The sequence below is a fragment of the Bradyrhizobium sp. LB14.3 genome, from assembly GCF_040547985.1.
Classification (GTDB): Bacteria; Pseudomonadota; Alphaproteobacteria; order Rhizobiales; family Xanthobacteraceae; genus Bradyrhizobium.
Genome location: NZ_JBEPQT010000039.1, coordinates 1 through 43,055 on the forward strand (window position 1 = coordinate 1; position 43,055 = coordinate 43,055).

A 43,055-nucleotide genomic window follows, 5' to 3' on the forward strand; every position below is an offset into this window, starting at 1 on the left:
GTGCAGGTTCATTGCCCGTCCGGTCGCTCAATGCTGATCTCCTTAAAGATGAAGGTCCCGCAGCAGCGTCGACGCCACGCGGCTTTCTGGCGGCACGGATGCCGACAGCTCAGAGCGGCAATTCCGACCGAGTTGGACTTGTTCCTCATCGGTCTTGGGGCGCGGCCCAGACGCCGGTGCCTGGCTATTCGAAGAGCCTCAGTATGGCGGCCAGCCCATCGGCGCGCTGGGGGGCCGCGCTGTTGAGCTGGTCTCGATATTCCCCGGCGGCCTTGAGAAGAGTCTCGCGAAGCTCGTCGTCCGCCGTCGGGGCGGCGAGGGCTTCGGCCCGGTCGACCTGGTTCTGAAGAGATTCTTTCGTCATCCTCCCTTCTTCTTTTTCTTCTTCAGAACCTTGGCCTGCGCTCTAAATCCCGAGGCCAGGGCCTTCATCTGCCGAGAAACGAATTCGTCGGCCGTCTCCTGAGCGGCCTTCTCGGCTACACGAGCCTGCTGTTTGAATGTTTTCGCCGGCTTCATGGGCCCACAACTTTCGCCAAAAACTCAGGTTCCTGAAGAATCCGGCTCTTTTCGTTCTAATGCCATTATTCCACGAGAGGCGCATATGCCGGACCTGGACTACATCAGGCGGGAAATGAACGCATGCGCACGCAGGTGGGGCGCCAAAGGAAGGAAATCCTCCAGCTCCAGCGGGCCGGGATCTCCATGGCGTCGGCTGAGACCATACTCTCGCGGATGCTAGGCAAGATCGACACCCTGTGTGAGCAGCGAGACGCGCTGAAGAAGCCCCACACCCATCACAACAAGGGCAGGGTGCTCGGCGGGCGTAACTGGTGAAAGGGGATAAAGCTCGTTCAATCGGCGGTAGGAGCAGGCACCAAGGATTGCTCGAGGGCCCTGACGTCCGAGTGGAACGACCCTGACGGATCGCGGCCCTGCGACAGTACCCAGTATTAGGCCGTAAACTTGGCCCGCGTTCTTGCCGTGGGAGCGGGGATAACCGCACGCGCGGCAGTGGATCAGGTTTGGCGCGGAGAGGAGGCAACGCTGTGCCAACAGCCATGGAAATGATCGTCGCCGGCTACGTGAAGGTGCGGGACCGACGTGCCTTGACGGACTTGCTCGCGCATCGGCGCAAGGTTCTCGGCGAACTACACGCCGTCTCCGGCATCAATCCCGCGAACGCTGTACGGGCCGTCCAAGACGAAATAGCAATTATCGAAGCCGGCCTAGAAGAACTCAAACCGCCGCCCGGCTCGCTGCCCGAAAACGATTGGAGCTAGCGCGTGCGCGTTAACAAGATCAATTGGGACAAGATCGCCCGCATGACGGCGCCTGGTCGATACAGGTGCTTCTTCGGCTATCTAACCGTCACGGCAGACGACATCGAAGTGTGGACTATCCCGACGCGACGTTCGCTTTGATTGTGGCGCCGACGACAGAGCAATCGGTTGGCGAAGATTACCGGCTAGGCGCATTCGACATCGGCGATCCTCAAGAGGAAGACGGCGGGTCGTCGTCGCCTGCGGGATGGCGTAGACGGGCTGCCCCACGGGTGGTGTACAGGACGGAGGGCTGTCAAGAACGTTTGGCCGTGATCGTGATCTGTGACTGCGAGCATCTTCATCCAAATCGCTTTGCCACTTCGGCAACGATCAAATCCCGCTCCTGTAAATGAGCTTTTGAGTCTCAATCAGGGTGTCGAGGACGGAAAGCGCGAGAGCAAGATCGCGTCCCTCGCGCTTGAGTCGGTTTATCAGCGTCTCTTGCTGGCTGATGTGTTGCTCGCCTTCATGAAGGCGGCGCTCGGCCAAGGTTAAGAGTGCGCGGAGGCGCGGCAGCGGTCTCCCTTACCTTCGCTCTGGCTCAAACCGACCGAGCGGGGGCCACACCACACTTCGATCGGTTCGTTCGCCACCCCGGCAGAACCAAGCTGAAGAGCTTCTTCCGGACTGCCGCACTCGATCTCCTGCACATCGAGTGTCTTGCCCCAGTCGTCGAGAGTGAAGATATAGCAACGCATCGAATTTTCGCAGCTGTTGCTCAGCCAAGGAATTCCCACACTGGCCTAGACGTTCCTTCTTAGCATTCACCGGCTCAGCACCTTCGGCGCGTCCTCTCGGTTCCCGAATTAACTTCCACCCTGCATATCAAGCTTAATCTGAACCTCAGATTGCGACGAGCCTTCCGCGGGTTACCTTGGCACATCGGACATTGCCCCCGTCCGGGACCACCCATGGCGAAGTCGGCGCGCCATAATATTCGGCGCGTCGGCTTCGTTTGATTGCAGGCAGTTTCGTTTGACAAACCAGCCGGACCACGAACCGCTTGATCTCGTCGAGATGCGTCGGCAACTCACCGCACTGCGTTCGCAACACTCCGACAATCTTCGAATAGCGTCGCTGTTGAACCGCTTCCTCGTGAAGATCGCGTTTCTCTCAGAGCCGAGGGACGTCGCGCACGCCCAACATCTGCGGTCTGAGTTCGCACGAACGCTACAAAAGGTTGAAGCGATCGCCTCCCGGTCCCCACCCGCAAAGCCATCAGACGCCGTTAAGCAGCCCAAGTAACGCTAACGCACGGACGTTCTTGCGTCGATCTGGCCCAGCGCCGATGCTCGATGCAGTCGCCAAGTCGTCCTCGTCTCGCGTACTGGCGCCTTCGCGGCGAGGGGCTGCCGCCGTCACAAGCGACGGCCCCGCCCATGATCAGATCTAGTGAGCGCGCCGCACTGCTCGAGGCACAAAGGGCAGTCTCGGAGAAAACGGCTTTGCGATCGCGAGAACTGCGGCTTCGTCGGTTTCGAGCGCGATCTTCTGAGCGAGCATCACATCGCCAACTGCCAAGCTCCGTTCGGGAACGAAGCACCACCCCATCTTAGGCTCCAGTGCCTCATCCAGCTCCAAAACATTACTCATGGTGCCCTGATGGATTCGGTATCTCCGGCCGGTAAGAGAGCCAGTGACTTCGAAAAAACCATTGGCATCAAACTGCGCGCGTTGCCCTGCAGATAACCATTCTCGCAAAAGACGACGCGCACTCGCGTCCGGGCCATTTTGCTCGTTGAAGCTCCGATACAGCGCACGCAGGGCACGCAAACTCGCTCCCCGGGCGACGCCGTTGCGTCTGAACAAAAACATGTTCCGTGCTGCGACCGTTCTAACCGCCGACCAGGCGCGGATAAAACAGCGTTTCCTCCGCGGTTGGATCAAATGACCGTATCACCTCGAGATCGCCGGCCGCCGTCCGAGTGGCAGCGGTAAATCCCTGGCCGATGAACTTGTTGAAGCGCCGCTCAGCCTGGGCGAGCTGTTTGGGGTGGTCTTGCTCAAAGAAATGCCTGCTGTCACCTGTGTGGTCCATCACGATCTGGGTAGCCATGGAAGAGAACTCCGCAATGCCTAGCCTCTGATGAAGACAAACCTCGCCCCGGTGAATAGTGTTCCTGCTCTCGGCAAATTCATTGTGCCTTCTTGTAGTCAGCGGTTGTCTGGCTCGCTGACATCGACGAAAACCTGATCCGCCGCGACCTGGCGCCGGCGCAACGGGCGAAGCTGATCGCGAAGCGAAAGGCAGATTTATGAAGCGGTGCATCCGGAGGGAGGCGCGGCAGGGCAGCCGCACCGGCAAGGCCGGCGGCGGAAAGGCGAAGGCGGCCAACTTGGCCAGCTTCGTCGCTGACACGTCGGGGAAGACGGGTAAGCCCTAACCAATGATCCGCCGCGACGCCACCCGCGCCGAGGCGCTGGCCCCGTGTTGGACCATGTTTCAACACGTCGCGAACCAATCGTCAGGAAATGCAACGAGCAGCCATGGCCCGCCCTCATTTTTATCGTTTGCAGCTACCGGTCTGCGGGTCGCTACAGGCTCGGCGGCGAACTCTTCCACCTCAGCGGCACTGGCCGCGTTACGCTTTTCGCACTCTAAATCTCTTTGCATGAAAACTCCCCACCGGGGCACAAACAAATTGGCAGCGCCTTCAAAAAATATCGATCAGAGTTTAGGCGACAAAATATCAGGCTCCTCGGCAAGCGATAGGAGCGCGGCGCTGTCCTTTTTGCACGCTAGGGCATGTACTATTAGCGGCTGGCCGGCTGATGTCCGGTTTACCGGCAACAGCGGCCGAAGAGCGGATGAGGTCGCAGACGGGCCAACACCGGACATCGAGGTGTGCATCAGGGGCCGAACAAGTTGATGAATTGCACGCGTGATTGTTGCTCATCGGAACAAAAGGGACCTCGCTGATCTTACTTAGTCAGGAGATCTGCTCATGCTATGCTCAAGACCGCCACGGCCTATTCGCACGACGCGCGATCTCGCGAGCGCAGAGCAGGTAAAGTCAGTTCGAAAGCGGTTTCGCATCACCCCGATTTGGTCAGGATCGTCGACAAGATCGGTAACTCCTTATCGGCGATCGAAAAGGAAGTTGATGTCGAAAATTTAACGGCCGTTCAGCCACGCAATGCGAAAATCGGGCTTGGGACCTTCAAATAACGTTAGTTCAACCGAGCCAGAAGGTTTCTTGTGATGAACGGCCTGATTTACCTCATAGGACTAATAGTTGTAGTCGCGGCCATTCTCTCGTTTTTTGGCTTGCGATGACCGCTTTGCTCTTCCGGTGATGCAGCCGCCGATCCGATAAAGCAGTTCGCATTTTCGAGTGCCGTAAAATGATTGATCCGCACCAGGTGAATACAATCATCTCCACGACGATTTGCGCGTTTCTTGCACATCACCCAGACGCGAAAATTGGAATTGAAGAAGCCAAGCTGCTCGCGAAGCAAATTGCGGAGGCTCTCAACGGGGCGGGACTGCAGATTGCTGCCGCCGATCCGGCGAGTGCGACTGACTAGTCTGCTGCTGGCGATCGTCCAGCGCCCATGTGCGCCACTCTTGCTGACCGGAGATCGGCTGTCGTTCCTTCGTTCTTGGAGCTCGGCCCAGTTGGACCCTCAATCGTAGCTCCGCTATTTCGATCCTAGTCGGCCCCAGAATTGAGCTGCATCTGACAATAAGGGCGTGCAGTAGCGGTGCACGACGACGGACCCGGATCTCTCCCCATGAAGGTCGACGCCCGGGCCGCACAGCAGCACAGGCCATGCGGTCGTCTGCGCCGGTTGGCTGATATCTACTCGCGTCTGAGCTGCCACTAACACCTCCTGAGTTGTATTGCAGTCTCGCGTTTGGCGAAGATCAGATCGCGCTCTCGCCCGTGCGAAGTGCGCTCTGCGAATGGAATGCACCGCCGGAGCGGGTCACTAGGAACAATTCAAAAAACCGTGAGTTCGATTACAAGAAATCCGAAAAGCGAGAGAGGGTGATGCGATGATGCGGTCCGTGGAGGAATTAAGACGTGAGTCCGAGCGAAATCGCGCTGAGTTGGCCGCTACGGTCGATCGGCTGAAAGAGCAGGTCTCGGAGACGGCCGATGACATCCGCCACAAGGTGTCGCCGCAGCACATCAAGTCGGAAGTATCCGACTACGTCACCCACACGACAAAGAGCTGGGTCGACGGACTGAAACAGCAGATCATGGACAACCCTATGCGCTCGGTGGCCGCCGGCACGGCCATGGCCGTTCCACTCCTGCGAATGGCACGCGGCGTCCCCCTGCCGCTTTTGATGATCGGTGCCGGTCTGGCGCTCACCTCAAAGACTGTGCGAGACCGCGCCGCCGAGGTTTCCGGCCCTGCGATGGACAAGGCGGGCGAGGTTTTCGAGGACATGGCGGGCCGAGCGCGCGCTATGCAAGGCGATTTCACCGATCAACTATCTTCCGCCCGGATTCAGGCGGCCAGCATGGCCGATTCCGCGCAAGATTCGACTGCCGGCGTGGCGGCGGATTTGCGGGCGCGGGCCACCGAGGCCGCCGATACGATCGGCGAGAAGCTCAAGAGCGGGGTGGATGCGGCGAAGGACAGTGCCTCCGCAGCGAAGAACGCGGCCGGGAGAGCGCCCGAACAAGCTCGCGCGATTATCAGCGATAATGCCGCGCTGATCGCCGGTCTTGGCGTGGCGATCGGAGCCATCATCGCAGCCGCTCTTCCGGAAACCAAGGTTGAAGCCAAGGCAATGGGGCAGGGGAGCGACGGCGTGAAGCGGGCCGCCGCGGAGGCCGCTCAATCCGGATTTGACGCGGCAAAAGATGCCGCAATGTCGGCAGCCGACGCGGCAACAAACAGAGTTGCTGACGCCGGTCTCGGTGAGCATGCCAGCCGCATGACTCAGAACCTCGCTGACTCGCTCAAGACAGCCGCCGACGACGTCGTCGGAGCCGCTTTCAATCCCTCCCGCAATTCCGATACCTGAAGGAACGCACCATGAGCGATCTAGACCTGAGCAGAGGCACAAATTCAAATCAAGATCGGGACGCGGGTTCTCCCAAGAACCTGAAGGACCAAATGGCGGAGGCTGGAGCGACTGTGAAGCAGCGGGCCGACGAGGCCTTTCAGGCAACGGCTGACGTCGCACAGGACAAGTTCAAGGAAGCGGGGGATGCGGCCAAGGACCTCGCTTCGGGGACCATGGACCAGATTCGCGGCCAGGCACGCGAGCAGCAGCGGTCTGGAGCCGAGTTCATTGAGCGACTTGCCGGCAATGTTCGCGAAGCGGCTCGCGCCTTCGAGAGCGACGTGCCTTTTGCCGCCCGCGGCATCAACTCCGCCGCGGACTATGTTGAAGATGCCGCCGAGAAGATCCGCAACGGCAGCCTCCGCGATCTCCTCGACGGCGCAACCGATTTCGCGAAGCGCCAGCCAGCCGCTTTCCTTGGCATCTCGGTGCTCGCCGGTTTCGCCGCCGTCCGCTTCTTGAAGGCCTCCGGCGGTGACTCGCCTTCATCGCGACCTGGAATGAACAGTGGAACGTCCTCGACGCAGGGCGACGAATGGCGCGGATCCACGTCTTCCACCCGAACCGGACACGCGTCAATGCAGGGCTCATCGGCATCCGGCAACGGTCCCCAGCGAACGACGTCCTTCAAAGGCGGGAGGGTGTCATGACCATTCAGCATGATATCAAGACAAGCCAGAACGATCTTCGGACCATCTCCACGCTGGTAGCCGACGCGATGGGTCAGTTCGCCAAGCTGTTCCAGAACGAGATCGACTTGGCCAAGGCTGAACTCAGCGACAGAGTGCAGAAGATAACGGGAGCAGCAGGCCTCATTGCCGGTGGCGCCCTTCTGGTGATCCCCGCCATTGTGATGGCGCTGTTCGCGCTGTCGGCGGCGTTGATCTCCGCGGGATGGTCGCAACCGCTTTCCTACCTGACATCCGCGATGGTCGCTGGCGCCATTGCGGGCGTGCTGTTTGCGGTCGGCATCAACCGGCTGGATGCCCGTAATCTTGCGCCGCGGGAGACCATCCGGCAGTTGGAAAAGGACAAGGACACTGTGAAGGGAATGGTCCGATGAGCAGCACGCAAACTGGCTTTTTCGACCATCTGGTCGCAGCGGCCAAGGAAAATCCCCTTGCCGCCGTCCTTATTGGAGGCGGCGCGCTGTGGCTTATGGCTGGTGACGACAGGATCAAGGGCGCGGCTCGGTCCACGGCGGCTGCCGCGTCCGGTGTTGTCGATGGCGGGGTGAGCACGATGCGGACTGCGGCATCGGCGCTCCAGCGCACTGCGGCGCCTCCCACGGCGCCCGAAATGGATCACGAAGGGTCACTCGATGGCAGCGATACGTTGCGGTCAGCGGCGTCCGGCGTTCTGTCAGGGACCGCGGACAAGATGAGGGCTCAGTTCGAGGACGGCGTAGAGATGGTGCGGGACGGCTTCGCCAAATTGGGCGACCAGGTTCCGGGCGGCGAAGCCGTCTCAAAAGCAAAGTCGTCATTGTCTGATGTGTTCGAAAAGCAGCCGCTGGTGCTTGGCGTCGTCGGCTTGGCAATCGGCGCCGCAATCGCAGGGGCGTCTCGAACAACAGACATCGAGAATGAGTATGTCGGAAAAACCAGCGATGATGTGAAGACCGACCTGAAGACCCGTGTAGGTGCCGTCTCGCAGGCGTTGCGCGAAAGTTCCGAATCGCTGTTGGCCGAGGTCTCCGATACAGGCGCCGAGGCTCTGGATCGGATCAGGCAGACCGGTATGGATGCAGTCCAAGCAGCCCGTGAAAGGGCCAAGTCGCCCTAATGTGCTGTGAACACTGAAGAGTCGTCGCGACGCCCGCGGCGACGCTTCCGAGTTATTCCGCGTACAACATCAGCGCATCATCTAGGTGCCCAGCTCGCGCTCCCCGATACGTGATCAGGCTCTTCGAAGCAGTGCAGCGAAGCAGATCTGCTTCGGCGACGCTGTGCGCGCTGTCAGCGCTCCACTAAGAACGGCCCCTGGTCATCGCGACGACCGCTTAGGGTCAAAGGACTAAACCGCTCGCGCGGTAGGGCGCCGCGGCCGGCGGCCCAGCAAACAGGATAGCGCTGTGGGGCGTCCTGTCTTGAAGATGAGGAGTTGGCAAACCTCGCTCAAGACAGGAGCATCCCCATGACTGAACCGCCCCGGGATTGCGGAGGCCATTTGGTTTAAGTTATGCCGCCATGGCGGGTTGTTCCAGCAGGGCGTAGTAGCGTTGCTCGGCTTCGGCCGTCCGCGGCGGCTATGGCGGATGGCGAATCCGAGTCTCGACGAGGTCTGCGCCATCATCGTACTCTTCGTGTACGGATTGGTGGCCGGTCGAAGCCGTCGGACCATCTAAGCCGGGCCGTAACCTGCTCAAGGTATTTATTGTCGAAAGGCTTGAGGAGGTCGCCGGCGAAAACGGCTTCAGCAGGAAAGTCGCGTCGCTACGCACCAAAGCGCAGCCGGACATCAGACAATGCTCAACTCTGGGTACCGGCCCCTCGCATATCGAGCAACCTCCGCACCCGACCCCCAAGGTCGTGATCGTGATTGCGCAATCAGGTCGAGATGATTGTGGATCCTTCTTCGATGCTACGACGGATTATGCGGCCAGCGGCGCAGGAACGTAGAAAGCCGAAGGGTGTTGCCGATCACCTGTTCCATTCCGCGCTGGCGACGTCATCGTGCGGACCATCCCGAGGCACCGCACATGGCTCTAGAGCGCACAAGTTCTCCATCGTTTTTGTCTGATTTCCAGAGCGCGCTCCGGCGACGGCCCGCGGTCGCGATGGTTGCTGGCGCAGCGGCTCTTCTGGCGGCGACGGCGCTCGTAAACCGGTATTTCGCGCGCAAGGCGGAACGCGAGAATCCGCCGCAGGGCAGATTTATCGATATCGACGGCGTTCGGCTCCACTACATGGAACGCGGTAGCGGCCGTCCGCTTGTCCTTTTTCACGGCAATGGGAGCATGATCCAGGATTTTCAATCGAGCGGCCTGATCGACCTCGCTGCCAAGGATTACAGGGTAGTCGCGTTCGACCGCCCGGGCTTTGGCCACAGCTCGCGACCCCGCAGTATCGTTTGGGGACCGGACGAACAGGCGGACTTATTCCAAAAGGCTCTCGAGCGACTCGGCATCCGGGGAGCGATTGTGCTCGGGCATTCTTGGGCAGCCTCGGTGGCGATTGCCTTGGCCATAAGGCACCCCTCGTTCGTCGAAGCGCTGGTGTTGGCGTCCGGATACTACTTTCCGAATCCCAGGGTCGATCTGGCCACGCCGTCCGTGCCTGCGGTACCGGGGCTTGGGGACATCGTCAGTAACACAATCTCGCCGCTCGTCGCCCGACTGATGTGGCCCGGACTCATGCGCAAGATATTCGGACCGCAAAGCGTCCCGGAGAAGTTCGCCGGCTTTCCGGTCGAGATGGCTGTTCGGCCGTCTCAACTCCGCGCCAGCGCTGAAGAAGCCGCAATGATGGTCCCCATCGCCCTTGCAGCTTCAAAAACCTACAGCGAACTCACAGTGCCGACCGTCATAATCGCGGGTGAGGACGACCGCTTGATCGAATTCGAGCAATCCGCGCGATTGCGTGACAAGGTCGAGCAGAGCAGGTTGCGACGTATCGCCGGAGCAGGGCATATGATCCAGCAGTCCGCAACCTCGGATTTGATGGCGGCTATCGAAGAGGCGGCATCTATGTCCGCCAAAGGCGAGAGAGATCCGGCACATGTCGACCGCTAAGCGGCTGGCATTCCGGGCAGGTATCGCTGATCGAGTCCAGGACGTCCCGGATCTCGGCAACCGCTTGTTCCCGGAGAAAGACCGGACGGAGGACGCTGCCGAGCGAGATCGATGGCGCGTCCGCGGGCGTGAGGGTCCGCTTTGTCCTTGGCCCAGCCATGCTCCTCGCATTCGTGGATCGCGCCGGCGTCCTGCAACACGTTGATCGCCCAGCCTCGCAGCGTCTGTACCGCCGGCCGTCGTTCCTTCGTCATAAGCATCCAGATCACTCCTGCGAGGACGAATCCTTCTGCCCACCTGCTTGTTCCGAGCGGTTAGCACGGAGCAGGGATTCGCAATCGAGAGCGCCAGGGCTTGTCCACCTGTTCCCGCCGCGCGTGCAGAACGCTACCTTCCCGCCGCGGGGTCTTCCTTCGAGCCGCGGGCGACGATTCTGAGCGCCCCGTCCGGAAGCGGGCGCTGCAGCTTCAGGGCCTCGTCCGCGGGGGCGGTCATCCAGGTCTCGACTTCGTCGCGCGTTGTCAGGATCACGGGCATCGCCTTCGGGTGCACGGCGCCGACCTCGACGTTCGGCTCGGTCGTCAGGAACGCGTAAAGGTCGTTGGTGGTCTCGCCCTCCTTGACCTTCCGGACCGACGTCCAGTTGGTCCAGATGCCGGCGAAGCAGGCGAGCGGACGGGTCTCGTCGAGCGCGAACCAGACGTCGCCGCCTTCGGCTTTGTTGAACTCGCTGAACGAGTTGAACGGCACCGCGCAGCGGTGCTCCGGACCCAGCCACCGCGTCCAATGTTTGCCTCACGTTGCGGATGTTGGTCGTGCCGGAATCCGGCTCCATCCGCAGCAATTCCTTGAAATCGACGGTCTTACCCTTCGCTTGCAGCTTCTCGGCACGCTTCTTGGTGGCATCCATCAGCGCCTTCGACGACGACGGCATGCCCCAGCGCGAACTCGCGGCCGTCGGCGCCGGTCCGGACGATCGGCGCCGTGTAGTCCGGAAACACCCCGGGCATCGGCGCGAGGTTGCCGACGTAGCGGTTGACGACCCGGAATAGCGCGCTGATCGCGGCTTGATTGGTGGTGATCGAATAGAGATTACACATTCAGGTCCCAGGATCCGGATGGCGACCGCGCTGTGCCAACTGCAGCAGTGTCGCCGATGGGCGGCGGTTGGCCTTGGCGCACTTGCTGCAGCGGAGCCGGCCGGCCAGGTCGTGGACGAAGGTCGTCGGAGGGTGGGAAAGTTCGGCGAGCTCGACGTTCCGCCGCGTCTTGCAGCGCGAGCACTCGATCTTCAGCCAGCTATAGCCGCCGTTCACGGCCTGGTCGACAGTCGGCGAGGGGGCGATCGGCTCGCCGTCGGCCCACAGGCGCTCGTTCCAGCTTTCGCACAGCAGCTTGTCCGCGGTCCGGATCAGTGCCTCGCCCCTGGCTCTGGCATCGGCGGCCTGCGTCGCAAGGATCATGGTCATGGCCCGGGCGCGGCCGAGCTCCTTGTTGAGGGCCTTGCGGTCGCCTCCGGAGAGGGGCGTCGGGTGATACTTCGGCGCCATCGCCCGGGCTCCGGACCCGTCAGGTATCGAACGACGGCCAGCAGCCGTCTTCCTCATGGCGCCCAGTCCGCTGAGTGCAGATGTTGTCCAAGAGGCGCTGCCCGACGTCCCTCCAGACCGCGTCCGGACCGTACAGGCGGGCGGCATCGGCCTTCTGGATCTCGACGGTCCGGCCGCAGCGCCGGCAGCCCACTCTCAGTAAATGCTGGGGAATTTGGTCCAGCCGCAGCATCCGTCCGGACGCGCCCGCGCTCAGACGGCGAGCCTCGACGCCCCCGTCCTCCATGAGCGCCTGCCAGTATTCCGGCGGCAGATCGTCCCCCGGCCCCGGTCCGCCGGGGGGAGGGGCCTTCCTGCTGACGGCAGCGGCCATTTTTTCCATCTGCTTAGGTGTGGGCATGCGCCAGCTCGCGGGCGGTCGTTCATGCTTGGCATTAGCACATATCAAGAACAAGAGAGTCGAGTCCGGCTCTCGAAAAATCACACAGACGCTCGACCGGTGAGGTCGGAACCATGGTCGGCCGATCGTCTTGAATCCACCCGCCGCCCTGTTCGGAGTACCGCGTTGATGGCCCCTCGCGCCAACTGGAAAGGCTTCCTGCGTCTTTCGCTCGTCACCTGTCCCGTCGCGCTGTACCCGGCGACGTCGGAGAGCGAGAAGATCTCGTTCAACCAGCTAAATCGGTAGACCGGTCATCGGATCAAGTATCTCAAGGTCGACGCCGACACCGGCGACGAGGTGGCCAACGAGGACATCGTTAAGGGTTACCAGCTTGAGAAGGACCAGTTCATCGAGGTCACCAAGGAAGAGCTGGAGGAAATCGCGCTGGAGTCCACAAGGACAATCGAGGTCGACGAGTTCGTCGACAAGTCCGACATCGATCCTCGCTACCTGATCCGGCCCTACTACATCAGACCGGACGGCAAGGTCGGCCACGATGCCTTCGCTGTGATCCGCGAGACCATCCGCGAGATGGACAAGGTCGCGATCGGGCGGGTGGTGCTGACCAACCGCGAGCACATCATCGCGCTTGAGCCGATGGACAAGGGCCTCGTCGGCACGCTGCTGCGCTATCCCTACGAGCTGCGCAGCGAGCAGGAGTATTTCGACGAGATCCAGGACGTCAAAGTCACCAAGGATATGCTCGATCTCGCCAGGCACATCGTGAACCAAAAGGCGGGGCGCTTCGAGCCGGAAAAGTTCAAGGACCACTACGAAACGGCGCTGATCGACCTCATCAACCAGAAGCGCGCCGGCAAGCCGATCACCCCGAAGGAGCGTCCGCGCGGCGAGAACGTCGTCGATTTGATGGACGCCTTGCGCAAGAGCGTCGGCGGCACAGCTGCGGAGAGCAAGGCAGCGAAAAAGCCGGCAAAGAAAGCGAAGAAGGCGACGGCTGGCCAGAAGGAGTTGCTGATGCCGATCGCCGGGAAGAAGCTAGCGAAGGAAGCGGCGAAGAAGCCGGCGGCCGGTCGCCAGCGGAAGTCGGCGTGATCCGTTGACTCCTGACGGCCGATATTTCGTCGTCCGCGGACGCCTTTGGCACATGGCAAACTCGGCCCTGGGAGAGCAGGAGAGATCTGACCTGGTGCGGCGGCTTAAGAGCGCGAGGCGGGCGGTGGCGATGCCAAGGCGCGCAAGGATATTGAAGCGGAACAAACGGCTCATTGGGCGGTCGAAGAGGCGAAGCGAGCCATCGGCGAGCGCGGCGCGATCTGGTGGAAGCACGGCGCGCCCGACCTCAGCCGCCACATGATCAAGAACTGGCCGTATACCGGATGGTGCGCCAAGCTTCCGCGCTCGCGCCAGTGAGCACTCACACCTCAGGTCCAGCTGATTTTCGCGTTGCTGCTCCCAGCAGATCACGGACGAGCACAGTTTTGAGCGTTAGCTGGTGCGGATCGGTAGCATCCTCGCATCGTTGGCGCGTGTGGGGCGAAGGTTGACAGCCGGTGGCCGCGAGATAGGGCGTGTCCGCTAGACTCTTCGAAAGCGGACACGGCCAGCTCGCCCTAGCTAGTCGGCTGCGGGCTACGACCGGACTCACGCGCCGCAGCAAACAGGATCGCTATTCGATCAGCTCATCAGCGCGAATGAGTAACGAGGGCGGTACGGTGAGCCCGAGTTCTTTGGCAATCTTTAGATTGATGATTAGCTCAAATTTGGTTGGCCTCTGTACCGGCAGGTCGGCAGGTTTGGTGCCTTTGAGGATCTTATCGACGTAGACGGCTGAACGTCGGAACAGATCGGCAGCATCGGCTCCGTACACCGACAGTCCGCCATTGGCGTAGTGTCGGAACAAGTAGTTTGCCGGCAGACGGTGTTTCGCTGCGAGAGCGATTACGCGCGGCGCCTCGACAAATGTGAGCGGATCGCCAAAATCAACGATGCCATCAGCGTGTTGAGCGGCAGCCGAGGCAAAGGCGAGGTCCAGTCCCTCGGCTGTGGTTGCCTCGACTATTGTCAGAGCCACGCCCAGTTTTTGCGCGGTGCGAGGTGAATACTCAGCTAGTACCAGCCGGTGCATTGGGTTGTCCGGGTTGATCAAAAGCGCGATTCTCGAGGCGCCCGGTACTAATTCTCGGAGAATTTCGATGCGTTTCGCGACGAAATCTTCGGGAACGTTGGTGGCAAAACCCGTTATGTTACCAGCTGGTCGCGAGAGGCTTTGCACCAGGCCTAGACCGACGGGATCGGCCACAGCCACGAATACAATTGGGACAGTGGTGGTGGCCGATTTCAGGGCTAGCGCCGCTCGCGGTCCTGGAGCAACAAGCACATCGGGAAGAAGGTCAATCAGATCGGCGACGGAAGCTAATAGTCGATCTGGCGGATGGGAAAAGCGATAATCGATGACCAGATTTTTTCCTTCTATCCAGCCAAGGCTTCGCAGCGCATCAGGGAACGCAATCTCGGCTTGATTAAGGGCTTTCCCGCTTCCATCACCTACAGCAAGAAAGCCGAGCCGACGCCGTTTCCCTTGCGCGCGCGAATAACTTGGCGAAACAAGCAGCGCCGCAGTGCCGGCTATGAACTCCCGCCGTTTCATTCGACCCTCATTGCAGCATGAGGACGAGGCCGCAAAGTATCACGTCTTGATAGTCCTCGCACGCTGTGACTGCAAATGCCGCGTCGCGAATGAGGCACGTCGCCCAGGACGGCTTCGGGTCACAAGCCGCCGAACTGGCGCCCGGCTGCAAACTTCCGGTCTGCCCCTGCGAGACGACATGCAGCGACACCCCGGCAACGGAAGCGATGGGCCACTAGCCGACATCCCGGTGCCGCGGCTGACAGATAGCTCGCGTTCGCCGTTTATGCCCGCTACCTGGCGCAGCTGACCGACGACGGGCGGAAGTCCTCTGCGATCCAGAGGCGTATCGCCGTGATCCGGAGCGCACGCGATATACGGGCGTCCAGGCGGCCTCCGTATCGGTTCCGCATAAGTCACCTTGCCGCGCGGTCAAAAAGCGCGCGACGATGGGTAGCATTGTTTTTCTGATCGTAAAGGTTCGTCTTTTTAGAGAGTGGATTTTATCGATCGTGGGTGCGCTCTCGCGAGAGGCAAGCATATGATTGAGCTTTGGGACAAATGGTCCGGGACCCTGGCGTCCGTCGAGGCGCTTGCAGCCGTGGTCATTATTGCCGTGGTGGCGGCCGGCGCTATTACGCTGATCGAGACTCGGCGGCATAGGACAAAACATTGATCGGGGATACGTCGGAAAACGGTGCATCTAGGCCAGAGTAGTTCAGTAATTTGCGGCGGTAGAAGACACTCCTATGCAGGAGGACAAAGTGATCGCTTCTCATGCAAGTTGGACAAACAGGAATGCTCCTTGGCGGGACACATTCTGCATATTCGCGCTGTTGAGCATCCTGGTCGCAGCTCCCGCATTCTTAATGATGTACTTCTTGGATATCCAACTCGTCTTGCCTGCGCTCAGCATCCTGCTTTTCTTGGACGCGATCGTCACAGCGCTCTTTGCTCGGGCAAATTCAGAAAATGAAACGTTAGAAAATGTAACGCTTTGGGATATTGCCGGTGCATTCACCATGATGGGCTGCGCTGCGGCGATTCTTGGCGAACCGGATCAAGTGGCACTGTTTTTCGAGCAACCGGTCGAACAACATCCGGGCACGCCGGCTGTGGGAGACAGTCACCAAGCCCCCTGACAGCCGGCGACGTCGGACTAGAGTTGAGTTAGAGCGGCCCTGTTTTGTCTGCGGCACGGGACTGCGACACGCATCGGTGAACCGATTAGACACACACCAACCACCAAAAATCCGCGCTGAGAGCGGGCCATTTCTCCCGGCACGGGGGAGTGCGACGCGTGTTTGAATTTCTCACTGCAGATGTCTTGAACGTATTGTTGCAGGTCGTTCTGATCGACCTTGTGCTCGCTGGCGATAACGCCATCGTCGTCGGACTTGCCGCAGCGGGACTTCCTCAGGCGCAACGAGTCAAGGCGATTTTGATTGGGATCGTTGCTGCGACGATACTGCGCATGCTGTTTGCCGGGTTAGCGACGCAAATCCTCCAAATCGTCGGCCTCCTGCTCGCTGGCGGGATCCTGCTGTTGTGGGTGTGTTGGAAAATGTGGCGAGAATTGCGCGCGTCCTCCACAAATCCTATGGGTGCGAAGGAGACTGCTGGAGTAATCGCAGCAAACAAGCCCCGCAAGACACTCGTCCAAGCGGTTTGGCAGATTATTGCGGCCGACGTTTCCATGTCGCTTGACAATGTCCTGGCCGTCGCAGGGGCGGCACGCGAGCATCCAGTGGTCATGATTTTCGGGTTGGGGCTTTCCATTGCGATGATGGGCGTGGCCGCTTCTCTTATTGCGCGCCTTCTGCAAGATCATCGATGGATTGCTTACGTCGGCCTGGCCGTCATTCTCTACGTTGCAGTCGAGATGATCTTTCGCGGAACATTGGATATCATGAAGGTAGCGTCGATATGACATGACATACCGCTGCTTGGTGGCCTGCGTCTGTTCCGGTCCCCTCATAGGAAGCACTTCCGCTAATGGAATGGTCCGGCCGTGCTCCGGCCCTGCAGCAGGACAAGCTGGCAAGGGGCGCCCAAGACAAGGAGCACGCCATGTCTCAGAAACTCGACACTTCGCCCGCCGTCATCGGCATCGATATCGGCAAGAACTCGTTCCACATCATTGGCCAGAATCAGCGCGGCGGCATCGTGCTGCGGCAGAAGTGGTCGCGCGGCCAGGTGGAAACGCGGCTCGCCAACCTGCCGCCGTGTTTGATCGGCATGGAGGCCTGCGTCGGCGCGCATCACCTCAGTCGCAAGCTGCAAATGCTTGGCCACGACGCTCGCTTGATGCCGGCGAAATACGTGCGCCGCTATTCGAAGGGACAGAAGAATGACTTCCGAGATGCGGAAGCCATCGCCGAGGCGGTCCAACGCCCGACCATGAAGTTCGTCGCAACCAAGACCGCCGACCAGCTCGACCTGCAGGCGCTGCACCGCGTGCGCGAGCGATTAGTCGGTCAGCGCACCGGCGTCATCAATCAGATCCGTGCGTTCCTGCTGGAGCGGGGCATCGCGCTGCGGCAAGGCCTGCGCTCCCTCCGGTCGGAGTTGCCGGGTATCCTCGCGACGCGCACCGATGTGCTCTCGCCTCGCATGTTGCGCATCATCGAGGATCTGGCGGGCGACTGGCGCCGGCTGGATGAGCGGATCGAGGGGTTAACTAGCGAGATCGAAACGCTGGCCCGTCAAGATAAGGCCTGCGAGCGACTGATGACGGTACCCGGCATTGGCCCGCTCATCTCGAGCGCGATGGTGGCCGCGATCGGCACTGGAGACGTGTTCTCGAAAGGCCGCGACTTCGGCGCCTGGCTTGGACTGGTGCCGAAGCAGATCTCGACCGGCGACCGCACGATCCTCGGCAAGATATCAAGGCGCGGCAATCGGCGCGCGCTGTTTGTGCAGGCCGCGTGGGTTGTGCTGGTCAAGGTCAAGGGTTGGGAGCGCTATGGCCTCAAATCTTGGATCGAAGCCGCCAAGAAACGATTGCACCACAACGTGCTGGCGATTGCGCTCGCCAACAACTCGCCCGCATCGCCTGGGCGGTTCTCAACAAGGGGCGCGCCTTCGAGTGCGTCAAGACCGATGAGATGGCGTCCCGACCTGCTTGATCCTCGCGCCGTGCTCGGGGCCGTCAAGGCACAGCCTGGCAGCGGTAGAGCAAGACGTCAGGACAGCACGACGGCCGGCCTTGACGGCCCTTGCGCGCGGCGCGTCGGCGCGCGCAGGCCGGGACGAAGGAACGGCCGCCAGGCACGAACAAAGGAACAGTGCGACGTGAGGAGCGTTCGATGACGTAACAACATCCCTTACCCGCCGAGGTCTGCGAGAGGAATGAGACAACGATGGAGGATCGGTCTTCCCGGCGCATGCGAACACTGGTGACCCGAATGGCCCGTTCGAGGCCTGTCCGCTAATTAGCTCGAATGCGCGCTGATATCCATGATGGCCCGGAGCACAACACGCTCCAATCAGAGGCCGGATACATTGATGCAAGACCGCATCTGCCAGGTTGACGAAACCTCTTGCAACGCGCGGCCGGACCATACATTGGGTCAAAGGCGGCGGTCGGCCCCCGAGTGGGACGAATTCCGCTCTACTCGTGCTCCGGACATGTCGCTGCGGTGTGCCAACCAACGCGATAAGCCAAAACCACGGTTCGAATGTGAAAGCAAGGAGCAGCGTGCGCACCACATACAACAGGGCTTGGTTGGAGAAAATGCAATGCGTTTTGTCTTGGGATCATGCCTTGTGTTCGCGTCGTGTGCTTCTGCGAACGCCGCGCCAAGGTGGCATCACAACTCGCGACAAGCCATCGCGCGTCCTGGCCAGGTGGTCACCCCGAGCTATATCACTCCAGGCGGCGTGCGCATCTATCGCGACGATTCCGTTCCGGGAGGTCTCCGGACCGATCACGACGATCCTCCTGCCTACGATGATCCATCCAAGTTTGGCGGCGGCTGATGACTGAATCAGCGCGCATCTGCTTTTGGTCACAGTCTGACTTTCATAGCGACTAGAGCTGGGGTCGGCTTATCTCCTAAAGGCAGACATAGCGGCCCTGTAAGCGAAGGTCGGCGACGGGCCAACAACGGAAGCCGCAATTCTCGTTCGCGTCGCGGCAACCGAGGCAAAACTCGAACTGTCCTACACTCTCGCGCATAGCAGGTGGGCGGCTATGGGGAAGGCCAGTTCATCATTGCTCGTGAATTTACCCAGGGCGTTCCTGACGTCGGTGATTAGAGCTGCGCGCGCCGCAGCGTCTGCCTGTGATACCGGACCAGCCAATGGCGAGCCCGCAACGTAACTCAACACAAATCGCTCGACCGTCGGAAAGCGCACGGTCCCACTCCGCTGTTGAATTGCAACGTCCTGAAAACCTGTGGCACGAACGAGAGCTTCCAATTCGTCGGCATTGGACAACCCAAATGGCGCACGCATGATAGCTACCGCGGCTCGACCAACGTGTCGCTGCAATGCGTCAGCCAGAACAGCAAATCCGGGACTTTCGTGAATGCCGTTCCACACCATCAGCGCGAGTCTTCCTTCGGGACCAAGAACCCTACGCATTTCGCGTAAGGCCGCGGGCCGGTCGGCGAAGAATTGCAGGCCCAACTGGCAATATACGACGTTAAATGAACCATCTCGGAATGGCAGCTTATCCGCACTCGCCTCTTGCCACTGAAGTTGTCCGCCGGACCGCGAATCCGGCGATACGACTGATCTAGCGACGCTCAACATTCCAGGATTGAGATCAATCCCAACCACGGTACCACTTGGACCGACGCGCGTTGCGGCGATGCGCGCCACAACACCAGTGCCGCACGCGACATCGAGAATACGCTCGCTAGGCCGAGGTTGAGCTAGCTCAACAAGTATCGGAGCCCACACCCCAAACACAGCCGGCACCAGCTCTCGCTCGTATACCTCGGGCGCACTGCCCACGACCTGCCACTGTGCTTGCTGGCTCATTTTCATGCCTCCTACCTGCAAGAAATGTGACCGCAACCAGACTCTACAAAGTACGTTGGCCGTGAGGGCAGTATAACTCGATGCTATGAAGTCAGCTATGGGTCAAGGCGGCGGTCCGCACCGGAGACGATGACTGGGGGAGATGTAGGGCATCGGCGCAGGGGCAAACTTCGGGTCGCGTGCCGAGATCGCTATAAACGAGCGTCAAGGTTGCCACGTAATCGCACCACTGGATGGGGTTAGAACGCCATGACTTATCGTGCGCGTACTTCTCCAAAAGCAGCCGATTACATTCCTCTCCCGGAGCCTTCCGCGAAATATGCCCTGCGACCAGCACACACACACCGTAGAACCAGTCAGCCACACTGACTTGCGTATTCAGTTGGACGCAGTGTGAAGTTGCCGACAGCGAGTACGATCTTCGGGCCCTGAGCAAGCTGAGGCATTTTGCCTCTTGGGGCGAAACACCCATTTCTAGGGGTGCATCCAGTCTTGTAGAATGTGGTTGCCCCTGAAGCGGGATGTGCCGAAGTCACCGTTCGGGACGAACGAGCAGTTACTAGCGCTATCGGCAGGTACGCTACCCTAAGAGACCGCCCCCTTTTCGGTTTCACACCACGATTTCACATTCCCCGCGCGCGCAACTTTTGCGGCGGCTTGTTGCAGAGGAGAAAACCGATGAGCAAGATCGACCGAAGGTCTGCATTGGCATTCGGGTTGGCAGCGGCTACGGCGGCCACGATAAAGCCCGCCGCCGCTCAAACCACGGGCTACAAGGACACAACTCCATGGCCGGGTGTGGTGGTGCGCCAGTATGATGGCGACACACCATCGTTGATCCCGGGTTTTAAGACCGTCTCAATGCGTGACGTCATCATGCAGCCGGGATCGAAGACCATGGGGCCTCCTATGATGAATGCCATGGTCTGCCATATCACCGAAGGAGAGCTTCGGCTTGAGCAGGACGAAAAGAGCTTTACCGGCAAGAAGAATTTTGTCTGGACCTGCAACAAGGACACAAAGGAGCAGGCGTTCAATGATGGGAACGTGGTCGCGATTATGCGGATCACCGACCTGAAGGCTTAAGGCTCGTTCTTCGCAAGTAACCGATTGTAGGAGCGAATGTCGGCGACGGCCCGCCGATCGCGTCGGTGTGCCCTCTGACGCGACGTCCGATTTGTGTCGAATTTCTAGATATGCCCGCTGCGGCAACCGACGCGATGGGTCATGACCGGGCAATTTCACGACCAATGAGGTCGCTCTCGCCGCTGCTAACACTTGCGCGACCGCTCGTACTTAAGATTAGATGGGGCGCGTGGCTCACTGTCCAGTTTTGAAGGAGGTGTTTCATGAAATACATGCTCGAATATACAGTCCGCACTGCTGGCCTTTCCTTTGACCAAAACTTCGCAGGGTCGCAATCGCTTCTTGCGGCGTTCAGCAAGTGGACGCCGGATGAAGAGAAGGGGCTGACGATACACGCGTTCGTAGCGAACCTCGCGGGACGAGGGGGCTATGTTTTGGTCGAAGCCAACGACCCAAAAGCCGTCACCGCCTTCGTGGCAAAGTACAACTTCTGGAATGACATTGATGTCGTTCCGGTCGTCGATATCAGCGAGTCGGTGCCGATAAACGCAAGTTCACTTGAATGGGCGAGACAAGCGTCTAGGGGCTAGTTGGCGGACGATATGAAATCAGCGCCCCGACAATTGGTCGGGGGTCTCAATTCAAGGCAACGGAGAGAGCGAGGCCGATGTCGCGATCCGATACGATCGGCGGCACTGCCTGCCTTGTTGAAGTTATCGGGAGCTCAAATCGAGACATTCTGCCGCGGCATGCGGAAATGCGTTCGAGCAAATTCGCTTCCCACCTAAGCCGGGGCCTTGTGGTTGTTACCGGGCATTGGTGCGCATGCTCGTTGAGCGGTTCGGCGAGTTGGTTTCGGCAGGTGCGACCGGCTCGCTTTGATCTCGACCTCCACGGGGAAGTCGTCTGCTGCAAGTGAGGTATCCTGCCCGTGCTGCACCTCGACGCGTTTGGTCCTGCTCCAGCTTAGGAACGAAGGTTACAGCGGTCGGTTGCAAGCAAACTTAAATAGGAGGAAAGCACCATGAAGATTGGCAAGATGGCGCTCGTAGCTGCACTTGTGTTCGGATCGATCGCTGCCGCCTCCGCGCAGGGTGGCGCTGGGGGCGGGGCCGGAGGAGCGGGCGGAGCGGGGGCTGGCGCGGGCGCGGGATCGGGCGGAGCCGGCGGCGCGGGTGCGGGATCAGGGGACGGCGGAGGCGCAGGTGCGGGATCTGGGGGCGGCGGCAATTCTCCAGCCGCGACCAGCGGTGAAGGGGCATCGAGCAGCCCGACTTCGGCTAACCCGGGGGCGACCATGAATGACCCGAAGATGAAAGGGAAATAGAAGCGAAAGAAATAGCCCGCTGACATGATCGAGCGGGCCGTTTTCATAAAGCAGTCGCGTAGCGATTGAGGCTGCGTTAGGCCGGCCGGGAGGAGACCGGTGGCAAGAACGTTGATGTCCAAGGCCGATCTCGAACTGATCGCTCTTCAGGAGATCCGGCACGTTCCCGGCGGGGAGCTCGTTATCTCCGTCGAGATTGAACACGACGACGCGGAACCCGATGGCCTGAATTGGCGACTGCTCGTGATTGCTAAAGACGGCGCGAACCTCGATCGCCTCCAAAACGCCGCTACTACCACGAGCCATCGGCTGAAGCGTCGATACCAACTTGTCTTCCAGGGCGGCAGCTCGGCGGATGGCTGAGGCTAGAGGCCGGCCCCCACCACCAACAGAACGGCACCGATTGCCATAAGGAGAATGCCCGGCCAGTTCGCTCCGATCCCCAGGAATCCCACGCCGCGCCGCGTCGGCTCCAGTGTATCGCCAGCGGGCCGGCTAAGCGATCCCCGCCAAATAGTAGCGCGTGCCATGTACAAGATTCCGCCGAGAACAAGCAGAGCGCCAAGTCCTATCAGGAGCATTCTCGCCTCCTCAATTCATAGTTGCCATGTCAAGCTCCCGGAGGTGTGAGCCGCACCTCACTCGGCTTGGCCGGCATACGGCCCTTGCCTTCACGCCGCGGCCCGGATAGGTCCTGCGGCCGGCTCGGACTCCCGCGCGGGCAGGGATCCTCCGCCGCCGCAAGCGTCGCACCAGACTTCGATCGCGCCCTTGGTCACGCCTCGCCCACCCTGAGAGGATCGACGCCGGGGGCGTGACGCGCACCGGCAGCGGCCGCTCCGCGGCCTTCAAGGGACTGGCCACCCCGGGGGCGTATGGACGACCAGCGCCAACAGGCATCGCCTGGTGAAGGAGATCAGCCCGGTCAGCCAATGCGCGAATGCGTTGCGTCTGTTCTTTGCAGAAGTCCTCATCCATCGCGCCACTCACACCGAACACTCAGTTTCGCGGCTTCAGCTCACCGGCAAGCCAGCCGACCGCGTCGGTTTGTATCGGATCCACCGCGAAGCGGACCACTTCGGTACGCTCGCAAGTCGAGCACTCGAAGGTGCGCTCATCGAATCCGCGGGGCCGGGAGAGATGCGCGCCAACGCCATCCGGTGCTTGCACACAGGGCACATCGGACGCTCGTTGGTCGAGACAGCCATCCCTGAAATCTCCACGGCCGATGATACGCCGTCCGCAGCCGGAGTCTTCAATATTCGCGCACGAAAAACCTTTTGAGGAGCGCCAAAGGGAACGAGCCCGAGCCCGGTCGACCCAGGTTGACGGTCGTGCTCATGACATCACGTCTGCAACAGGCAACGGTCGACCAAGCCTTGGCTCCCTGAAGGCGTTCGGGAAGGTCGAAGCGGAAAGGCTTTGCAGAGCGGCCTCCTCTTCGGAAAGTCGCCGTTCGATGAACTGGCGTTCCAAAGGCAAAAGCCTGGTACGCAGGAGCCGGGGGTAGCGGCTGATGTTGTTATGATGGGCACGAAGGCGTGCCAGGTTTTCGTCCATCGTCATCAGGGCCTCCAAAACTACGCCGCGGCGGCCGCACGTTCGGTCGAACGGAGACGGTAGGGCTTTCCGCCGGGCGGCGTCCGTGGGCCACCGTCCAAGGCGCGCAACGCGTCCAAGATTTCGTCGATCGATACCGGCTTCTTGAGGCCGGCAGGTGCGCGCATCGACGGGCAAGAGGCGATCGCGGACGCGTCGGACGCCCATGATGCCAGGATTGCGCGCTTCTCGGTCAGCGTCAGGGCCGGATGATCCAGAACGTCTCTCGGTGCTTCAAACACCGTACCGGGATGAAGAAGAGCGTTGAAGTCGAAAACATTGTCGCCAGCGGTCGTCGGCCGCATGGTCCTGTCCTTTTCTTGACGAATGGATGGAGCCGCGCGACAAATCGTGCGGCTCCGAGGCGCGAGCGCTAGGCGGCAGCCTTAGCTTCCAGCTTCGGCACGTTGCCGGCCGAGGCATCGCCGATCGAAATCCGGCGGGCTTCATGGCTTCCGGAATCTCGCGGACGAGTTCGATGGTCAGCAAGCCATTGTCGAACGCGGCGCTTTTCACCTGGACATATCCGGCGAGGCTGAATTGGCGCTTGAAGCTGCGGTGCGAGATATCGCGATAGAGGAAATCACGCTCGGTCTTGTCCCTCACCGGAATGGACCTCCGCCAAATCGAGGTAAGGCCGAAGCGCCTTGTATCACGGGCGCCGACCATTTGAAGGAGACTGTTTTGTGGACGGTCGCCGCTGCCGTTTTCTTGTTCTTCGAAAGGCACGTGCTCGCTTCCGCTGAGAGAGGCGGCAATGGTCTACGTTCCCTCGCCGGAACTGACGGTCCGAAAGTGGACACAGTGGGGCTGCCGCCGCTTTTTTTGCGAGTGGACCGCGTCGAGAGGCGGCGTGCCTTAATCTTGGCTCCCAGGGTCGGGCTGGCTGATCTCTCGCTCAGCCTCGAGCCAGAAATCGATGTCGCGCCCGGAAGGGCGTCCAGCCTGTTCCCACATCTGATAGGCGCGCGCCGTGATCCGGGCGCGCCGGGAAGAAGACGGCGATAGCTTTCGTCTGAGCTGATCAGCAAACTGCCGCAGCCTGCTCGCGGTGTTCTCGTCCTTGGTGTATGCGGCTGTCCGAGTAGCAGTGCGATCTGATGCTCGAGTTTTTTCCTTTCGTCCATCGGATCGCTCCATTTCCTCCTTACCTAAGACGACTCCGGCTGAGCTCAATTGTTCGAGCCTGGCTGTATAATGCGAGGGGTGCCAATTCTTCACGCCGTTGAGTTCACTTTTGCACAAAGCAGCTCCTTAACCTCGTCGTCACGCAGCGCTGTACCCACTGTAGAAAGGAGCTTAGCCTCGTTACGTTTCCTCGAAGGAGAGAAGGGCGTGGGCGAGTTTCCAGATCGAGTTCAAGCGAACATGGACGTGGTGTTGGAGCAAGTTTGTGCGGAATTGACGAACGGCGGCGATCACGAAAGCCGCAGATATGTTGCCGAGCAACTGATCGGAGCCGCGCGGCAAGGGAAGACCACTCTCGGTGAGCTGACGTCTGCTGGCCGCGGTGCGGTAGTCTATATCCGAAATAGGCCCAAGTCGGCTTAGCCTCGCCTGATCAACTCCTCCAGCGAGCTTCGGGCCTCAGAACCGGCTGCCCTTATGAGAGGTCGGGAAAAGACTCCCATTCACAAACCTGCCGGCGTACTGAGAAGCATGGCATCAGTACTGCTAGTTGAAGACGAAACGCTTCTCCGCATGATGATTGCGGATATGCTGACTGAGCTTGGTCACGAGGTTGCTGGGGAGGCCGGTGACCTAGGCTCTGGGCTGACCATGGCCATGAGCGCTGAATGCGACGCCGCTATTCTCGATCTGCAACTTGGCCGGGATAGCTCGGCAGCCATCGCAGAAGCTTTGCAGATCCGCGGCATTCCCTTCGTCTTCGCGAGCGGCTATGGCGCCGATGGCGTACCGGAGCAATTCAAAGGTCGGCCAATTCTACAGAAGCCTTTCCTCTTAGACGCTCTCGATCGCTGCATGCGGACGCTGCTGGGCCCAAGGCTCTAACGCCGACTAGCTCCAGAGTATCAGCAGGCACCGGTGGTCTGCTGCATCACGCGATACAAGTCATCTTCGGAGAATGGCTTCCGGATCATCGGGAAACCGTCTCGCCGTCGCTCTCGTCCTGACAATTGCAGAACCTTCAGCGCCGGGCGGAGACGGGTCGCCCGCTCGGCCAACTCGTGGCCGTCCATGCTCGGCATATTGATGTCGGTGATCAGGATCGAGATGCGATCATGATGCTGCAACAGATCCAAGGCTTCAGCACCGCCGTTGGCGCGGATAACTTTGCAGCCAATTTCCTCTAACATGCTCGCGATTACATGAGGACCGCCGGATCATCGTCGACTAGGAGAACTGTGTGGGTCATTAGGAACAAACGTCCGAAACGGATTGCGAGTTCCGGCTCCGGGCGGACGATCGGCTCGGAATATAGTTGTTGTTCAGAATTGGAACTATAATCCTTGCACTTCAAGGATCAGTTGCTGAACCAAGCTGCGGCCTATCGGAAACTTGCCGCAAAGAGATATGGGCTCCCGCCTCCAAGTCCACCCGAAGCAAACTGATTTGTCGTGCGCAGCGGCTCTGGCCTATCCGGGTGAAGCAGTGCAGGCTGACCTATGAAATAGCCGTTCATCGAATCATTGGCATGCTCATCTGCATGCTCATGCCGACCTCACCAGGCGCCATTATGAGACTCCCGCCGCCGCGGTGCGATGACTGCCGCATCCGCAGTATTTAAAGCGGCGGTTTCTCATTTGCACGGCCGGCGGACTGCCCGCGTCTGCCAGTGCGCAAATTGTGCAAAGGTCATTTGGGACGACTAGGAACGGTCCCGCTCCATTGATCGAAAATCAAATAGGCCGGCGGTACATGCGACCGCACATACGAAGGCCGCAGCGGGAGGTTAAATCGCTGCGGCCCGCGCATGGTCAAAATAAGCCGGGTCAAATGGAAACGTAAAATATGCAGCCAGCCCCGGTGACAAAATTCTGCTCCAACTTTGCCTCGTTTGCAAACGCAGTTTCGCCGGAACCGAAATCCACACGATGGGCATTTGGTTCCGAGAACGGGAACAATTTTGCGCGCGCGAATCGGAGTGTCGCTTGCGAAATCACAAACCTAAGCAGTGGACCGAGGACGAGGTACAGACGCTGATCAAAGTGATCAACGCGGGCTCGACCGCGATCGAAATCGCCACCGAGCTTGGAAGGTATATTGCTTCGGTGGCCGGAGACATCGCCTTTTGCTGCGGAGCGAGAGGGGCGCTGCACAAAGATAGCAGGCAGCCTCGGTCGGCGCCACGCTGCCGGGTTGACGCTCGCGGGTCTGTGTCGCTTCTAGTGAGATGCAACCAGCGCTGCCATACTGAATGCGACTACGCAGGCAGCCGCCAAGGACCACAGCGCTATAGCGATTTCTTTGGGCATGGTCGTGGCCTTCTCACGAAAGCCGCCTTTACCCTTACTGCCGGACAAGCTTAGAGCGCATACCGATCAGCATAGTGTAGGCGAGCCGGCGCCAAATCAGGTTCATTAGGACGAGCATGTGGCATCCCCGCATTCGATGACGCCACTTTCGACCCGCAATGTTTCGGGAAGATTTCGCCGGCATACGAAAATGGCTTCGCGCCGCTGAGGGGGAGGACGGCCCGCCGGCCGTTCGTTGGCGGACAGACCGCCGGCTGCAGGGGGTCTTTTGGGGTAGGTCGGGGCCGCTCCGCGGCGTCGGCGGCACGACCGGAAAACCTTAACCTGCGACGAAGTTCCGCGTTCCACTGCGAGGCGAAGCGCTGCATAGTTTCCCCATTGCTTGCCAAGTTTTTCCATGAGGTTTTCGCCATGTCGAACAGTGTCGAAGATCTACAGATGCTGCGCTTGATTAGGGCATTTCAAAAGCTAACCGATCAAGGCACACGGCGCATGGTGCTCTTGTACGTCGAAGATCAGGTTCAGAAGCAGCAAGCCGAGGGACCGGTCGAGTGCTCCACCAAGTCCTCGCCTGGGACTGGCAGCAGCACAACCGTAGATTCGTAGTCGTTGGCCTGCAGACATGCAAAGCTAAGGCATATTTCGCGTCTCGGAGGAGAAACCCGATGCGCCTTGCATTGCCTTATCTAGGAATTGGTCTCTGTGCGTCGCTGGCGGCATGGATGTCGGTGATGCTGTTCTATTGAAGTCCGTCCGCCCAAATTGATCGATGCGGGCGATCCTTAACTGTCTAGCCAGGAGGGTCGTTCCCTTTCGGCTCTTGCAAGAATTGGCATGTGTCCACGCGCTTCGCGACCACGCAGGGCGGGGCGTTCGGACGGGTCGCGGCCGAGCTTGGCCTGCAGCTCGACGAGGTCGGTGAAGACGTCGGCCTGGCGGCGCAGCTCGTCGGCGATCATCGGCGGCTGGCTGGCGATCGTGGAAATCACGGTGACCCGCACGCCGCGGCGCTGAACGGTCTCGACAAGCGAGCGGAGGTCGCCGTCACCGGACGCGGAGCTTATCTGTCCGAGCCATGACTTGCGCAACATTGGCACCCCGGAAGGCGGAACTAAACCTGCCAGCGAAACAAAAGCCTACCCAGCATAGACCCGTACACAGACAGGACGGCCATGAGGACGCCGATCAGCCATTTCATGAAATTGCAAAGGAGGGAGCTCAGTTTCGAGGCGGGCCGCCGCCAGATGATCCCTAGCAATCGCCAAAGGCGCTCACGAGACCAATCGAAATGGGAATGACCGCAACGCACGTCCAAAAGGCTGGCGAGCTGGAAGTGATGCCGACAACAAGGATGCCGACGGACAACGACGATGAATATCGAAATCGCCGCAAGCGCTTTGTCCATCGCTCTGAGCGCGGCTTTGTGCGAACCGACTCTCTGGAGGTCGAACTGTTCCTATTGAGCGGCCGGCTTCAAACCAAAGGACTGGTGGGGGATTTGACCGCTGATTTCGAGGCCCCTCTCGTCCGATATCCGCCACGCTGCCACTCCGAAGCAGACGGTTAGCAATACGGTCGTCACCAACAGCAGCACGGATAAAAAGTGGCTCATGCCTCAACTCCGCGACGCGAGATACAGCGTCGAGCGAGCACGCATGGGCGATTCGGAAAATGCAGGCCACCTGACATAGACGCAGTTTTCCCCAAGGTGACCCGCCGTGACTCAGGCGCCGAGCGGGCCTCGCAGGGCGAGCGTAAGTGAAATGCAGCGGGGACTGGCGGCGACTTCCTCCGTTGTGTTGCCCTCAGGTGAACCCGAAGCTCCGAAGAAGCTCGTCGCGGCACTGCTTGCCCAAAGGAAGCCACGTATCGGTTGATTGATCCGAGATCCAGCCGCCCTTCACTTCAATTGTTGGCGGGTTCGTGCAGAACAGATGCATCCCGATGGTTCGGGCGCAGGTTTCGTTGCAATTGATCTGCCACATCTCGGCCGTCAGTTTGGGCTGGCCCTTCAGCGCGTCATCGTCCATCTCTGGCCATATCTTCGCATTCGGGTCCATCAAGGAACGCAGTGGCGCATCCCAAGACTCTTCGTTTGTCGAGCTTTCCCAAGCCAACTTGAGTGATGGCAGCAAGCTGTCGATCAGAATTCGGTTGAACCGCCGCCCATTCTCGAGCCCAACATAATACTGCGCGCGAGATCGTGGAGATGATGCTGCCAAGCCCCGTGACGCCTCCTAGCAGGCCGTTTGCAATACCTATGGCGAAGTCAGTAGGGTTGCTAATTTTAAACGGTCCGAGTGGCGGGCGTACGAGACTGTACGTAGCGTAGAGAACGAGCAACACGCCGACGCCGAAACGTACATAGGTAGGGTTGGTGCTGGTCAACAGTATCACCCCAATCGGGATGCCGATGGCCGTCCCAAGTGTGAGCGGCAAAATGCTGCGCCAGGTCAATTCGTGACGCAACCTCGCGATGCCGTAGCCTTGCGTAAGCAGACCATACCCAGCGATCAGCGCCGCGACTTGAATGGGCGTGATGATATGCAGCCAGATGCCGGATACGACGATACCCATCGCGAATCCGGAGAAGCCGCTAACAAAGCCGCCTAGAAACGTTGCCAAAACGAAGAGAAGAAGGTGACCATCCATCGTGCTCGCTCCATAGAAAAGCGAGCAGCGCTTGCATGGGATCACCACTTAACGGGGAGGCTGCGACATCCCCAGTAGCTATCGTACGGAGCCAAACTCCTCCTTGGCAATAGGTTTGTCTCTTCTTGGCCCTTAGCATCAGTTGCCGCATCGCACTGACATGTCCGGAGTCGGGGAGAGACCGGAAGCCTTCGACTCAGGGCGAACCGACGCGAATGACCCAACTCGGACATCGCGACAGGGCCGGTAGGAAGTAGTCCTACTTTGAGTTGAGTTTTCGCAGAAAACGTCCATTATGCGTGTGGCTAGCGTTTGCCTGAGACGAGTCGGGAAAGCATGCGCGTTGTTCTGAGAATTTTGAAACTTAGTGTCATGATTTTGCTTTTCGGCGGCTTGGTATTCAGCGTCTGGCTAACCTTCATCCCACCCAATGGGCTGCTGTCCGCCACGGCCTATGCGGCAAAAATGGTTTGCTCGAACGTGTTCATTGCCAAACGCGAGGCGGATGCGGTGATTAGAACCGACGTGGCGTTTGCACTTCCCCGTATCGTCAAACGTCTGAACGTCAATGTCGACACCGCCAATCAGCGTGTCGAGGCGACGTATCATGGCCTATTCGCCGAACGCTACGCTCAATATGAGGAGGGACGTGGCTGCACGCTGGCCTCGAGCGACGAAGTCCCCCATCGCGCCGCGCCGGCTTCACTGCCAGGAAAGTCTAATGCGCTCTGGCCGGTCGGCGAGAGCGCTCAATTGTCCGACGACAAGCACTTACCGGCGGCGCTGAACGATCCGGCTCTCCAGGGGCCGGGCATGCGCGCGATCGTCGTGGTCCAGGACGGGCGCATCATCGGTGAAACCTACGGTGAAGGCTTCAACGCTTCGACGCCCTTGCAGGGCTGGTCGATGACGAAGACCGTGAACGCCGCCTTGGCCGGCATGGCGTTCAAGGACGGAAAGCTTTCGCTCGATCGAAAAAATCTGTTTCCGCAGTGGGCCGGCGACGCGCGCGCGGACATCTCGGTGGCCGATTTGATGGCCATGACAAGCGGATTAAAATGGAGTGAAGATGGTGACTCTCCCGACCCCGACGGGTTGGAGAATCTCGCACATGATGCGGCGGCTTTCGCGAGGGACCGTCCGCTTGTCGCCCCGCGTGGAACGAAGTTCAACTATTCCGGGGGTTCGTCCGTCCTGTTGGCCCGGGTCTGGCAGAACGCGGTTGGAGCGGACGCGCGAGCATATCCGCAGGAGCGATTGTTCAAGCCTTTGGGTATGACCAGCGCTATTCTTGAGGCCGACCCTTCAGGCACATTCCTTGGCGAAGCCTTTCTCTTCGCCAATGCGCATGATTGGGTGCGCTTCGGCGAATTCCTGCGCTTGAACGGAGAGTGGAACGGTGCACAGCTTTTGCCGCCGGGCTTTGTCGATTACATGCGCTCGCCTGTGCCGGCGTCCGACGAGGGACATGGCCCGGTCTACGGTCGCGGACAGCTTTGGTTGGGACCGGGCCAGGGATTCCGACTTCCTGCCGACACGTTCATGTTGCAAGGGCACCTCCGCCAGGTGATCGCGATCATTCCCTCGCGTAAACTGGTAATCCTGCGCATGGGTTTAACGCGGGAAGATATTGGGTACAGCGTCGCGAAACTGCTGTACGCGATTGTCGCGGCGTGCAGATCGTATGAATGATGCGCTACTTCCGGGTTTGACCCATCGCTTCCGTTAGCGCGCCAGAGCCAAATGTCGGGTCATAGAGGAAGACCGGTAGTTTTCGTCCGAGCGCCAAACCGACGCTTTTGACCCAAAACGGAAGTCGGCTGGCCAGGTTTTCTCAAGCGCGCGCCCGCCAGAGCGTAACCGCAAGCAGTATATAGGCAGCACAAGTCCACAACGACTGCCAATTGTCTGGCCCTTCGCTAAGCGCCGCATGGATGGCTGCCACCAAGAATACGCCGGCAAATGTCGCTTCCGCCATGGGGCGGATTCCTTTCTTGGGGCCATTGAGCTGTGTCATAGCCGCAAAAGGGAACGCCGCCATAGTGAGGGCCGCAAAAGGAAAATCCTTTTCGCGCGGGTCAAACATAAAGCCCAGCGCGGTCTCCGTGCCGATCACGATGGTTACGATCAAGATCAATCCGTGCATGATCGCCAGCACCGATGAGGTGCGGTAGTCCTTCGGACCCAGCAACTCCAGAAATGTGGGCGGTGCGCGCCCCGACATCAGGGCGTTGGCGCCGAACAGCGGCGAGGCAGTTGCCGCCACCAGAAGTGCGCCCCACAGAAGCCAGCTGCCCGCGTCGTAGCTTTCATAGAACATTTTTTGAGCGGCCACCCCAAACAGGACTCCGGCGATGGTTGCCGATATTCCGACCGCAAACCATGAGACGAGCCGGGGCTGCGAGGGCTTCCGGCGCGAGGTCAGCCATGCAGCGCCGAACACCAGGATCGCCAGCGCCATTCCGCCGCTCATTTGCAGTTTCCAGAGCGGATAATTGCTGACGGGGATGCCGGGCGGATATTTCAGCATGCGCTGCGCGGAATCGAATAAGCCCCACGATCCGCCGACGGTGCCCTCGAACTCATGCTTCCACAATTCATCATACGCCTCGAACAGGTTGACGCGGAAATTCTCGCGCCGGGCAAGATCGAGAACCTCCGAGATCACCCGCGCCTGATTGGTGCGCGACGGTAGCGCCGAACCGCGCATCCGCCCTTCGCTCGGCCAACCAGTTTCTCCGATCAGGATTTCCTTGCCCGGAAACGCCGACGCCACCTGCTTTCGGACGGCGTCGACGTGAGCAGCGGCAGATTTCGCCGGGACCGGGACGTTTTCCCAATATGGCAGGATATGCACGGTGACGAAATCGACGGCGTCATTGAGTTCCCGATAGCGCAACCAGTACTCCCAGACGTCGGAATAGGTGACGGGGACCGGCACTTGTGCCTTGACCGAGCGGATTAAGGCAGCAAGGTCGGAAGGCGTCATCTTCCGATGCAACAGAACCTCATTGCCGACCACGAGTGCGGTGATGGTTTCCGGATAATGCTGGGCGAGGCGTATGCCAGTGGATAACTGCGTCGCGTTCTTCTGTCGGTCCCTATCGAGCCAAATTCCCTGAATGACTTTCAGCCCCACCTTGGACGCAAGTTCGGGGATCTGATCGAGACCGAGATCAGTCGCATAGGTACGGATACAGTCGGTTATTTTGGCAAGCTGGGCGAGATCTTCCGCGATCTGGTCCCGCGGCACTGGTGTCGGCGACTCTGACGTTTGGTTGTTGCGGAAGGGCGCGTAGGATATGCATTGCAGTTTGGCATTCGGATCGATCGGTGCGCGCGCCAAGTTGATCGGTATGGCCAGCCACCACCACGCCGCGGCGATCGCACCTAGGGATATGATGAGAAGCGCCAGAGGCGTGCGAAGCGAAATAGTTCGACTCCCAAAAAAAATGAGCGCGCGGCGGCACTCGCGCGAAGGATCGCGGACGCCATTTTCCAGAATTCGTCAGTCTCCCAAATTTGCTCCGTGAGTATTTCGTTCTACCTTCCCAGGATCACATCCGGCTGATCATTGCTGTTGGAGCTCCAGGGCATCTCCGATCCGCACGGGACGGTTACAAGCTGAGCCTCCTGCCTCGTGCCGCTTACGGCATCGCTGCCTAGCGCGCCCAATCTGACGATGGTCCGAGCTTGCATCAGTTCGTTCCAAATCCGGAACGCGGTGAAGCAAAAGTCGCGGGCGTTGCAGATTTACAACCCGCACAGCCGTTCGAGATCCTAAGCTCGTCCATTGAGCCGACCAAGCATTTCATTCTTGGTTGAAGATGATCAGCGGGGTCGAAAGGTGTTTGATATCTATCGCAATGACAAGCGCGACTTGCTCGTTCTAAGTACAGGCTCTGTCGCACCCGTGCTTTATTCTGCACATAAGTGGCGCAAGAGCAGAAAAAGAGTTCTCAAAGTCAGCGACGAAATCAAGTCAGCCGTTCAGGCACAAGGCTATTACCTCCGCAGCCGGCGGGTCGCCAGGACCGAATGATCGAGGTCGGGTAGGTCGGCGGCGCGGTGTTCTCATCTGCAATCTCCACAGCATCATCGCACAGCCAAGCCACCATCCCAAGTCGTGCGCCTCTTAAAGTCACAGCGTGCATCATGGCAACAATGGCTATGGCAACGGCGGCAGTGACGGCAACCCCAACGGCAAGCCTGATAACGATCGCTGACAGCCGGGAGGCGGAACGCTTTGCGGATTGCCAAGTTGTTGCGAGGCTCTTCCCCAAGGGCGACCCGGATTGGCCCCAGCTTCATCGCCTTTGCCTTGGGAGCTGGGGCTATTTTTGTTCACATGAGTTCCGAAGGCAGCCTCAGTTCTCCGTTAACGGCTTCTTTGGTTGCTCCGCGAGCGGCGGTGGATGCCCAGCGCATCAGCGTCATCTCGGTCGCGGCTTTCCGTGTCGCAGATCACTGGCGCGGGATAGTCCTGGGAAAGCGCCAGGCATCGCCTTCACGTTCGACGTCGGTTGACCACGCGGAAGAGCGCGAGGATGGCGGCGCGGTTCGAGGTGATGCCGTAGAGTGGCGCATTCCAAAACGTCTGGGTGAAAGATTAGGCGGAGCTAACTTCGCAAACACGGAAGCCGCCTTCTATGGGCGCCTTCCTACGGTTCAGTCACCAATGCTAGACGATGAGCGTGTTAGTTTTTCGGTGGCGACGCTTTTAGAAACGCGGCGAGCACACGAATTTTCCAACTGCCGTCTTCGCGCACGTCCGTCGCTGTCCAGAGGTGGATCGTCCTGGCTTTTCGCGGTGCCAGCAATGCGGAGCGGAATCGGAGGACGATCCATCGCCCCTAAAGGTCGATTTCAAGGATGAAGATGAAGTCAAGTAGACGCCAACGTTGACGAGTCGAAGACGAAGACAGAGTCGCTGCAGACGACGATACGGTGGAGAACCTAACAAGTGAGGAGGGGCCGCGAATGCGGCTCACTTTTTTGTCGTACTTGATGGTGCTGTTCTCCGGCGACGGGGACTTCCGGTCCCTGGTCGAGGCGGTACAGCGCCGCGGCGTTCGGGTCACCGTCATTTCCACGCTCGCCAGCCAGCCGCCGATGATCGCCGACGAGCTGTGCCGCCAGGCTGACGTGTTCACCGACCTTGTCGAGCTCCAATCCAAGATCGGTCGCAACCCGACCGAACGCTCGGCCCCGCGCGAGCGCGAGTCGCGCTATCGTACGTCCCAATTCCCGCAGCATGAGACCGTCGTGGGAACGAAGGGAAATGATAGCGTTTTCGAAAAGTAATCCCGAGCGAGACCGCTCTGGAGCAAGCGGCCGCCTGGCTGAGTCGCAAATCGTTTCATAGAGATTTGCAAGTGCGTATGGTTCCCTCCATCGCAATCGATGCCTGTGTGGATGATCAGGCCAGCGATCCCACGCGGTGACGCGCCCAGGCACCGGGCTCGTGGACCCAAGCCTCCTGTGCGAACCAGACGTGATTGGATTGGCAAATCGGACAGCGAGTGTGCGCGAAGAAAACCGGGCTGCGCCGAAAGCTCTCGCGATCGGTCTTGATGCCGGTGGGGATCGCGCGTCCGGTCTGCGGACATTTGACCATGACCATGCCCATCTGGGCCTCCCTCAACTTTAATTTTCTTGAATTCGATTTGCTATTCGGTTTTGAAAAGCAACCGGCCGGTTGGATCGCGCCTCTTGTTGGTGCGCTGGCTTGGGGGCATCGCGCACCCTGCCAGTTACTTGGTCGAGCATGGGTGCGCATGCTCGCGGCAGGGCTTGGTCCAAGCGGCCGGATCTCCCTCTTGAATGAACCTGGATGTAAATTGAGTGCCGCTTAGTCGCCTTGGTGAAGGACCTTGGCGATGTGCTTCTTGAGTGGCTCGCCGGTTGCGGTTGCAAGCTTCTGGGTAAGCTCCCACAAATCCTTGCTTTGGGCGGATGCGCTATCGTAAGTCTTGCGCGCTTGTTCCGCGGACAAGGTGACGACATCCGCCGCCGACTTGCTACCCAAGAGTTGGACGAAGAAATCGATCGCAGACGCGGTATTAAAGTTCGAGATCTCGATGACCTTGAGCCCGTAGTCTGTCGCGCTCCTGGCATTGCCCGAATAGGTCTCGCGCAGCGCTTCAGCCATATCCACTGACGCGGCTTTGATCTTCTCGCAGCCTTCCCGTGCGCGGGCGACGCCCTGCTCGGAAAATTCACCGAGCACACCGGGCAACGCAAACTTCGGCAATCCGAACGGTGGCATCGCGAAGCCGTTCGTTCCGTTCACTTCAGCTTTCACTTTACTTTCACTCACAGGTGCTTTCCCCATTTCTCAGGCGAAATCATCTCCCGAACGCTGGCTGCGACACAGGAGTTCGTGAAGGCGGAAAGTTTTCCACCTCAGCGTCCGTTCAATTTTGACGAGCTTCAATCCAGTCCCGATACCACTATGTCCAACGACAGGAGAGCTGTCCGTTCGCTTTGCGACTCTCGGCAAAAAAATCTTCCGAGGATGTCAATACACACGGTCGTCATATCAACAGTATGCTTGCCGTCCGAACGCCCGGCCCCACGCGAGCGCGAGCCGCGCTCTCATCCGCAGCAACGTGAGAACGTCATGGGATCGAAGGGAAACGATAGCGTTCTCGAGAAGTGGTCCCGAGCGAAAATGAGGACACTTAGCGAATAAGTCCGGCATTGTTTCGCCGGGCCGATCGCAAGTAAGTTTCAGGCGCTCAGCAACAGACCGACTTGAATTTATTCGCATCAGTCGGTCCGGATTGCGACATTTGGATGCTTGCTCACGCGGCTCGGCATGATCGTGTTGCTGCCCAGCACGCTCCGCGGCGTCGCTCGTTGCGGAAGCTTCGCATTCGGCGCGCAACAAGCGCCAGCAAGTAGCATTCGAAACTGATGTGAAGCTTAAAGCGAAAATAGTTCCGACGCGCAATGGGAACCTAACTGCCTGCCGCCAAACGACAAATTTCGTTAGGTCTCATAATCATGATGACTCCATCGCACAATTAGAAAATATGTTGGGGGAAAACACGGGAGGATTAGAAATGGAATCTGTCCGCCGCTTTCGCGCAACGGCCTCGCTTTGCCGGCAGACTGCCGCGCGTGATCCTGAGAGAAGCTGGAAGCTGCTCGCAGAGGCAGAGTACTGGGAGCATCTGGCGGCTACCGCTTTAGTTCAGTGAGCTCACGAAGTAGCGATTACTCATTTCCTTGTTCGTCGTTGACTCCTTAATCCACGTGATACTCTGGGGACCGTAATGACCAATACTCGCCAAGTTTACAGCTATGCTGTTCTGCACGCACGGCTCCAAGCGCTCATTGCTGAGCTTACACAGGTGGAGAAGCTTCGAAATCGGCTTCGAATCGTAGAGGCGAGAACAATCGGCAGAAGAGTGCTCGAGCGGGCAGCGGAGCAAGAGCCGTTTGGAGACGACGGTAGATCGCACCCCGAGCATTGATCTGACTAGCTCGGCCGTCGCTGCGTTCAACGAGAAGTCTCCTGTTGGCCCATCGCTTCCGTTCGCGGGGTGTCGTTGCGCACATTTTTAGGGGCGAATCGTGGCCAAACTCTCTCCGAAAGTCAGTACGCGGATCACCACACAGCTGAAGAGGTACCAAGGCATGCTAGCGCAGCTGCTGAAGCGCGATGTGAGCGAAGCCGACACAGTCACGGTCATCAACGATACGCCGCGACTTTTCAGAAAATTTCACCGGCCCGCGCAGACGGCCAGAACAGCACATCACGAACACACAATGACACCCGCAAACGATAACGGCCCCATTCAGGCCGACGACTTCACCGACCATTGTCGTCCGCCGTGCTGGTTGGAAAACACCATGCGTGACCTCCCCAGGTGCAGCTTAGGGGCATCCATCGGCGTTGGTCTCGTAGACCCAATCCCCGCGTCAGGGCGGACTTTCGCGCAAGGTGGGGTCGCAAGGTTCGATGAACCTGGAATATTTGCGGGTGCCAACGACGCGCGATACTCCAAAACGAAACTGACGCAGCCACGCACACAAGCGGAGTCAAGCGAAGCCGCTGAATCGTTCAGCCTGATAGGAACGGTGGACCGCTAGAGAGGTTCGCTAGGGGTCGTGATAGTCTTCGGGAGAGCCGCAGCGAGCCTGTAGTTGCGTGTAAGGAGACGAAAGAAGAGCGGAACAAAGATGATCGCCAACGCCGTGGCGGCGATCATTCCGCCGATGACGCCGGTGCCGATGGAGTGTCGACTGGCAGAACCCGCGCCGGTGGATATCGCGAGCGGAAGGACACCCAGAATGAACGCCAGCGACGTCATGACGATGGGACGGAAACGCAGGCGGGCCGCTTCGAGAGCCGCATCGTAGACCGAAATACCGTCGCGGTGACGCTCCGCGGCAAACGCCACGATCAGGATCGCGTTCTTCGCCGCAAGGCCGATCAGCGTGACAAGCCCAATCTGGAAATAGGTGTCGTTTTCGATGCCGCGGAGCCAGATCGCGAGAATGGCTCCGAATAAAGCGAACGGCACGGCGGTGAGCACGGCCAGTGGGAGGGACCAGCGTTCGTATTGCGCCGACAGGATGAGGAAGACCATCAGCAGCCCGAACAGGAATCCTTGATAGCCGGTACCCGCCGTCGAAATTTCCTGGAAGGCGGACCCGGTCCAACCGATCGAATAGTCGCTTCCAAGATTGTCTGCCACGATCTGCTGCATCGCGGCGAGAGACTGGCCGGACGAATATCCCGCCGCGGGATTGCCGAGAATCTTGGCGGCGGGGAAGATGTTGAAGCGGTCGACGGTATCGGGTCCGATGACCGGTCTACGGAGACCAGTGCGTCCAACGGAATCATGGCCCCGGATGCCGAGCGCACATAGATGAAGTGGAGGTCGTTGGGCGCGCTGCGGAAGTCGGATTCGGAGGACAGGCTGACGCGGTAGGTGCGTCCGAACAAGGCGAAGTCGTTGACGTACAGGCTTCCGAAGCCGCTTTGCATGGAAGATGGTATTGATAGGAACGCCGAGGGTCTTGGCCTTGTCGCGGTCGACGTTGATCTTGTGCTGCGGCACCGACGTCGAAAATTGCGTGCTGACGCCCGTGAGTTCCGGACGCTTGGCGGCCTCGGCGACGATCTTGTTGGCTGCCTCCGACAACGCTTCCAGAGAGGCCCCGTAACGGTTCTGCAGAAAGAGCTCGAACCCCCCGGTCGTGCTGATGCCCTGGATCGGCGGCGGATTGAAGCCGAACACCCGCCATCGTGGAACTTGGTGTTGAGCCGGCCGAGCGCCGGTGCGATCTGCCGTGCATCCGATTTGGGATCGGTTCGTTCCGCCCAATCCTTCAGCGTAGTGAAGGAGACGCCCGAGTTGGTCTTCTGGGCGCTCGACAGGACGTCGAAGCCGGAGAACGACACCACACCCTGGACCTCGGGCATGTTTTTTATGGCGGTGATGGCCTGAATCGCCTTGGTCCGGCTGAGCGCGGCGGCCGGAGGCAACGACGTTACCATCAGCACATAGTCCTCCTGCGGGACCAGACTGCCAGGCACCTTGGAAAACAGCAGACCCGAAGCAGCCAGCATTGCTGCCGTTCCTAAAATGACTGGGGCCACCGACTTTCGTCAGCGGCCCCCCGGTTCTCCTCGAAAATACAAAAGAGAAAAGGGATTGCCAGCCCCGGTCTCATGATCCTCGCCCCAACTTGGACTAGACAATCACGATTTCAGCGTTCCCGGAACGGGAGCCATCTACTTAGCTTTGCTTGCCTCGTATCCGCGCCATATGGCGTGATAGGCGACACATCTACTAAAGATGTGAGCCAGTGCTTTCCATGAGCCACGCCAATATCGTCCGCAGCTTCGGTCGACGGCTCATGACGATGAGATGCCATCACGGGTTTTCTTGTCGGCCATTACGCGGCTTTCTGCATTGGTTGATCTTTCATCTTAACGCTGCAAGGCGTTTGGAGCGGCATCCTCTTATCGGCCATCCAGACGTCGGTCTTCTCCCAATGGATGGCAGGCAGTAATCTTCTCGGTGGCGCCGGACAAGAGCCATCGCATCAGTGTGAGTGAGCTTTTGCCTCGTGAGCAGACGTGATCGTGGGCGCGCTGAAGACACGCCACTGCGTGTGATTGCGGCAGGCAAAGTCAAAAGAAGTGTCCGTGGTCACCGGTCTGCTTATCAGGACACGGGTGCGACCCATGTGGCAGCAGCGATGTCAGAGAGGACAATGCTTACCAGGTAGATGACGTTTCCATGCATCGCGCTCGGCAACGACACCGCAACGAAACGCCGCACAGCGGGAAGGTGTGAAGGAATGCGTGTTGCTGTAGGGGGGTGGGTAGGGTCTCCGCAGCTTCAAAACCAACCGGTTCTTAGCGACCGCTCGCCCCCCACTTCGCGCGCATCTGCAATTGAAATGTTGGGGGGTACCGCGTGGCGTCTCGTCTGCCGCCGGCCAATCGCTATGCCGAGTCGGTTGCCTATCGAGCCGACCACTGCGGCAAAGATGATCACGACCACCAGTGGCGCGATACCGCTTGCTCCACCTTTCGTCGCAATCCCAACTCTCCCGACCGAGAATCCCACGATCGCCCCGCTCAATCCACCGACGGTCGACCAAAACACTTCCGGCTGCGCCCTTCCGAATTTCAACAACTTCGCAATCTTGATCCCAGCCATTCCAACGCTACTATCGAGTGCTCAGCGAAACGCCCAGCAACGACGCCGTGACCATTGTTGCGCCCGGCGTTCGCTTCAGAGTCTTTGCAATTCTTGTGACACCAGCTTGCTGCTTTGTGAGTGACTTCAGCGTCTTCACGTCGTCTTTCGTCCACTCGCGGCGGACAGTCTTTTTCTTTTTGGCCAACTTGGGCGCTCCTTCAATCGTTAGGCGCGCCGTTTAACACATTGCGCGGTGTGCGCAACCCGACATCCCTGTTCGTTTTGGAAGCACAAATGATCGAACGCAACACATCCCGCATATCCCCGCGACCGCCGATGACTCCGCGGAGGCTGGGCGCCTGTCCATTGTTACCGCTCTGTCCGCATGTAAGGGCTGCGCTCCGAGACCAATCGAAGGTCGGGGTCGGCGGCCAAGGTCAGGGAAGCATCGATCCGGAGCGGGTTCTCTGGAGGGCGCTCAGCCACCACAGCCCAGGCAACGACGCCGACTGCGAAAAGGGCTGCCGCTAAAATCCAAGGATACCGCATCATTGCGTCCTCCCTAGTCTGGTATCAACGTCCCGATCAGGTTGAGCAGCGCCTGGTGCTCCGGACCATTTGCGCTCCCCCGCAGGAATCTGCCGATCTCAATGTACGAGGTCCGTCCTCCTGAGCCGGCATTCGGCTGATGCTTCACGACTGGGGTGCTCGAAGCCGGGTGTCGCGCCAAAGACCAGACGTCGCCGTTGCTGCTTTCATACAGGACCCGATCGGACATAGGGAGCTAATAGTGCCCGCACTATTCGGTTCCTGTTGCGGATCGTGCGGACTTCGGCCTGTGAGCTGGCAGCGCCCGAAGCCGGAGACAATCCTGCGGTAGTACCTGCGCCAGCACCGCTACAGGGAACGCGGCCCGATGTGCTCAATTGGAACCTCCTTCACGATTGGCGTGTTCATCGACAAACAACCCACAGGAGTTTGCCTTGAACAGAATGCTTTTGTCGCTCGGACAGCAACCTTGATGGCACTCTCAATTGCCAACGCGTCTGCGAAAGATAAGCAAAGCGAAACGTTCCTCAAGAAGGCAATCGAGGGTAATTTCGCCGAAGTCAGCATGGGAGAGCTGGCGCAGCAGAACGGCCAAAGCGATGCCGTCAAGTCATATGGCAGAATGCTTTCCACAGACCACGCTGCCGCCAATCAAAAGGCTTTAGATGCTGCGCAGGAACTGGGAATGAACTCACCAAGCGGACCGAATGCGAAGCAAGAAGCCGAACATGACAAGATGTCAAAAATGTCCGGCGCGGCCTTCGATAAGATGTTCGCGGCTCACATGGTCGCAGACCACCAAAAGGATATTGCCGAGTACAAGAAGGCGTCACGGAGTAAGGATGCTGCCGGAGAATATGCTTCCGGCCAAATAGATACGTTGCAAAAGCATCTGGACACCGCAAAATCGCTGAAGGTCGGTAAATAATCCGACGCCGGAATGGGTCGGCAGGAGCGCGGCAAGCCAACTTCCACGATAGCGGGCATTTCATGGAGCAGCGCGAAGACTACTTGCTCCGGCTGGCGAGCGTTTTGGAAGATATCGGGGCGGACCAGCAGGTGACAATTCGGGACCGGTACATCGAACAGGCGTTCGGCGGGCATGGTGCCCTCGCACTTGCAGAGGCCGAAGTGTTCGCCCGCGCTCATGGCTGCACGTTTCGTTACGATCGGATTGAGCAACGAGGCCTGTTCACCCGGTCGTATCCCGCCGGTGGACGGGCTTAACCTGGCCTTGGATTCGGTCTTCTGATGGAAGTTCGGCACTCGCCGCCCGCTCGACGGCCGGTTGATCAGTTCAGGTGCCGCGGGTGGTATTTTGAAGGACCAAACCTTTACACGTGCTATTTCGGAAGCCCTTTGTCCACGCGCGAGGGCCGAGATCACAACATGGGTCTCTTTAACGACAACGACGCTGATGGCATCAAAAGGTAGGCGATTGTTTGCGACGTCGCCGGGGGACTACCCTGATCTCCAATCCCATGGCCGTGAGCACACCAAGAACAGTCGAAAAGTTTGGAAGCCGTTCGTTCCCGAAGGCTCGATAAATGCTCGTTCGTTGCAGACCGGCTTCTCTTGCGACTTCTGAAATGTTGAAGTTGTCTAGCGCCTTCCCAATGGCCCTGCAGATCGTGCGAGCTTCGGCCGACTCGAATGCCTCGTTCAGCTCGTTGGCTAACTGCGAGGGTACGACGGGACTAAATCTTTTCGTCATCTCGGTCTCCATAACAAAAGGGCCGGCTTTAAGCCGGCCCTTCGTTATTAAATCGAGGTGCGCTCAGTAGTGCGCGATGCTCGGACCGCCCCAGCGATAGTTCACGCGGACGAGGCCCATGTCAACGTCTTGGCGAATGCGGTCGCTCCCGGCGAAACCTCCAATGGGCGTAGTGAAGTCGATCGTGCGATCACCCAGGAAGATGTGATTGTACTCGACACCAACCGACCAATTCGGTGCAAAACCATATTCGAGGCCCGCGCCGACGGTGCCACCCCAACGGGTTTCACGAGCCGACGAGAAGAGCGCACCGGTCGGAATATCGAACACATCATACTTGTCGCCGACGACCGCGGCGCCGCCCTTGAC

Annotated in this window: 44 protein-coding genes and 8 pseudogenes; 25 read left to right on the forward strand and 27 right to left on the reverse strand. The window is 59.5% G+C overall.

Features of this window, described 5'->3' with window-relative positions:
* Positions 1 to 184: 184 nt before the first annotated feature.
* Positions 185 to 364 (reverse strand): hypothetical protein, encoded by a 180-nt coding sequence (locus ABIB00_RS35475; protein ID WP_247342424.1) that lies wholly within the window; start codon positions 362 to 364, stop codon positions 185 to 187.
* Positions 361 to 519 (reverse strand): hypothetical protein, encoded by a 159-nt coding sequence (locus ABIB00_RS35480; protein WP_354107563.1) that lies wholly within the window; start codon positions 517 to 519, stop codon positions 361 to 363. Before ABIB00_RS35480 ends, ABIB00_RS35475 begins: the two co-directional genes overlap by 4 nt.
* A 123-nt stretch (positions 520 to 642) precedes the next feature.
* Here ABIB00_RS35480 and ABIB00_RS35485 point away from each other — a divergent pair, with 123 nt between their 5' ends.
* The 3 genes from ABIB00_RS35485 to ABIB00_RS35495 all read left to right on the forward strand — a co-directional run bounded on the left by ABIB00_RS35485 (position 643) and on the right by ABIB00_RS35495 (position 1,820).
* Positions 643 to 837 carry a hypothetical protein gene (locus ABIB00_RS35485; RefSeq protein WP_354107564.1) on the forward strand — a complete coding sequence of 65 codons (195 nt, stop codon included), beginning with the start codon at positions 643 to 645 and terminating at the stop codon, positions 835 to 837.
* Between the two features lie 212 nt (positions 838 to 1,049).
* On the forward strand, positions 1,050 to 1,283 hold the full coding sequence (locus ABIB00_RS35490) for a hypothetical protein (RefSeq protein WP_247342432.1): 234 nt from the start codon (positions 1,050 to 1,052) through the stop codon (positions 1,281 to 1,283).
* Positions 1,284 to 1,607: 324 nt separating this feature from the next.
* Positions 1,608 to 1,820, forward strand: a complete 213-nt coding sequence (locus ABIB00_RS35495; protein ID WP_247342434.1) for a hypothetical protein — start codon at positions 1,608 to 1,610, stop codon at positions 1,818 to 1,820.
* Here the strand turns inward: ABIB00_RS35495 and ABIB00_RS35500 are convergent.
* The 3 genes from ABIB00_RS35500 to ABIB00_RS35510 form a co-directional block, all read right to left on the reverse strand.
* Entirely contained in the window at positions 1,817 to 2,023 is a 207-nt protein-coding gene (locus ABIB00_RS35500; RefSeq protein WP_354107565.1) for a hypothetical protein, read from the reverse strand. The two genes, ABIB00_RS35495 and ABIB00_RS35500, sit on opposite strands and share 4 nt — an antisense overlap.
* Before the next feature lie 691 nt (positions 2,024 to 2,714).
* Positions 2,715 to 3,140, reverse strand: a complete 426-nt coding sequence (locus ABIB00_RS35505) for a hypothetical protein (protein WP_247342437.1) — start codon at positions 3,138 to 3,140, stop codon at positions 2,715 to 2,717.
* Between the two features lie 19 nt (positions 3,141 to 3,159).
* Positions 3,160 to 3,381 carry a hypothetical protein gene (locus ABIB00_RS35510; protein ID WP_247342440.1) on the reverse strand — a complete coding sequence of 74 codons (222 nt, stop codon included), beginning with the start codon at positions 3,379 to 3,381 and terminating at the stop codon, positions 3,160 to 3,162.
* Positions 3,382 to 4,275: 894 nt separating this feature from the next.
* Here ABIB00_RS35510 and ABIB00_RS35515 point away from each other — a divergent pair.
* The 7 genes from ABIB00_RS35515 to ABIB00_RS35545 all read left to right on the forward strand — a co-directional run bounded on the left by ABIB00_RS35515 (position 4,276) and on the right by ABIB00_RS35545 (position 10,084).
* On the forward strand, positions 4,276 to 4,494 hold the full coding sequence (locus ABIB00_RS35515; RefSeq protein ID WP_354107566.1) for a hypothetical protein: 219 nt from the start codon (positions 4,276 to 4,278) through the stop codon (positions 4,492 to 4,494).
* 176 nt (positions 4,495 to 4,670) lie between these two features.
* Positions 4,671 to 4,853 carry a hypothetical protein gene (locus tag ABIB00_RS35520; protein ID WP_354107567.1) on the forward strand — a complete coding sequence of 61 codons (183 nt, stop codon included), beginning with the start codon at positions 4,671 to 4,673 and terminating at the stop codon, positions 4,851 to 4,853.
* Positions 4,854 to 5,325: 472 nt separating this feature from the next.
* Positions 5,326 to 6,309, forward strand: a complete 984-nt coding sequence (locus tag ABIB00_RS35525; protein ID WP_354107568.1) for a DUF3618 domain-containing protein — start codon at positions 5,326 to 5,328, stop codon at positions 6,307 to 6,309.
* 92 nt (positions 6,310 to 6,401) lie between these two features.
* The gene (locus ABIB00_RS35530; RefSeq protein WP_247342450.1) at positions 6,402 to 7,001 is read left to right on the forward strand and encodes a hypothetical protein; all 600 of its coding nucleotides are present in this window, start codon (positions 6,402 to 6,404) and stop codon (positions 6,999 to 7,001) included.
* Complete coding sequence (locus tag ABIB00_RS35535; protein ID WP_247342453.1) at positions 6,998 to 7,414, forward strand: phage holin family protein; 417 nt, start codon at positions 6,998 to 7,000, stop codon at positions 7,412 to 7,414. Before ABIB00_RS35530 ends, ABIB00_RS35535 begins: the two co-directional genes overlap by 4 nt.
* Positions 7,411 to 8,136, forward strand: a complete 726-nt coding sequence (locus ABIB00_RS35540) for a hypothetical protein (RefSeq protein ID WP_354107569.1) — start codon at positions 7,411 to 7,413, stop codon at positions 8,134 to 8,136. Before ABIB00_RS35535 ends, ABIB00_RS35540 begins: the two co-directional genes overlap by 4 nt.
* Positions 8,137 to 9,052: 916 nt before the next feature.
* Entirely contained in the window at positions 9,053 to 10,084 is a 1,032-nt protein-coding gene (locus tag ABIB00_RS35545) for an alpha/beta fold hydrolase (protein ID WP_354107597.1), read from the forward strand.
* Here the strand turns inward: ABIB00_RS35545 and ABIB00_RS35550 are convergent.
* The 4 genes and pseudogenes from ABIB00_RS35550 to ABIB00_RS35565 form a co-directional block, all read right to left on the reverse strand.
* Positions 10,038 to 10,344: pseudogene (locus ABIB00_RS35550) on the reverse strand (hypothetical protein). The gene ABIB00_RS35545 and the pseudogene ABIB00_RS35550 sit on opposite strands and share 47 nt — an antisense overlap.
* Before the next feature lie 127 nt (positions 10,345 to 10,471).
* Positions 10,472 to 11,184: pseudogene (locus ABIB00_RS35555) on the reverse strand (SOS response-associated peptidase).
* Positions 11,185 to 11,634 carry a hypothetical protein gene (locus ABIB00_RS35560; RefSeq protein ID WP_354107570.1) on the reverse strand — a complete coding sequence of 150 codons (450 nt, stop codon included), beginning with the start codon at positions 11,632 to 11,634 and terminating at the stop codon, positions 11,185 to 11,187.
* Between the two features lie 19 nt (positions 11,635 to 11,653).
* Positions 11,654 to 12,034 (reverse strand): hypothetical protein, encoded by a 381-nt coding sequence (locus ABIB00_RS35565; protein ID WP_354107571.1) that lies wholly within the window; start codon positions 12,032 to 12,034, stop codon positions 11,654 to 11,656.
* A 168-nt stretch (positions 12,035 to 12,202) separates the two neighbouring features.
* Here ABIB00_RS35565 and ku point away from each other — a divergent pair.
* Positions 12,203 to 13,129, forward strand: a pseudogene (gene ku / locus ABIB00_RS35570) (non-homologous end joining protein Ku).
* Positions 13,130 to 13,703: 574 nt separating this feature from the next.
* On the opposite strand, the gene ABIB00_RS35575 reads toward ku, so the two are convergent.
* Positions 13,704 to 14,684 carry an ABC transporter substrate-binding protein gene (locus tag ABIB00_RS35575; protein WP_354107572.1) on the reverse strand — a complete coding sequence of 327 codons (981 nt, stop codon included), beginning with the start codon at positions 14,682 to 14,684 and terminating at the stop codon, positions 13,704 to 13,706.
* A 728-nt stretch (positions 14,685 to 15,412) separates the two neighbouring features.
* Between ABIB00_RS35575 and ABIB00_RS35580 the strand changes: the two genes are divergently transcribed.
* From ABIB00_RS35580 to ABIB00_RS35590, 3 genes and pseudogenes are all read left to right on the forward strand, one after another.
* The gene (locus ABIB00_RS35580) at positions 15,413 to 15,805 is read left to right on the forward strand and encodes a hypothetical protein (RefSeq protein ID WP_354107573.1); all 393 of its coding nucleotides are present in this window, start codon (positions 15,413 to 15,415) and stop codon (positions 15,803 to 15,805) included.
* 158 nt (positions 15,806 to 15,963) lie between these two features.
* Complete coding sequence (locus ABIB00_RS35585) at positions 15,964 to 16,593, forward strand: TerC family protein (protein ID WP_354107574.1); 630 nt, start codon at positions 15,964 to 15,966, stop codon at positions 16,591 to 16,593.
* 140 nt (positions 16,594 to 16,733) lie between these two features.
* A pseudogene (locus ABIB00_RS35590) lies at positions 16,734 to 17,791 on the forward strand (IS110 family RNA-guided transposase).
* Between the two features lie 1,036 nt (positions 17,792 to 18,827).
* On the opposite strand, the gene ABIB00_RS35595 reads toward ABIB00_RS35590, so the two are convergent.
* Positions 18,828 to 19,658: a class I SAM-dependent methyltransferase gene (locus ABIB00_RS35595; RefSeq protein WP_354107575.1), complete on the reverse strand. Its 831-nt coding sequence runs from the start codon at positions 19,656 to 19,658 to the stop codon at positions 18,828 to 18,830.
* Between the two features lie 672 nt (positions 19,659 to 20,330).
* On the opposite strand from ABIB00_RS35595, the gene ABIB00_RS35600 reads away from it, so the two are divergent.
* The 4 genes from ABIB00_RS35600 (at position 20,331) to ABIB00_RS35615 (ending at position 23,349) form a co-directional block, all read left to right on the forward strand.
* Positions 20,331 to 20,738 carry a hypothetical protein gene (locus ABIB00_RS35600; RefSeq protein ID WP_354107576.1) on the forward strand — a complete coding sequence of 136 codons (408 nt, stop codon included), beginning with the start codon at positions 20,331 to 20,333 and terminating at the stop codon, positions 20,736 to 20,738.
* 263 nt (positions 20,739 to 21,001) lie between these two features.
* A complete protein-coding gene (locus tag ABIB00_RS35605) occupies positions 21,002 to 21,328 on the forward strand; it encodes a DUF3303 domain-containing protein (protein WP_354107577.1) in 327 nt (108 codons plus the stop codon).
* An 851-nt stretch (positions 21,329 to 22,179) separates the two neighbouring features.
* On the forward strand, positions 22,180 to 22,428 hold the full coding sequence (locus tag ABIB00_RS35610; protein ID WP_354107578.1) for a hypothetical protein: 249 nt from the start codon (positions 22,180 to 22,182) through the stop codon (positions 22,426 to 22,428).
* Positions 22,429 to 22,971: 543 nt separating this feature from the next.
* Complete coding sequence (locus ABIB00_RS35615; RefSeq protein WP_354107579.1) at positions 22,972 to 23,349, forward strand: hypothetical protein; 378 nt, start codon at positions 22,972 to 22,974, stop codon at positions 23,347 to 23,349.
* A gap of 54 nt (positions 23,350 to 23,403) precedes the next feature.
* Here the strand turns inward: ABIB00_RS35615 and ABIB00_RS35620 are convergent, their stop codons facing one another.
* From ABIB00_RS35620 to ABIB00_RS35635, 4 genes and pseudogenes are all read right to left on the reverse strand, one after another.
* Positions 23,404 to 23,631 (reverse strand): hypothetical protein, encoded by a 228-nt coding sequence (locus tag ABIB00_RS35620; protein WP_354107580.1) that lies wholly within the window; start codon positions 23,629 to 23,631, stop codon positions 23,404 to 23,406.
* A gap of 14 nt (positions 23,632 to 23,645) precedes the next feature.
* Positions 23,646 to 23,969, reverse strand: a complete 324-nt coding sequence (locus ABIB00_RS35625) for a hypothetical protein (protein WP_247338773.1) — start codon at positions 23,967 to 23,969, stop codon at positions 23,646 to 23,648.
* Between the two features lie 68 nt (positions 23,970 to 24,037).
* Positions 24,038 to 24,264 (reverse strand): annotated as a pseudogene (locus ABIB00_RS35630) (Hsp20 family protein); the annotation flags it as partial.
* Positions 24,265 to 24,522: 258 nt separating this feature from the next.
* On the reverse strand, positions 24,523 to 24,804 hold the full coding sequence (locus tag ABIB00_RS35635) for a DUF2934 domain-containing protein (protein WP_354107598.1): 282 nt from the start codon (positions 24,802 to 24,804) through the stop codon (positions 24,523 to 24,525).
* 519 nt (positions 24,805 to 25,323) lie between these two features.
* On the opposite strand from ABIB00_RS35635, the gene ABIB00_RS35640 reads away from it, so the two are divergent.
* Positions 25,324 to 25,677 (forward strand): response regulator, encoded by a 354-nt coding sequence (locus ABIB00_RS35640; protein WP_354107581.1) that lies wholly within the window; start codon positions 25,324 to 25,326, stop codon positions 25,675 to 25,677.
* 20 nt (positions 25,678 to 25,697) lie between these two features.
* Here the strand turns inward: ABIB00_RS35640 and ABIB00_RS35645 are convergent, their stop codons facing one another.
* A complete protein-coding gene (locus tag ABIB00_RS35645) occupies positions 25,698 to 25,982 on the reverse strand; it encodes a response regulator (protein WP_354107582.1) in 285 nt (94 codons plus the stop codon).
* A gap of 1,909 nt (positions 25,983 to 27,891) precedes the next feature.
* Positions 27,892 to 28,159, reverse strand: a pseudogene (locus tag ABIB00_RS35650) (NYN domain-containing protein); the annotation flags it as partial.
* A gap of 236 nt (positions 28,160 to 28,395) precedes the next feature.
* Between ABIB00_RS35650 and ABIB00_RS35655 the strand changes: the two are divergent.
* Positions 28,396 to 28,668: a hypothetical protein gene (locus ABIB00_RS35655; RefSeq protein WP_354107583.1), complete on the forward strand. Its 273-nt coding sequence runs from the start codon at positions 28,396 to 28,398 to the stop codon at positions 28,666 to 28,668.
* Positions 28,669 to 28,906: 238 nt separating this feature from the next.
* Here ABIB00_RS35655 and ABIB00_RS35660 read toward each other — a convergent pair whose 3' ends face one another.
* Together ABIB00_RS35660 and ABIB00_RS35665 are read right to left on the reverse strand one after the other, a co-directional pair.
* Positions 28,907 to 29,131: a hypothetical protein gene (locus ABIB00_RS35660; protein WP_354107584.1), complete on the reverse strand. Its 225-nt coding sequence runs from the start codon at positions 29,129 to 29,131 to the stop codon at positions 28,907 to 28,909.
* Entirely contained in the window at positions 29,121 to 29,753 is a 633-nt protein-coding gene (locus ABIB00_RS35665) for a sulfite exporter TauE/SafE family protein (protein WP_354107585.1), read from the reverse strand. Before ABIB00_RS35665 ends, ABIB00_RS35660 begins: the two co-directional genes overlap by 11 nt.
* A 336-nt stretch (positions 29,754 to 30,089) precedes the next feature.
* On the opposite strand from ABIB00_RS35665, the gene ABIB00_RS35670 reads away from it, so the two are divergent.
* On the forward strand, positions 30,090 to 31,445 hold the full coding sequence (locus tag ABIB00_RS35670) for a serine hydrolase domain-containing protein (RefSeq protein WP_354107586.1): 1,356 nt from the start codon (positions 30,090 to 30,092) through the stop codon (positions 31,443 to 31,445).
* A gap of 142 nt (positions 31,446 to 31,587) precedes the next feature.
* On the opposite strand, the gene ABIB00_RS35675 is transcribed toward ABIB00_RS35670, so the two are convergent.
* The gene (locus ABIB00_RS35675; protein WP_354107599.1) at positions 31,588 to 33,207 is read right to left on the reverse strand and encodes a glycoside hydrolase family 17 protein; all 1,620 of its coding nucleotides are present in this window, start codon (positions 33,205 to 33,207) and stop codon (positions 31,588 to 31,590) included.
* A gap of 1,553 nt (positions 33,208 to 34,760) precedes the next feature.
* On the opposite strand from ABIB00_RS35675, the pseudogene ABIB00_RS35685 reads away from it, so the two are divergent.
* Positions 34,761 to 35,057 (forward strand): annotated as a pseudogene (locus ABIB00_RS35685) (NYN domain-containing protein); the annotation flags it as partial.
* 115 nt (positions 35,058 to 35,172) lie between these two features.
* Here the strand turns inward: ABIB00_RS35685 and ABIB00_RS35690 are convergent.
* Entirely contained in the window at positions 35,173 to 35,382 is a 210-nt protein-coding gene (locus ABIB00_RS35690; protein WP_354107588.1) for a hypothetical protein, read from the reverse strand.
* On the opposite strand from ABIB00_RS35690, the gene ABIB00_RS35695 reads away from it, so the two are divergent.
* Positions 35,369 to 35,608 (forward strand): hypothetical protein, encoded by a 240-nt coding sequence (locus tag ABIB00_RS35695; protein WP_354107589.1) that lies wholly within the window; start codon positions 35,369 to 35,371, stop codon positions 35,606 to 35,608. The two genes, ABIB00_RS35690 and ABIB00_RS35695, sit on opposite strands and share 14 nt — an antisense overlap.
* Here the strand turns inward: ABIB00_RS35695 and ABIB00_RS35700 are convergent.
* The 4 genes and pseudogenes from ABIB00_RS35700 to ABIB00_RS35715 all read right to left on the reverse strand — a co-directional run bounded on the left by ABIB00_RS35700 (position 35,605) and on the right by ABIB00_RS35715 (position 40,628).
* Complete coding sequence (locus tag ABIB00_RS35700) at positions 35,605 to 36,087, reverse strand: phasin family protein (RefSeq protein WP_354107590.1); 483 nt, start codon at positions 36,085 to 36,087, stop codon at positions 35,605 to 35,607. The two genes, ABIB00_RS35695 and ABIB00_RS35700, sit on opposite strands and share 4 nt — an antisense overlap.
* 1,762 nt (positions 36,088 to 37,849) lie before the next feature.
* A pseudogene (locus ABIB00_RS35705) lies at positions 37,850 to 39,345 on the reverse strand (efflux RND transporter permease subunit); the annotation flags it as partial.
* Between the two features lie 772 nt (positions 39,346 to 40,117).
* The gene (locus ABIB00_RS35710) at positions 40,118 to 40,441 is read right to left on the reverse strand and encodes a hypothetical protein (protein WP_354107591.1); all 324 of its coding nucleotides are present in this window, start codon (positions 40,439 to 40,441) and stop codon (positions 40,118 to 40,120) included.
* 10 nt (positions 40,442 to 40,451) lie between these two features.
* A complete protein-coding gene (locus ABIB00_RS35715) occupies positions 40,452 to 40,628 on the reverse strand; it encodes a hypothetical protein (protein WP_354107592.1) in 177 nt (58 codons plus the stop codon).
* 744 nt (positions 40,629 to 41,372) lie between these two features.
* Here ABIB00_RS35715 and ABIB00_RS35720 point away from each other — a divergent pair.
* Positions 41,373 to 41,900: a DUF4142 domain-containing protein gene (locus ABIB00_RS35720; protein ID WP_354107593.1), complete on the forward strand. Its 528-nt coding sequence runs from the start codon at positions 41,373 to 41,375 to the stop codon at positions 41,898 to 41,900.
* A 62-nt stretch (positions 41,901 to 41,962) separates the two neighbouring features.
* Positions 41,963 to 42,199 (forward strand): hypothetical protein, encoded by a 237-nt coding sequence (locus tag ABIB00_RS35725; RefSeq protein WP_354107594.1) that lies wholly within the window; start codon positions 41,963 to 41,965, stop codon positions 42,197 to 42,199.
* A gap of 196 nt (positions 42,200 to 42,395) precedes the next feature.
* Here ABIB00_RS35725 and ABIB00_RS35730 read toward each other — a convergent pair whose 3' ends face one another.
* Together ABIB00_RS35730 and ABIB00_RS35735 are read right to left on the reverse strand one after the other, a co-directional pair.
* Complete coding sequence (locus ABIB00_RS35730; RefSeq protein ID WP_354107595.1) at positions 42,396 to 42,698, reverse strand: addiction module antidote protein; 303 nt, start codon at positions 42,696 to 42,698, stop codon at positions 42,396 to 42,398.
* Between the two features lie 51 nt (positions 42,699 to 42,749).
* The coding region (locus tag ABIB00_RS35735) for an outer membrane protein (RefSeq protein WP_354107596.1) at positions 42,750 to 43,055 on the reverse strand (306 nt) is incomplete at its 5' end.

Excerpts from the sequence above, each read along its gene's own strand:
- ABIB00_RS35475 (WP_247342424.1), bottom strand. The coding sequence starts at position 364 with ATGACGAAAGAATCTCTTCAGAACCAGGTCGACCGGGCCGAAGCCCTC.
- ABIB00_RS35480 (WP_354107563.1), bottom strand. The coding sequence starts at position 519 with ATGAAGCCGGCGAAAACATTCAAACAGCAGGCTCGTGTAGCCGAGAAG.
- ABIB00_RS35485 (WP_354107564.1), top strand. The coding sequence starts at position 643 with ATGCGCACGCAGGTGGGGCGCCAAAGGAAGGAAATCCTCCAGCTCCAG.
- ABIB00_RS35500 (WP_354107565.1), bottom strand. The coding sequence starts at position 2,023 with ATGCGTTGCTATATCTTCACTCTCGACGACTGGGGCAAGACACTCGAT.
- ABIB00_RS35505 (WP_247342437.1), bottom strand. The coding sequence starts at position 3,140 with ATGTTTTTGTTCAGACGCAACGGCGTCGCCCGGGGAGCGAGTTTGCGT.
- ABIB00_RS35510 (WP_247342440.1), bottom strand. The coding sequence starts at position 3,381 with ATGGCTACCCAGATCGTGATGGACCACACAGGTGACAGCAGGCATTTC.
- ABIB00_RS35515 (WP_354107566.1), top strand. The coding sequence starts at position 4,276 with ATGCTCAAGACCGCCACGGCCTATTCGCACGACGCGCGATCTCGCGAG.
- ABIB00_RS35520 (WP_354107567.1), top strand. The coding sequence starts at position 4,671 with ATGATTGATCCGCACCAGGTGAATACAATCATCTCCACGACGATTTGC.
- ABIB00_RS35525 (WP_354107568.1), top strand. The coding sequence starts at position 5,326 with ATGATGCGGTCCGTGGAGGAATTAAGACGTGAGTCCGAGCGAAATCGC.
- ABIB00_RS35530 (WP_247342450.1), top strand. The coding sequence starts at position 6,402 with ATGGCGGAGGCTGGAGCGACTGTGAAGCAGCGGGCCGACGAGGCCTTT.
- ABIB00_RS35535 (WP_247342453.1), top strand. The coding sequence starts at position 6,998 with ATGACCATTCAGCATGATATCAAGACAAGCCAGAACGATCTTCGGACC.
- ABIB00_RS35540 (WP_354107569.1), top strand. The coding sequence starts at position 7,411 with ATGAGCAGCACGCAAACTGGCTTTTTCGACCATCTGGTCGCAGCGGCC.
- ABIB00_RS35545 (WP_354107597.1), top strand. The coding sequence starts at position 9,053 with ATGGCTCTAGAGCGCACAAGTTCTCCATCGTTTTTGTCTGATTTCCAG.
- ABIB00_RS35560 (WP_354107570.1), bottom strand. The coding sequence starts at position 11,634 with ATGGCGCCGAAGTATCACCCGACGCCCCTCTCCGGAGGCGACCGCAAG.
- ABIB00_RS35565 (WP_354107571.1), bottom strand. The coding sequence starts at position 12,034 with ATGCCCACACCTAAGCAGATGGAAAAAATGGCCGCTGCCGTCAGCAGG.
- ABIB00_RS35575 (WP_354107572.1), bottom strand. The coding sequence starts at position 14,684 with ATGAAACGGCGGGAGTTCATAGCCGGCACTGCGGCGCTGCTTGTTTCG.
- ABIB00_RS35580 (WP_354107573.1), top strand. The coding sequence starts at position 15,413 with ATGCAGGAGGACAAAGTGATCGCTTCTCATGCAAGTTGGACAAACAGG.
- ABIB00_RS35595 (WP_354107575.1), bottom strand. The coding sequence starts at position 19,658 with ATGAAAATGAGCCAGCAAGCACAGTGGCAGGTCGTGGGCAGTGCGCCC.
- ABIB00_RS35600 (WP_354107576.1), top strand. The coding sequence starts at position 20,331 with ATGAGCAAGATCGACCGAAGGTCTGCATTGGCATTCGGGTTGGCAGCG.
- ABIB00_RS35605 (WP_354107577.1), top strand. The coding sequence starts at position 21,002 with ATGAAATACATGCTCGAATATACAGTCCGCACTGCTGGCCTTTCCTTT.
- ABIB00_RS35610 (WP_354107578.1), top strand. The coding sequence starts at position 22,180 with ATGTCCAAGGCCGATCTCGAACTGATCGCTCTTCAGGAGATCCGGCAC.
- ABIB00_RS35620 (WP_354107580.1), bottom strand. The coding sequence starts at position 23,631 with ATGACGATGGACGAAAACCTGGCACGCCTTCGTGCCCATCATAACAAC.
- ABIB00_RS35625 (WP_247338773.1), bottom strand. The coding sequence starts at position 23,969 with ATGCGGCCGACGACCGCTGGCGACAATGTTTTCGACTTCAACGCTCTT.
- ABIB00_RS35635 (WP_354107598.1), bottom strand. The coding sequence starts at position 24,804 with ATGGAGCGATCCGATGGACGAAAGGAAAAAACTCGAGCATCAGATCGC.
- ABIB00_RS35640 (WP_354107581.1), top strand. The coding sequence starts at position 25,324 with ATGGCATCAGTACTGCTAGTTGAAGACGAAACGCTTCTCCGCATGATG.
- ABIB00_RS35645 (WP_354107582.1), bottom strand. The coding sequence starts at position 25,982 with ATGTTAGAGGAAATTGGCTGCAAAGTTATCCGCGCCAACGGCGGTGCT.
- ABIB00_RS35655 (WP_354107583.1), top strand. The coding sequence starts at position 28,396 with ATGACCGCAACGCACGTCCAAAAGGCTGGCGAGCTGGAAGTGATGCCG.
- ABIB00_RS35660 (WP_354107584.1), bottom strand. The coding sequence starts at position 29,131 with ATGGACGATGACGCGCTGAAGGGCCAGCCCAAACTGACGGCCGAGATG.
- ABIB00_RS35665 (WP_354107585.1), bottom strand. The coding sequence starts at position 29,753 with ATGGATGGTCACCTTCTTCTCTTCGTTTTGGCAACGTTTCTAGGCGGC.
- ABIB00_RS35670 (WP_354107586.1), top strand. The coding sequence starts at position 30,090 with ATGCGCGTTGTTCTGAGAATTTTGAAACTTAGTGTCATGATTTTGCTT.
- ABIB00_RS35695 (WP_354107589.1), top strand. The coding sequence starts at position 35,369 with ATGACCATGCCCATCTGGGCCTCCCTCAACTTTAATTTTCTTGAATTC.
- ABIB00_RS35690 (WP_354107588.1), bottom strand. The coding sequence starts at position 35,382 with ATGGGCATGGTCATGGTCAAATGTCCGCAGACCGGACGCGCGATCCCC.
- ABIB00_RS35700 (WP_354107590.1), bottom strand. The coding sequence starts at position 36,087 with ATGGGGAAAGCACCTGTGAGTGAAAGTAAAGTGAAAGCTGAAGTGAAC.
- ABIB00_RS35710 (WP_354107591.1), bottom strand. The coding sequence starts at position 40,441 with ATGGCTGGGATCAAGATTGCGAAGTTGTTGAAATTCGGAAGGGCGCAG.
- ABIB00_RS35725 (WP_354107594.1), top strand. The coding sequence starts at position 41,963 with ATGGAGCAGCGCGAAGACTACTTGCTCCGGCTGGCGAGCGTTTTGGAA.
- ABIB00_RS35730 (WP_354107595.1), bottom strand. The coding sequence starts at position 42,698 with ATGGAGACCGAGATGACGAAAAGATTTAGTCCCGTCGTACCCTCGCAG.